This is a genomic window from Paraburkholderia tuberum STM678, from assembly GCF_902833905.1.
Classification (GTDB): Bacteria; Pseudomonadota; Gammaproteobacteria; order Burkholderiales; family Burkholderiaceae; genus Paraburkholderia; species Paraburkholderia tuberum.
Genome location: NZ_CADFGP010000059.1, coordinates 1 through 40376 on the forward strand (window position 1 = coordinate 1; position 40376 = coordinate 40376).

A 40376-nucleotide genomic window follows, 5' to 3' on the forward strand; every position below is an offset into this window, starting at 1 on the left:
CTACGCATGTATTTCATTCGCCATTCGAGGTGTTCGAACGTATGCTCGCAACCGCTTCGATAACTTCAGCTTCCGTTCATTAACCCGCTGTTGCGCTTCACCTTTGAAACCGCCCTGGAATATGGGATCCATCTGACGACCGATGAGCCTGTACGCGCGCAACTTCGTTGACGCCTGCGGCACTGATCCGGAAAACGGGTATGGTTTTCGCGCAATCGATATCCGGCACCCGGCAGCACCTCGATCCACCCAAGTTAAGCGCGTCTGCCGCGCCGGAACTCAATCAAGTTAAAAAAACACTTGACGTGAAGCCAGCTTCGCGCGGCCGCAGCCTTGCTGGCGTCTTTTTAGACGCCAGCAAGGCTGCGGCCAATGAGGATCTTTTTGATCTTCGTTGGCCCCATGTCTCTTTCCACTCTGCTTGCCGATCTCGCCGCCCATATTCAGACTGAGCAGTTTCGTCACAGCTTGCTTGCGATCCTGAACATCCCACGGCGTTCCAACGTCGTCGCAAATCCACGCTATCCGGCCAGCCAGTTTGGCGATCTCTACCATCAACTGGTTGCGAACCAGGCACGCAGCGGCACGGAGTCAGACTGCGCGACTACATAGATCATGCCCCGCTCCCTCGCTGAGGTTCGTCACGCAGGCTAGCTACACACAGCGCAGCAATTTCGTTTTCAGCGGTGCCCCGCTACTCGACATCCTCCGCCGCAATCTTCGCCCACACCGCGCGAGGTAACCGCGGCGCGATACCCGCCGGGCTCGCGTCGAACTGCCACCGAGCCGCCGACATCGCACCCTGTGCAATCGCAATCTCCTCGTGCGTCAATGGCAACCGGCCGGCCACATGCGCGGGGCCCCGGGCAGCACTTGGGCGATCATCTGCCGGTTCGGGTGTTCGAGCAGCGGGACGAGGTGGTCGGCCTCGCCCACACCGGCCAGGCAAACCTAGCCGCTGATGACCTCGACGTTACGGCCGTCCTGCGTCATCTTGACCAGAACTGCATCTGCCGCGCCCGATGCATCTGCTGTGTCTGCCATGGCCGCGCTCTCCTCGTCAGCGAATGATGTCGTAGCTGTAGTCGGTCTTCGCCACGTCGATCGTGTTGGCGTCGAGCGCTTCGAAGAACTCGTCCAGCAGCGTGACCAGCACCCGCAACGCACCTTCATAGCCCCAGGTCGGGAAGCGATGGTAATGGTGGCGATCGAAGATCGGGAACACCATGCGTATCAGCGGCGTTTTGGTATCGCGCTCCAGATATTTGCCGTAGGTGTTGCCGATCAGGAAATCCACTGGCTCGGTAAACAGCAGTGAGCGCATGTGCCACAGATCGCGTTTCGGATACACCTTGCAGCCGGCACCGTAGGGCGACGCGTCGAACAGCGCCTGCACCTTCGCAGCCCAGGTTTCGTTGCCGTTGGTCGCCAGCACGTGAGCCGGCTCGGCGCCGAGTTCCAGCAGGAACTGCGTGTAGCCCAGCATCTGGTCCGGGTCGCCGTAGAGCGCAAAGCGCTTGCCGTGCAGGTGAGCCTGGCTGTCGGCCATCGCATCGACGAGCTGGCCTCGCTCCTTCTCCAGTTGCGCCGGAATCGGCTTGCCGGTCACGCGCGAGATTTCCATCAGGAACTGATCGGTGCCCGCGACGCCAACCGGCGAGTTCAGCACCACCACTTCCTGTCCATGCTCGCCAATGAACTTGCTGGTCTTCTCGCAGCAGTATTCCTGGAACACGAAGGTCGCCTTCGCGTTCAACGCGCGCTCGACTTCCTCCTTGGTCGTGCCGCCTTCGTACATCCGGAACTCGCCGTCGGTCGGCGTATTCCACGTTTCGGATGGGTCGCAGATGATGTTCACCGTCACGCCGAACAGATCGAAGATGCGGCGAATTTCCTTCATGTTGCCGACCACGTAGCCGTCGAAGCCGCCGATGAAGTTGACGCTGTCGTCGGGCACGCGCTCAAGCGGCGTCGCTGTGCCGGCCTTGCCGTCCCAGAAGTGCCTGAGGATGCCGAGGAGCGCGTTGTCGTAGCCGGTCACGTGGCTGCCGACGAAGGCCGGCGTGTGCGCGAACGGCACGTCGTAGTCTTCCGGCACGCTGCCCTTCTGCTTGCTGTTCTTGATGAGCGCGTCCAGGTCGTCGCCGATCACTTCCGCCATGCAGGTCGTGGAGACCGCGATCATGTCGGGCTTGTACAGGTTGTACGCATTTGCGAGGCCGTCGATCATGTTGTTCATGCCGCCGAACACCGCCGCGTCCTCGGTCATCGACGAGCTGACGCACGAGGTCGGCTCCTTGAAGTGACGCGAGAAGTGCGAGCGATAAAACGCTACACAGCCCTGCGAGCCATGCACAAAACTGAGCGTCTTGTGAAAGCCGTTGGCCACGTACACTGCGCCGAGCGGCTGGCAGGCCTTGGCCGGGTTGATGGTGAGCGAGTCGCGTGCAAAGTTCTTTTGCCGGTAATCTTCGCTCTTGGTCCACTCGACGATCTGCTTGACCTGCTCGTCTGAATGGTTGAACTCGAAGTTTTCCTTTTTCGCGCGGAAAATTTTCTGGTACTCGGGCTCACGGAACAGGAGTTCCTGGTCGAGAATCTGGTCTGCGGATTGGGGCACGGGATGCTCCTGATATTCAGTTCAATGGCCTGCCGGCCGGTGATCAGTCCGGTGATCGGTGCGGTGGCCGGCGCTTAGAGGTTTTTCTTCCAGGGCGCCTTGGCGAGCCCCCACACCGGGCTGGAAATGGCCATGTCCATGTCGCGCGCGAAAATGGCGTAGCCGTCGTAGCCGTGATATGGACCGGAATAGTCCCAGCTGTGCATCTGGCGAAACGGCACGCCCATCTTCTGGAACACGTACTTTTCCTTGATGCCGGAGCCGACCAGATCGGGCTGGACCTGTTCGACGAACCTCTCAAACTCGTAGCCGGTCACGTCGTCGTAAATCAGCGTGCCGTCCTTCACGTAGTGCGTGGTGCGCTGATAGTCGTCGTTGTGGCCGAATTCGTAGCCGGTGCCGACCACGTTCATGCCGAGGTCTTCGTAGGCGCCGATTACGTGGCGCGGACGCAGGCCGCCAACGAACAGCATCACGGTCTTATCCTGCAGGCGCGCTCTGAACTTCGCGTTCACCGCATCGACCAGGGGACGATACTTGGCGATCACCCTCTCCGCGTTGGCTTTGATGGTGTCGTCGAAGTGGCTGGCGATCTCGCGCAGGCTCTTCTCGATCATCGACGGGCCGAAGAAGTTGTATTCCGCCCACGGAATGCAGTACTTCTCCTCCATGTGCCGGCTGATATAGTTCATCGAGCGGTAGCAATGCAGCAAATTGAGCTTGGCCTTGGGCGTATTCTCGAGCTCGGCGATCGAGCCGTCGCCCGACCATTGCGCGATCACGCGCAGGCCGATCTCTTCGAGCAGAATCCGGCTCGACCAGGCATCGCCGGCGATGTTGTAATCGCCGATGATCGCAACATCATAAGGCGTCGAAACAAATTCGGGCCGCTTGTCCGGATCGGCCTTGTCGAATATCCAGTCTCGAATCGCATCGTTAGCCAGATGGTGGCCCAGCGACTGGCTGACGCCGCGAAAACCTTCGCAGCGCACCGGCAAAATGGTGTGCCCTTCATACTGCGCACTCTTCGTCTTCGAGACGGCCTCGATGTCGTCGCCGATCAGGCCGATCGGGCATTCACTCTGGATCGAGATGCCCTTGTTCAGCGGAAACAGTTCCTGAATCTCGTCGATGATCTTGTCGAGCTTCTTGTCGCCGCCGAAGACGATGTCCTTTTCCTGGAAGTCCGACGTGAACTGCATCGTCACGAAGGTGTCGATACCGGTAGTGCCGATGTAGTAGTTGCGACGCGCGGCCCACGAGTACTGGCCGCAACCGACCGGACCATGACTGATGTGGATCATGTCCTTGATGGGCCCCCAGACCACGCCCTTCGAGCCGGCGTACGCGCAACCGCGAATCGTCATCACGCCCGGCAATGACTTGATGTTTGATTTCACGCCACAGTCGGGCTTGCCGTCCTCGAAGGTGCCCAAATGCTTGGCGCGCCGTTTGGCCATCTTCTCCGGATAGGCCTTCAGCACTTCATCGATCAGGGCCTTGTTCGCGGCCTTGCGCTCTTCAACAGTGACGCTCATGGGGGAATGCTCCATAGGGTGAGTATCAAGCCTGGCAGCGGGTAGCCGGCATGGCCCGGTTCTTCGCGTGAAGAAGAACACCGGGCCGCGCGCAGCGCCGCTCGCTTAGGCGGTCAGTTCCGCTGCAGGCTTGCCGACTTGCGATTCGTCGATGGACGTCATGATTCCGTGCTCCATTAACAGGTCTTCCAGTTGATCCATCGTGATCGGCGTCGGGATCGTGCCGTTGCCCGCGTTGTTGTGCACCTTGGTGGCGAGCTGGCGATACTCTTCCGCCTGTTTGGATTCGGGCGCGAACTCGATCACCGTCATGCGGCGCAACTCGGCGTGCTGCACGATGTTATCGCGCGGCACGAAGTGGATCAGCTTCGAACCGAGCATCTTCGCCAGCGCTTCGGCGAGTTCGAGTTCCTTGTCGGTCTGACGCTCGTTGCACACGAGCCCGCCGATCCGCACACCGCCGCTGTTCGCGTACTTCAGAATGCCCTTTGAAATGTTGTTGGCCGCATACATGGCCATCATTTCGCCGGACATCACAATGTAGATTTCCTGCGCCTTGTTCTCACGAATCGGCATTGCGAAACCGCCGCACACCACGTCGCCGAGCACGTCGTACGACACGTAGTCCACGCCGTCATAGGCGCCGTTTTCTTCGAGGAAGTTGATCGACGTGATGACGCCACGGCCCGCGCAGCCGACGCCCGGTTCCGGACCGCCGGACTCCACGCAACGGATGTTGCGGTAACCGATCTTCATCACGTCCTCGAGTTCGAGGTCCTCCACCGAGCCGGCTTCGGCCGCTAGCGACAGGATGGTGTCCTGCGCCTTTGCATGCAGGATCAGGCGGGTAGAGTCCGCCTTGGGATCGCAGCCGACGATCAGGATTTTCTGCCCGAGTTCAGTCAGGGCTGCCAGGGTGTTCTGCGAGGTGGTCGACTTGCCGATACCGCCTTTACCGTAGAACGCGATTTGCCGAAGTTTAGACATTGCATTTCTCCATTCAGGAAGAAGGGTTGAAACCAGGGTTGCGTAACCGCGACCATGTCAGCCTGTCGTGCCTGTATGGGTCTTCTTATATCGAGTCACGCATCGGCCGGACCTGTGTCCGCGCTGGACTCCAAACGCAGCTTCTGTGCCACGTCACCAGCGGTACTGCGTCGCGTCCGCCCCGCCGCGCTGCGGCGGTTGGTTCGGGACTTTTGCGGACTCCTCTTCTGTCTTGTCGATTTCGCGACAAACCACGCGAACTTCGTCGCCAATGAAACCATTCGGGCGCGTTTGTCGTGCGATTTCTGTCGTATTGGCCTGCGTGCAGCCGGACAATCGCCGGGTTGCGGCCTGGTTCGGTTATTGCATTGATCGCGCCATGGACACACCAGCCACCCAAGCTTCGCGACCCGTGCCGCGCGAGACGCACTTCGACCGTCTAGGCGGCGAGACCGCCGTCATCCGCCTGGTCGATGCGTTCTATCGGCACATGGATACGCGGGCCGACGCGCAGCGCATTCGCGCGATGCATCACCCGGACCTGTCTTCGACGAAGGCCGTGCTGGTGCTGTATCTGTGCGAATGGCTCGGCGCCGACAAGCGGTACTCGGCACAGCGCGGCCAACCACGGCTGCGCACGCGTCATGCCGCATTCGCGATCGGCACCGCCGAACGGGATGCGTGGCTAGCTTGCATGCGCGCCGCGTTCGACGAGACGGGTGTCGAGCCGGTGCTACGCGATGAACTGATGCAGGCCTTTTTCAAAATCGCCGACCGGATGCGCAATACGCAGACGTGAATCCCTCTTCAACGCTGTTTAACCCAAGGATCTGTGATGACCGAAACGCTCGCGCACAAGGAGATCGACGACACCGCGTTCGCCCGTCTCGAACATGAAGGCCGTCTGCTCAACCCGGTTCTCAAGGGACTGACGAACAGGCTCGGCCGGGTCGGCTTCCGCGGCGAACTTGCGCTGCGGTTTGCCCCAAAGCTCGCCGACGAAGCGCGGCCGCCGGAGCTGACCTGCGATCAGGTGATGGCATGCGCGACGATCGGCCATAAGCACTTGCCGTTCTTCGCCGGGTATCTGTTGAGCTTCGAGCATCTGAAGGACGTGGCCGAGGTGCTCAGCGACACGCTCTCGGCGGACGGCAAGTACTTTCTGTTTTGCGACAACATCGACCTGAGCAAGCGATATCAGGTGCCGTACAAGGGCGCGATGTTCTATGTGCTGCCGATTCTCGAGTCCACCGTCTACAACGAGATGCTCGAACTGCTGTACCTCGAAAAGAACGAATTGAAGAAAAAGGACTCAGGCGGCAAGCTGGATGCGGTAGCGGACGCGGCCATCAAGTTCGACGTGACCTTCGACACGATCACTTACAGCGAAGGACTTGAATTGATGGGGCCGGTGCGCAACCCCAACGAGAACCGGCCCGTCTGAGGCTCGGGTCCCTGCGGCCGCCGCCCGCGCGGCTGCGCCAACCGATGTTCCCTTGCACCCGAACGCGACCATGATCATGCACACCGATACTGCTTTCGTCGTCCGCGAACGCCTGGCCTCGCGCGTTGTCCGGAACCCCGATGCACAACTCGAAACGATCGTGCCCACCGCACTTTCCACTTGGCTGGCGTACCACGGCTTCCCTGCTCCGCATTCGCGCTGCGTGAACGGCGAAACGCCGTTGATGCGCGCCGCGCAGCATGGCGAGGACGCGGTCGTCGAAGCGTTGCTCGCACTCGGCGCACGCGCCGACGCGCTCGATGACGACGGCAACCATGCGCTCTGGTTCGCGTGCCTGCACGGCGGCCCCGCGACCATCCTGCGGCTGATCGACGCCGGCGCGCCGATCGACCATGTGAACGACGACGACATCACATGCCTGATGCAGGCAGCCGCGAGCGCTCGCCTCGACGTCCTGCAGATGCTGCTTGCGCATGGGGCGAACGCAGAACTGTGCGCACCGGATGGCCGCAGCGCGCTCGACATGGCAGCCGACCTCGGGCTGCAACTGCTGCTTGCTTTCGGATGACAGGCTTTGTTAGCGAGTCTTAAGAGGAACGTGCGTCGCGCGACCAGCGAAGTCGGTCCACTGATCAGTCGAAAAATCGTATAGTTTGCAGCCTCGTGCGGTGTCGAAGTACCAACGCCACGAAAACCGCTGCACGACGATCCGTTCCGGAAGCATCGCTTCGAGGGTTCGCTGAGCACCGACGAGCCCGTATAGAGGGAGACTCATGTCGACGTGATGCGCGGTGTGCTCCATGATGTGATGAAACAGCGCGCCAAAACGCCAGCGAAAGGTCAAGTGCACCGTCGTGGATACGAACGGATCCGACCGCCCCCATTTCGCGCGATCGTCGTACCAGCGGATTTGCGGATGCGTGTGGTGCGCGTACACGACGAAACCCACCATCGCGCACCAGAACAGGAACGGCACCCCGAACCCGCATGCGATTGACGGGACCACTCCCCGCTGCGTGGCGCGAGCGATCCACGCGAGCGCGCCGATCCACAGCAGTGCGAACACCGATACCAGCGTGCAGTCACGGAAGAACACGGGGCGCCGCGTCGGCATTGCGGCCCGCGACGGGAAAAACATCTTCGTCCACCAAATTTCGATCATGTAGTAGAGACCGGGCGCCCAGCCGCTGCGATAGATACGTTCCAGTGCGCGCCGTGGCCCACTCAAGGCGCGATATTCCTGGATCGTCAGCGGTGCCCACACAAAATCGACGCCTTTCAGGTTCGTGTAGCCGTGATGCACCACGTTGTGACCCACTTGCCACAGGCTGTACGGCGTGAGCGACGGCAGGAAGGCGATCCGGCCCAGCCAGCGGTTGAGCGTGCGGTGCCGGGTCAGGCTCTCATGACATGCGTCGTGACCGATGACGAAGAGCCGTCCGATGACAAAGCCCGCCATGCATCCGAATACGGTCTTCAGCACGAACCCGTGCGCGAACACGCTCGCGGCGAGCGCACACAATAGCAAAACGTAGTCGAACACGAGCAGCAGAAGCGCGTAGGCGGTGCGGCGTTCGGCGAACGGTGTCAGCCACGAGCGGATGACCTTGCGATGGGGCAATGGCTCATTGGCGGGAACGGGGTGATTCGGACTGTTCATGAAGAAGACCGGTAGAGCGGTGCAGGACAACACTACGCACGCGGCCGACGGCTGCATGCCGTGTCCGCGATGATGTGACCAGACCGTTTCGCGCTGGTGGCGAGTCAGCGCGACATCATGTTCATGCTGACATTGTGCATTACCCAGATCGTGCCGAAGATCAGGAACAGCGCGGCGAGCGCGGTGTAGCATAACGCCAGCACGTTCCAGCGCTGGCCGCGCGACAGGTCGAGATGCAGGAACGTCACCAGATGCACGACGATCTGCACGAACGCCAGCAACGCGAGCGCCATAATCGCGGAGCCGGACGGCAGCAACCGTTGCGTGACGATCGAGAATGAGCCAGCCGTCAGCGCCACGGCAAGCACGAAACCGGTGATATAACCGGCGACGTCACCACGCGAGGCGGTCGTGGACGTCGAGTGTGAATGGACCATTTAGAGCATGCTCCCGAGATAGACAAACGAAAACACGCAGATCCACACGATGTCGAGGAAGTGCCAGAAGAGGCTCAGGCATGTCAGACTCGTGAGGTCGCGACCGGACAGTTCAGGCGAGCGGACGACATGCACGACGAGCACGGCCATCCAGACGAGGCCGGCTGTCACGTGCAGGCCGTGGGTGCCGACCAGCGTGAAGAACGACGACAGGAAGGCGCTGCGACTGGGCCCAGCACCATTGGCGACCAGGTGCGAGAACTCGCGCAGCTCTAACGCGAGGAACAGCGCGCCAAGCACGAACGTCACGAGGAGCCAGCCGATCACGGCACCACGCCCCTGGCGCTGCGCGCCGAGCATCGCGAAGCCGTAGGTGGTGCTGCTCAGCAGCAGCACGCCGGTTTGAAGTGCGACACCCGGGATGTCGAACAGGTCCCGTCCGGACGCGCCACCCGCGAACTGGTGCGCCATTACGGCGAACACGGCGAACAGCGACGCGAACAGCATGCAGTCGGTCATCAGGTACAGCCAGAAGCCGAATACGGTGGGCGTTGGGCCGTGGTCAGCGCTCGACCTGCCGTGATGGACGAGTAATGCAGATTGCGACATGGATCAGGTCTCCGCGGATTCGGGTAGTTCAAGGGCGGCCGGGGTGCGTGCGCTGCCGCGACGTGCTTCGATTTCGCGCACGCGCGAGGCCGGAATCACGTAGCCATGGTCGTCGCGGAAGCTACGCGCGATCAGCGCGGCGACGATCGCGACTAAGGCCAGCACGGCGAGCCACGTAATGTGCCAGACGCCGGCGAAGCCGAGCACGAGGCTGAATGCGCCGATCAGGAACCCGTCCGCGGTGTTCGACGGTAGGTGGATGTCCTCGTAATGCGCCAGTGCGGCATTTGCTGCGCCGCTTTCCTTCATGTGCGCGAACGCGTCGATCTGGTGGACGACCGGTATGCGCGCGAAGTTGTAGACAGCGGGCGGCGACGCGGTGGCCCATTCGAGCGTGCGGCCGTTCCACGGGTCGCCCGTCAGGTCGCCGTATTCCGGCTCGTTGCGATGGATCACGCTCACGACGACCTGGGCGATCTGGTGCACGACACCGAGTGCGATCAGCACCACGCCGCATGCGGCGACGAACAGCCAGGGATGCCAGGTCGGGTTGTCGTAGTGATTCAGGCGCCGGGTCATGCCCATGAAGCCGAGCACGTAGAGCGGCACGAACGACACGTAGAAGCCGACGAACCAGCACCAGAACGCCCGCTTGCCGAGCTTCTCGTCAAGCCTGAAGCCGAACGCCTTCGGGAACCAGTAATGGAAGCCTGCGAGATAGCCGAACACGACGCCGCCTATGATCGCGTTGTGAAAGTGCGCGATCAGGAACAGGCTGTTGTGCAGCACGAAGTCCACGCCCGGGATCGCCATCATCACGCCCGTCATGCCGCCGATCGTGAACGTGACCATGAAGCCGATCGTCCACAGCACGGGTGTGGTGAACTCGATGCGACCGCGGTACATCGTGAACAGCCAGTTGAAGATTTTCACGCCCGTGGGGATCGCGATGACCATCGTCATAATGCCGAAGAACGCGTTGACGTCCGCGCCGGAACCCATCGTGAAGAAGTGGTGCGCCCACACGAGGAATGCGAGCACCGTGATCGCGCACGACGCGTAGACCATCGTTCTGTAGCCAAACAGCGGTTTCTTCGCGAAGGTCGCGATCACTTCCGAGTAGATGCCGAACGCGGGCAGCACGAGGATGTACACCTCCGGGTGGCCCCACGCCCAGATCAGGTTCAGGTACACCATCGCGTTGCCGCCGAGCTCATTGGTGAAAAAGTGCATGCCTGCGTAGCGGTCGAGGCCGAGCAGTGCGAGCGTCACGGTTAGGATCGGGAACGTTGCCATGATCAGCACGTTCGAGCACAGCGCGGTCCACGTGAACACCGGCATCTTCATCAGCGTCATGCCGGGCGCGCGCAGCTTGACGATCGTCACGAAGAAGTTGATCGCGGTAATCAGCGTACCGACGCCGGAGAGCTGCAGACTCCAGATGTAGTAGTCGACCCCGACGCCGGGACTGAACTGCAGCTCCGACAGCGGTGGATACGCGAGCCAGCCGACCTGCGCGAACTCGCCGATCACGAGCGACAGATTGATCAGGATCGCGCTGATCGCCGTCATCCAGAAGCTCAGCGAATTCAGGAACGGGAAGGCGACGTCGCGCGCGCCGATCTGCAGCGGCACGACAAGATTGAAGAGGCCGACCATCAGCGCCATCGCCATGAAGAAGATCATGATGACACCGTGCGCGGTGAATATCTGGTCGTAGTGGTGCGGCGGCAGGTAACCCGGGCCGTGAAACGCGATCGCGAGCTGAAGCCGCATCATTACGGCGTCGACAAAACCGCGCACGAGCATCAGCACCGCGACGATGATGTACATGATGCCGATCTTCTTGTGATCGACGCTTGTCAGCCACTCGGTCCAGAGCCACTTCCAGCGGCCGAGCTTCGTGAGCGTGACGATGACCGCCAGCACGATGAGCGCCATGAACGCGGCCGCGCCCATGATGATCGGCTGATCGAACGGAATCGCGCCGGGCGTGAGTTTTCCAAACATGGCTTACTCCGTGGTCTGCGTGCGACAGGCGGCGTCGCGGAAGGCCGTGACGTTGCCGTTGTTGTATCGGGCAACGACGTTGCGGAACAGGTACTGATCGATCGATGAGAAGTAGCGTACCGACTGCTTCTCGCTCGGCTTCGCGACTTCGGCGTATTCGTCCATGCTCAGGCGGTCCGGCGAAGCCTTGACCTTCCGCACCCATGCGTCGAAGTCGGTGGCGCTCGTCGCGAGCGTGCGGAACTTCATGTCGGCGAATCCCTTGCCGCTGAAGTTGGCGGACATGCCTTCGAAATTTCCCGGTGCATCCGCGATCAGGTGCAGACGGGTCTGCATGCCGACCATTGCATACACCTGGGTGCCGAGTTGCGGGATGAAGAATGAGTTCATCACCGAGTCCGACGTGATCCGGAAATTCACCGGCGTATCGACTGGCACGGCGAGCTGGTTCACCGACGCAATGCCGAGGTCCGGGTAGATGAAGAGCCACTTCCAGTCGAGCGCGACCACCTCGACGTCGATCGGCTTCACGCTCGACTGCAGCGGCCGGTACGGGTCGAGCTCATGCGTGGTGCGCCACGTCAGGATACCGAGGTACAGGATGATCAGGGCGGGGATCGTCCAGACGACGATCTCGATCGCCGTCGAGTGCGCCCATTTGGGTGCATAGACCGCGTGACGGTTCGACGCACGGTAGCGCCACGCGAAGAACAGCGTCAGCAGGATCACCGGGATCACGACGATCAGCATCGCCCACGTGGCGGTGGCGATCAGCGACTTCTCGGCCGCGCCGACGCTCCCTTTTGGATCAAGCACAGTCAGATCACATCCCGATAGACAGGCGCTCAATGTCGTGACGATGGCTATCGACCGTTTCCTTAAGGCTTTTCCGTCTGTCATAGTGGTTAAGTCCGGGTTGTGGAACTTTTGACCTCAAGCTGGCTTGACGCATGCGGCATCACACTCGCAGCGTCATGGTCCGACAACCGACCAGCTTTGTGATTGATGTCGATCAAGGACGAACAAAGCGGCGGGGTGCGGTGCACTGACGCAGTGCGCCGCTGAGTGCGCGTTCCACCACATCGAGTGGCTGGATGCGATTGACAGCCTGCTGAACGTCGGTAGCAAAGTCCTGTACGCCGAAGCTTGCGTAATGACCTTGTTGCATGCGCAGAAGTAGCAGAGTGATCTGCGTGCCGTTCGGCGGCTGCAGCCAGTCCGGCAATGGCTGCGAAATCGGTGTCTGCGGGTGCGAGAAACATCTTGGGTACCAGTCAATGCGGTTGAAGGCCAATAGTCCGGCCTCAAGGCTCCCGCTATCTCGACATTCCTACGCGTGACCCGGTGTCGCATCTTGACTTCGGGATCGGGACCGGTTGACCCTGCGCAAGGGCAGCCCTGATTTGCGCGTCGACAATTCCCCGCATACGTCAACAAGGGGAAAGCGATGAAGCACATGATTAAGGCCGTCATGATCGTGGCAAGCCTGTGCGCTACCGGTTTGTTCGAAGTGCTGGCATACGCGGATGACGTCAGCGCGAACGGAAGCACGATGGCAGGCGAGGTGACGGCTGATGGGATCCACGCCGGCGACGTGCTCGTGCGTCTGCGTGCCATCTCGATCGAGCCGGACGTTCACACCAGCGGCACGTTGTCGTCGCTCGGCGTGGGTGTCAATAACGCATTCGTGCCGGAGTTGGACCTGACCTATATGATCCGCGACGCGATCGGCATCGAGCTGATTCTCGCCACCTCGCGGCATCACGTGACGTCCGGCCTCGGCGATCTCGGTGGCGTGAACGTGCTACCACCGACGCTGCTGCTGCAATATCACTTCAACCATGCTGGCATGATCCGACCGTATGTCGGCGCGGGGGTCAACTACACCTACTTCTACAACGACGGCCTGAGCGCGGGCCCCGTAGGCATCCAGGTGTCACGCAGCAGCTTCGGTCCGGCGGTGCAGGCTGGCGTCGACGTGCAGATCACGAAGACCGTCTTTCTCAACGCGGATATCAAAAAGATCTGGATGCACACGGACGCCTCGGTCGCCGATAGTTCGTTGGGCCGGCTGGACATCGACCCACTGGTACTGGGAATAGGCGTCGGGATGAAGTTCTAGCGAGCGCGCAATGACAGACCACAGCTCGCACCAGCGGGCGATCCGCTGCGCCCCATCCACCTGAAACGGAGATCTGATCACTATGCCCCTGTACGACTACCGCTGCGCGGCCTGCGGCCACGCATTCGAAACGCTGGTGCGCGCCGGCCACACGCCCGTCTGCCCGCAATGCGGCGGCACCGCGCTGGACAAGCAGGTCAGCGCGCCGGCCTCGCCCGGCAAGAGCCGCGCGATCATCTCCCGCGCGCGGCGTCAGGCGGCGCGCGAAGGGCACCTCAGCAACTATTCGCCGGCCGAGCGCCGCAAGCTGCTGCGCTGAGCCCAACGGGGAATCGCGCTGTCGATGTCGATGAACCTCGAGGGCGCCTACGGGATGGCACTCAGTCTCACCGTCTTCATGGCCGGCACGCTGGATCGGGCCACCGCCGACAGCCTGCTGGAACGCGCGAAGGGCATCTGCCCGTATCTCGACGCGTGGCTTCGCAACATTGCGTCAGCACGGCCGCCCTCGCGCTCGCGCGCTTCGATGACCACGACGGAAACGTCCTGCCGGCTTGTAGAGCAGCGCGCCCGAGGCCGGCACGTCATCCAGCGACGCGCCGTCTGCGCTATAGGCCGCGAACCAATGGCCGAAATGCTCGGCCTGCGACAGCCCCTGCAACTGCGCCCAGCCGCCCTGCGGCCGCGCCTGCGCCAGCGCGCAATGCGGTGCCGACGGCGTCGGCGTCATGGCGAAGGCCTCATTCATGACGCTCACCAGCGACTTCCGATGCTTGAAGTTTTCGATGAACTGCGCCGCCTGGGTCAGCCGGGTGCGGATCTTGTGCAGCACGCTGACCTTGGCCGTGATGATTTCGGCGAGCGCGAGCGGCGTGGCAGGGACGGCCGTATCGGGGCACAGCGCGAGTAGCGCCGGTCCCAGGTACGGAATGACGCCGCCCGCACACAGGCGTTCGGCGTGAAACGGTCAAGGAGTGCGCCTCACAGATAAATGGCAGCGCCGGCGCCCACGTTGGTCGCGGTGTCTTTCAGCGTCTTGACGATGTACTTGACCTGGTCGGTGTCGAGTAGCGTGTGCAGCGGCAGCGCCAGCGCGCGATCGCCGATGCGCTCGGTGTCGGGCAACAGGCCGCTCTTGCGGCCGATCGCATCGCCCGCGTTCATGTAGTGGAACTGCTGATGCAGCGGATGGCTGTAGGCCACCGTCTCAATGCCGCAAGATTTCATGTCGTCGATCATCTGGGCGCGCGCGCTCTGCGTAAAACGCTTGCCCAAATGCACAACATAGAGCATCCAGTGCACTTCTTCGACGTCCTCGGCCACGTAGGCCGGCTTGATCCCTTCGAAGCTTTGCATCTCTTCGTGATACCAGGTCTCGACCTGCTTTCGCTGCGCGAGGCGCGTGTCGAGTTCGGCCAGTTGCGCGAGACCGAGCGCGGCGGTCAGATCACTGATGCCCGCCTGCAGCGGCACCCGCGAGCCGACCGAGACGGACGCGCGGTCCGTGACGCGCCGCTCGCGCAGATAGCGCAGTTCATGGACGAGTTCGTCATCGTCGGTGACGAGCATGCCGCCCGCTCCTGTGCACAGCGCGGACGGGCTGGAGAAGTCGAACACTGATACGTCGCCGAAACAGCCGACGTTGCGGCCCCGGTAGCGCGAGCCCAACGCCTCAGTACTGTCTTCGATCAGCCGCAAGCGCTGCGCGTCGGCCAGTTCGCGCAGCAGCGCCCACGCGGCCGGGTGGCCGTTGGTATTGCCGGCGAGGATCGCGCGCGTGCGAGGGCCGATCTTCTGCGCGGCTTTTTCGGCGCTCAGACAACCGCTCCAGTAGTCGATGTCGGCGAACACCGGCACGGCTCCCGCCAGCGTGATCGCCTGCGCCACCTGATGCCAGGTGTGCGACGCGCAGACCACCTCGTCTCCCGGGCCGATCCCCGTCGCGCGCAACGCAATCCAGGTGGCGAGCGTGCCGCTCGCGACCGCGACCGCATGCTCCCGGCCAACCCAGCCCGCAAACGCGCGCTCGAACGAATCAAGCATCGGCCCGTCGCTCCAACGCGAGGATTGCAGCACCGCGTTGACGAGATCGATCTCGCGCGCCGCGCAGGCCGGTTCGCTCAGCGCGATCTCATCGATTTCCATGCGCCTTGTCCTCAGTCAGGATCAACCCATCGGCCTCTTCAGGCCGCTGCGTGATGGTCCTGTAATACCCGGCCGATATCGCGAAATAGATACTGCGCACACCGAACCGGAGCGCTGCTGTCTCGTCGCGCATCACCGTTGCGCTGACATGCATTGTGCGCACCTCGGGATAACGTTCGTGCCATTGCGCGGCGGCGTCGCGTAGCGTCGGTGCCGTGCGGAGCAGGTTCGCCGCGAAGTCCAATTGCTCGGCGTTCAGGCTCATCTCACTCCTCCACGCCAGCAATGCGCCGCGCTTCGACCGTGATGGGCAGTGGCGTATCGTCGGCCATCGCGGGCAATTCGAGTTGCCAGCCGTTCGCAAGTGTGACGAGACCGCCCCACATCCCGGGCTGCGCCATCGCGACAATGGGCTCTTCCAGGTCCTTCTTTGGCACGTAGGCGCTCAGCGCGCCCTTGCTGTCCTTGCGGATCATGACTTTCATGGTTGCGGACTCCGGAGATTGATGACAGGTTCAAACCAGGTTCAAGCGGGATGCGCTGCTTCCTCCAGCAGTGTGCAGCCAGCGCACGCGCCGGCTTCAGGTGCGCTGCATGTTCGATCGCGCTGAATACGCCACGGTGCCGGCCCTCCGGCGCCGCCGCGTGCAGCCCGCACACAGCCAGGTGATTGGCTTCGGTGGCGCCGCTGGCGAAGATCAACTCTGCGGGCTTGCCACCGAGCGCTCGCGCGATCGTCGCGCGGGCCGCAGCGAGCGTGCCCTTCGCCTGCTGCCCGACGGCATGCTGCGACGACGCGTTGCCCCACACATCCGTCAGGATGGACAGCATCGCCTGCCACGGCGGAGGCTGGCGGCATGGTCGCGTTGTGGTCGAGATAGATCGTCGCCCGGCTCCGTTAGTTTGCTTCACGGCCAGAACACGCATTCGCGATCGATGCACAGCGTGTCCAGCAGCTCGGCCAGATCGGTGCTCTCATGCTGGGGCATCCATCGGTGCGACGCATGATCGCGCGCGCTCAGGTGCCACGTACCGTCTTCATCGCGCGTGAGCCAGGCTATGTCGATCAGCCCGCCATTCGCGTCGACATTGCGGGAGCAGCACGGGCTCTCGACACGGAACCCCTGCCCGTCGCGCAGCACGCGCGGCAGCACATAGCGGTAGCGGGTACGCTCGCGCAACGCTTGCTCGATCTGGCGCTGGGTCAGGTCGAACGGGCGGCCCGCGCGCAAACCGTCGCGCGGCGGCGCCGCTTCTGGCGCGCTCGCCTGAACCGTCATGACATGGCTCCTTCTTCGGGTAGCAGGCCGGCGGGTGCGGGCGCAATTTCATTCTCCGTGCATCCGACGACACAGTTGCCGAACTGCACCAGATAGACCGGCTCGCCGCTCTCAACCACCTGCCCGACGTTGACGATTTCGCCGACCGTACCCGCCTCGGCCAGACAATCGTCCTGGCCGCGCTCCGGAAAGCTGCCGTCGTTGCACAGGTCATCCAGCGCGATCACGCGCATGCCCCACTGATAAGCAGGCTGAACCGGTTCGATACTCATGCTGACGGCTCCTGCGGTTGCGACGTTTCCGGCTGGACCCGCGTGCCGATCTTGTGCAGCGCTTCGGCCCGCTCGCCCAAGCCTTGCAGCACGTCGTCCGGCAGGTTGTCGAGCGTGCATAGCTCTTTCGCGCGCATGCCGACACGGTGGCCGCTCTCGACGAAATCCACCGCGTAGATATAGAACTGCTGAAGGAAGGTGTCGATGCTGGTGACGTAGCCAATCTCGCCCTTGTTCACCAGCACTTCGCCGATGTCCTTGCCGTTGTAAGTGCCGTCGTTGCGGATCACCGCGCGTGCGATCACGCGCTCGCCGTAGTTGAAGCGCGGGGGAAACGCGACCTCGAGCAGGTCGTCGTCGCGGTTGATGTCAGCCATGCTTCACTCCTGCTGATCTCCTGCTGATCGTTGCGTCTGTCCGGTGGTCATCAGGTTCGCGACCTCGCCCGACGGCCGGCGCAGTCGAGCGGGCCGCCCTGCCAGTGGCGCGGTGCAATGTCGCCGCCTGGTACGCGCACGTTCTGTACGTTCATGGTTGCGTCCCCGTCCAGCCGCGCGTCGGATACGCACTCAGCGCATCCATTGCATCGTCGGACCCGACGCCGGTCTCATGACGATCCAAGACTTGCGAAAGCAGCGCGCCTCCCACCCGGTCTTCGGGATCGAGCCGGCGCAATTCGCGCAGTCGCATGCGCGCTTCTTCAAAGTCGCCGAGACGCATGTTGAGGTACGCGAGGCCCTTCAGCGTGAACAGATAAAAGCGCGCGGCCGCGTCATAACGCGTGGTCACGATCGCGGTTGCAAGCGGTTCGTCGCCGAGATCCGAGCCCAGCGCGGTGCGGGCGACCGCCAGCGCGTCTTCGCCGATCGCACGCGCCTGCGCCAATTGATGGCCGTAGAAGTAAAAGCGGTACAGCGCGATCAACGGCACCGGATGGCGCGGCGCGGCGGCGCGGGCGCGTTGCAACAGCGCGAGCGCCTCGTCGGGGCGCTCGCGCAACCGACCCGCCTCGGCGATCAATGCATTGACGCCCGACGGCAAGCCGCCGCCAATCGTTCTCTGCGCAAACGCGGTCATTACGTCGTCGAGGGCACGGTCGCCGGACTCCATCGCCATCGCTCCTCTTCAGGAGATCTGACGCGGCAGCGGCGGCCGCCCGCGGCCAATCGCGCTGACATCGATGGTCGCCACGCCCGGCGGCGCCGATTCCGCACTGCTGCTGCAACCACAAGCGGCCTGGTTCGGATTGAAGAAGATCAAGCCGGACTGGGTTGGCGTGTCGGCGAAATCGATCGTTATGCCTTCGAGCATCAGCCGGCTCTCAGCCGGCAGGAATACGCGCAGGCCGTTGATGTCGAGTTCCTGTTCGCCTGGTTGCAGCGCCGGCTCGGCGGTGAATTCCGCGGTATACCCGGAACAGCCGCCGGCGCTCACCACCAGACGAAAGCCGGCGCCAGCCGGCAGGCCCGAAAAGCGCACGATACGACGCATGAACTTCTCGGCGGCGCTCGTAACAGTTACGTTGGACAGCATGATGCGTAGTCTCCTGATGGATGAATGGCCGGCCCGGCCACGAGCCAGACTCAAACCTGAACGATGCAGCCGTCCACGGGACACACGGCGACGCACTGCGGGTCGTCGAAGTGGCCTTCGCATTCGGTACATTTCTTGGGGTCGATCGCGAACACGCCGCCTTTGTCGCTGATCGCGACATTGGGGCATTCCGGTTCGCAGGCCGAGCATCCCGTACAGGTGGACGCGATAATCTTCAGAGGCATGGAGGCTCTCCTGTTGTCCTGTCTGGAAGGGTGTGGGGTGTCACGCCGCTGAGGCTGACGAGGTGTAAGCGCCCTGGCGGATCGAAGCATCGCCGCGGTCCCGGTGCACGATGGCGCCGCTGGCGATGCGACTGCGGTAGTCGTTGAACCAGGCAAGCACCGCTTTTTCGATAAATTCGCCGACGTACTGATCGACCGGCTCGATGCCCGCTTGCGCCAGTTCGTCTTTCGGGCAGGCGCCGATCTTCGCGACCAGCACCGCGTGGCAGTCGTCGAGCGCGCGCACGACCGACGGGAGTTGCTCGTCGTCGCCGTAACCGCCCAGGCAATACAGGTCCACCCGGCGATGGCCGACGAACAGCGCTTCGGCTGCCGAGACCTCGAAGATCTGAAACTCCGTGACGTGGCCGAAGTGCTCGTTGACCCGGCCGCCGCCCTTCGTTGCGACCGCGACCAGCGCCTTCATGTCGTCGGCGACGTCGATCTCGCGAGAGACAGCCAGCGCTTCCTGCTTCGCGTCGTGCTGCGCCTGACGCTCGGCTTCGACGCGCTGCTGGTATTCACGGCGGCGGTCGAGGTCGTAGACCACTTCCATCCGCTCGATCTTGTCGAGCGTGAAATCCTCGCTGCGGTCCTCGCCCAGCAGGCCAACCGCATCCGCGCGGCACTGGCGGCAATGACGCATCAGGTTGGCGCCGCCCATGCAGGCGTCCTGCACGGCCTTGAGTTCCTGCGCAGTCGGTCCGCGCTGGCCGCTCAGGCCAAAGTGAGTGCCGTGCTCGGGCTGCGAGATCAGCGGCATGATGTTATGCAGGAACGCGCCGCGTTTTTTGACGTCGCGGTTGACCTCGATCAGGTGCTCCTCGTTGATGCCGGGAATCAGCACCGAGTTGATCTTGGTCAGCACGCCGCGTGCGGTGAGCATCTCGAGACCCTGCATCTGCCGGTCATGAAGGATGCGGGCTGCTTCGTAACCGGTCACGCGCTTGTGCTTCAAGAAAATCCACGGATAGATTTTCTCGCCCACCGCCGGGTCGACCATGTTGATGGTGATTGTCACGTGGTCGATGTTGTACTTGCAGATTTCGTCCACGAGGTCGGGCAACGCCAAGCCATTGGTCGACAGGCACAGCTTGATGTCCGGCGCCTGTTCCTGCAGCATCCGGAACGTCTCGAAGGTCTTCTTCGGGCTCGCCAGCGAATCACCGGGACCGGCGATGCCAAGCACCGTCATCTGGGGAATCTCGCTTGCGACCGCCACGACCTTCTTCACTGCCTGTTGCGGCGTTAGCTTCTGAGAGACCACGCCGGGACGCGACTCGTTCGCGCAGTCGTATTTGCGGTTGCAGTAGTTGCACTGGACGTTGCAAGCCGGCGCCACCGCCACATGCATGCGCGCATAGTGATGATGGGCTTCTTCCGAGTAGCATGGGTGATTCTTGACCTTCTCCCAGATGTCCGGCGGCATGTCGTCGAGACTACCCGACGCGCCGCAGCTGGCCTTACCCTCGCCACCGTGCGTGCCGCAGCCGCCACCGGTGGACGGGTCTTCGATCTTCACGCCGAGCGGTTTAATCTGCCCGACGCTGATATAGGCCGCTGCGGGCAAGTCGCTCGCATTTGAACTCGCTTGCATGGATATCTCCTCGCAACCAACGGCGGCCGCGCGCAAGCCATAGAGCCAGATCCATGCCACTCGACAAGAACGCCAGGAATCAACGGGTTAGGATATATTTCGCAGTTCTGTTTGATCCCGGCGCGCGACGTATCCCTACAATTTCGTTGCGTCGTGTCGGTGTTGCGACAAATCTCACACGACCCGGACAGCATGTTCTGAACCAGCGAGATGGACCCGCACAAACCAGATCAATCGTTCGCGTTCACCCTCCGGCTTCCCCGGCTTGCGATGTCGCGAACGTGCGGTCGTCCGCTGCTGCTCGTCACGCGAAAGACCCGTAGCGCTCAGGCCGCGCAGTTGCCCGTCCGGTTCGGCCAGCACCACAAAGGCGCGCCGCCACTCCATCGTCTGCACAAGATAGTTCAGGGACTCGCGGAAGGCTTTCGCCACATCGAGCGACGAAACCAGCGTCTTGCTCACCTCGTAGACTCCGTCCAACGCTTGCCGTCCAACGCTTGCCTGAATGTTCACCGTTGACTTCCCCTTCGTGCGCTGCGCGCTTTCGATGTACCAGCGCAAGGCGCACGATCGACGCAAAGACACAGCGTTTGAAGTAAGCGCATTTCTACGCCTGACGATTCAGCCATCGCGCATGTCAATCCAGCGCGCGTAACGACAAATCCGACAAAAAGAACGGCGGCAATCCTCACTCGTCGGGCGCATCGACACAAAAACAACAGCGAAACAACAGCGGCCCAGCTGAAAGAGGCCACTAGAGCGTGAAAATCCACTGGCATGGAAGTTGCCCTGAAGGTCGCATTACCCCGCTTTCAGGAGCCTGCGATGTCGGATTTCCAACGCGTGAATACCGGCCTCCATCCGCGCGGCGCCAACCCGGTGCATCTGGGTCATGCCGCCACCACGCCGGTCGATCCGCGCGTGATCAGACGCATGCCGCCTTACCTGAGCGAGATGTACGGCAATCCCGCCAGCCGTTCGCATGCCTACGGCTCGGTCGGCGAAGAAGCGGTGGAACTGGCCCGCGAGCAGGTCAGCTCGCTCGTCAACGGGGACCCGCACGAGATTGTCTGGACCTCGTGGAGCTCCGGCCGCGCATGCGGATCGCGCGCCAAATGCACGGCGGCGTCCACGAGCGCGGCATGCGCTCGGGGACGTTGTGCACGCATCAGATCGTCGAGGTACTGCCATTGCCGCCGGTCGAGATCCACTGCTCGATTCTCGCCGAGGACGCGATCAAGGCGGCCGTGTCTGACTTTCGCTCGCGCCAGACGATTCGAGGCGCAGCAGCCGACGACCTGTAACTCGCCGAGCAACCGACCTGCTCGTCTAACCCGAAGTGAGTCCATTCAAGCCTGAGAGGAACCTCCATGGAAACGCTCACCCAACCGGCTTCCGCCACACCCGGCGTCATGCCCGGCCTACTCGAATTCACGCCTCAGGCCGCTGCGAAAGTGGCCTCGCTGATCGAGGAAGAAGGCAATCCCAACCTGAAGCTGCGGCTGTACGTGTCCGGCGGCGGCTGTTCGGGCTTGCAGTACGGCTTCGCGTTCGACGACCAGGTGGCGGACGACGACATGCAGACCGTCACGGACGGCGTCACGCTGCTGGTCGATTCGATGAGCCAGCAATACCTGCCCGGCGCGCGCGTCGACTACGAAGACGGCCTGGAAGGTTCGCGCTTCGTCATTCACAACCCCAATGCGCAGAGCACCTGTGGCTGCGGCAATTCGTTTTCCGTGTGAGGCAATCAGGAAAATCTCACTGGCGCCTCCCGACGACGAGGAGAACAACCAGTTCGACAATGCGTGGGGCCTTGACCTGCAATCGCGTCTCGCGTGCTGCGTGAAGCTGCACGACGCCGACCTGACGATCGAACTGCCGCCACATACGCGCGAGCTCGCGCGTGAGCATTGAGGGCATGCGTCCTTAGCGCTGTGCGGCCTCTTCAAGCGCCATAGCGGTCATCGCCGCGAGCGCACGTCCTGGCTGACCACGCCTATCGCATCGCGCATCGCTTTCTGCAGCGCCGTGTTCATCGCTACACCTGGCTGTTCGAAACAGGACATTCGCGACAGGTCTTCGTTGGAACCGCTTCATCACAGCGCCAGCGAACACCGGAAAGCCCCGCGGCAAGCGGCTATTCGCACTAAGCGTGCATGGCGCAGTACTTGCAAACCGTATGTTCAAATGCCTAAAGGACAACTTCCCGTGTCGAATCCGATCATCAACGACACCACACTGCGCGACGGCGAACAGACCGCTGGCGTCGCATTCACGGTTGCCGAAAAATGCGCGATTGCCGAGGCGCTCTCAAGCGCCGGCGTACCCGAACTGGAAATCGGTATCCCCGCGATGGGTGCCGAGGAAATCGATTGCATCCAGACCATCGTCGCGCTGAATCTCGACGCCGATCTGATGGTCTGGGGCCGTCTCACCGACGCGGACCTGGCGTCGGTCTTGTGCTGCAATCCCGACATCATTCACCTGTCGATTCCCGTGTCCGATATCCAACTTCAACACAAATTGCGCCAGCCGCGCTCGTGGGTGCTCGCGCAGGTGAATCGCGTGATCAGCGCCGCCGTCAAAAGCGGCCGCAAGGTTTCGCTGGGCGCGGAGGATGCCTCGCGCGCGGACCCCTCGTTCCTTGCCGACGTGGCGCGGCACGCGCAACAGTGCGGTGCGCAACGCATCCGCTTTGCGGACACGCTCGGCGTCCTCGATCCTTTTTCGACCTATGAAGCGATTGCGCGATTGCACGACGCGGTCGATCTGGAAATCGAAATCCACGCGCACAACGACCTCGGGCTCGCGACCGCGAACACCCTTGCCGCACTGCGCGCCGGCGCAACCCACGCCAACACCACTGTCAATGGTCTCGGCGAACGCGCCGGAAATGCCGCGCTGGAGGAGATCGTGATGGGCGTGCGCCATATCATGGGTCGCAACACCGGCGTCGACACGACCGCGCTATTGAGCATCTCGCGGCTTGTCGAACGGGCCTCAGGACGCCCGGTCGCGCTTAACAAAAGCATTGTCGGCGCCAGCGTATTCACGCACGAGTCCGGCATCCACACAGACGGGCTCGCGAAGAATGCATCGACCTACGAAAGCTTCGATCCCGCCGAACTCGGTCGCGAACGCTCGGTCGTGCTCGGCAAGCATTCGGGTTCGCAAAGCGTGCGCCGGGCTTATGACGCGCTCGGCCTGGCCGTCAGTGAAAAGCTGCTCGTGCTGCTGCTGACCCGGATCCGCCACCATGCCGCCCAGCACAAGCAAACGCCCAGCGCCGCCGACCTGTATCGCTTCCTGATCGAGTTGCGCTACACCGTCGGAGAATTGTCATGAGCGGCGCTGTGGTCGGCTTCACGAAGTGCGTCGCGCGACCCGAACAGTCGGGCGCGACGACGCCGTGCGCCACCAGCGCCACCAGCGGCGCCTGCGACAAGTACTTCGCCGAGCCGACGCTCTGTCCATACCTATCCTCATCCGCTTGCAAGGAGTAAACGCGATGGAAAGCTTTGTCCAGCAACTCAAGGCGCTGTCCTCAGCCGAGGACTTCCTGCAGTTCTTCGGCATTGCGTTCGACCAGAAGGTCGTCAACGTGAGTCGACTGCACATCCTCAAGCGCTTTTTTCAGTACATCCAGCAACAGGACGCGCTGCCGGAAGGCGACGAACCCGCCCTGTTCGCGTCATATCACGCGCTGCTGCTGAAGGCTTACGGCGACTTCGTCACCTCCACGCCGGCGCAGGAAAAAGTGTTCAAGGTGTTCCGGGACACAAATGGGCGGCAGCACGTTTCACTCGACAGTCTGCGCGCGTCGCTGCCCGCGCGCACCCTTGCCTGACAGGTGGAGCAAGACCATGCACATCGTTAAGACCATGCACATTGTCGTCTGCATCAAGCAGGTCCCGGACTCGACGCAGATCCGCGTTCATCCGGTCACCAACACGATCATGCGCCAGGGTGTTCCGGCGATCGTCAACCCGTATGACCTGTTTTCACTCGAAGAGGCGCTGCGACTGAAGGACCGCTTCGGCGGCAAGGTCACGTTGCTTTGCATGGGCCCGCCGCAGGCCGAGGAAGCGCTGCGCAAGTGCATCAGCTTCGGCGCGGACGACGCCGTGCTGCTCACCGACCGTGCATTCGCTGGCGCGGATACGCTCGCTACGTCGTACGCGCTGGCAGCGGGTATCCAGCAGATCGCGAAGGAGCAGGCGGTGGACATCGTGTTCACTGGCAAGCAGACGATCGACGGCGACACCGCGCAAGTCGGCCCCGGTATCGCCAAACGCCTCGGGCTGCAACTGCTGACCTACGTGTCGCGCATCGTCGAGACCGCTCTCGATGCGCGCACGATCACCGTCGAGCGCCGCGCCGAGGGCGGCGTGCACGTGCTCAGGACTGCGCTGCCGTGCCTGATCACAATGCTGGAGAACACCAACGAACTGCGCTTTGCGACGCTGCCCGCGATGATTCATGCGGCCGGCTATCCGGTGCACAAATGGAACTGCGAACAGGCCGGCATCGAAGATCTCAGCAAGATCGGCCTGAAGGGCTCGCCGACAGTGGTCAGCAAAGTCTTTGGACCGACGCCGCGCAGCGAGAAAGCGGAGATGCTCGACCTCGACGCATCGAGTCTTTGCGACGTGTCGGTGAACCTGCTGCAAAAGATCTTCGCGCGCCATCCTACCCTGGAAGCTGACCTGCTGATGAAGGAGGGTTCATGAACACACCCGCCGCCCCCGCGAAGAAACCCGCCGGCCGCGCAGGACGCAATCTCGAACTGCCGAAACACCTGAAGGCCTACAAAGGCGTCTGGGTCTTTATCGAGCACGACCGTGGACACGTGCACAGCGTCTCGTGGGAACTGCTCGGTGAAGCGCGCAAATTGGCCGACACGCTCGGCAGCCGAGTGGGCATCGCGGTGCTCGGCGGCGCGAATGAACCGCTCGAACAGTTCGCCGCAGAAGCCTTCACTTACGGCGCGGACGATGCGTACATCGTCCACGACCCGGTCTTGCAAGGCTATCGCAACGAGCCGTTCACGAAAGGGCTGACCGACCTCGTCAACCGGCATCAGCCCGAGATCCTGCTGCTGGGCGCGACGTCGATGGGCCGCGACCTCGCCGGCTCCGTAGCGACGACCCTGCTGACCGGGCTGACCGCCGATTGCACCGAACTCAACATCGATCCCGCGTCGCGGGCGCTGGCGGCGACGCGCCCCACCTTCGGCGGCTCGCTGTTGTGCACGATCATGACGCTCGCGTACCGTCCGCAGATGGCGACGGTGCGCCCGCGCGTGATGCCGATGCCGCTGCGCGACGCCGAACGCACCGGCAACATCGTCCATGGAACGCTGGGGATGATCGAGACGGACATCGTCACGAGGCTGCTCGACTTTATCCCGGATGCGAGCAGCAACCGGATCAACCTGTCCTATGCCGATGTGATCGTGAGCGGCGGCAAGGGGTTGAAGAGCCCGGAAAACTTCCAGCTGGCGTTCGATCTGGCGAACGTGCTCGGCGGCGAAGTGGGTGCGACCCGGCCATGCGTGCAGGCCGGCTGGGTCGAGGGGGAGCGCCAGGTGGGACAGACCGGCAAGACGGTGCGGCCCAAGCTCTACATCGCCGCCGGCATATCCGGCGCGATCCAGCACCGCGTGGGCATGGAAAGCGCAGACGTGATCGTGGCGATCAACACCGACCCGAACGCACCCATCTTCGATTTCGCACACTACGGGATTGTCGGCAATGCACTGCAAGTGTTGCCCGCGCTGAAGCAAGCTTTTGTGGAGCATTTGACCCGGCGCCGCAAGCAGGCTGCCTGAGGAGAATCACGATGAGAAAACCTTCACAGTTCGATGTGATTGTGGTCGGCGCCGGTCCGTCCGGCAACGCTGCCGCTTACACGATGGCCAAGGCAGGTCTGGAAGTGCTGCAGATCGAGCGGGGCGAATATCCGGGCAGCAAAAACGTTCAGGGAGCGATCCTGTACGCGAAGGCGCTCGAAGAGATCATCCCGGACTTCCGCGACGATGCGCCGCTGGAGCGCCACATCATCGAGCAGCGGATGTGGGTGCTCGACGATACGTCGTTTGTCGGTACACATGTGCGCAGCGAGGATTACAACAGGCCGCCCTATAACCGCTACACGATCATCCGCGCGCAGTTCGACAAGTGGTTTTCATCGAAAGTGCGCGAAGCCGGCGCACTGCTGCTCTGCGAGACCACGGTGAAGGAACTGATCATGGACGGCGACCGGGTGGTCGGCGTGCAGTGCGACCGCGAGCACGGCGATGTCTATGCCGACGTGGTGGTGCTCGCCGACGGCGTGAATTCGACGCTCGCGCGCAAGGCGGGCTTTCATGGAGAGATCGGGGCCGGCAACGTTGCGCTCGCCGTCAAGGAGATTCTCTTCATGCCGGAGGAGACGATCCGCCAGCGCTTCAACGTCGGCGAGGACGACGGCGTCGTGATCGAGATGGTCGGCAGGATCACCGACGGCATGATGGGCACTGGCTTCCTCTATACCAACAAGGAATCGCTCACCATAGGCGTGGGCTGCATGCTGAGCGACTTCAAGAAAAACCCCAACCGCACGAGCCCCTACGTGCTCCTCGAAAAGATGAAGCAGCACCCGTCGATCGCACCGCTGATTGCGGGCGGCGAGATGAAGGAGTATTGCGCGCATCTGATTCCCGAAGGCGGTTTTCACGCAATCCCGCAGGTCTACGGCAACGGCTGGATGATCGTTGGCGATTCAGGCGGTTTCGTAAACGCCGCGCACCGAGAAGGATCGAATCTTGCGATGACCACGGGACGCCTCGCCGCCGAAACGGTGATCCACGCGAAAGCCGCGGGCCACGGCTACCGCGCCGGCACGCTCAAGGCCTACAAGGCCGCGCTCGATCAGAGCTTCGTGATGAAAGACCTGCACAAGTATCGCGACATGCCGGCCGTGCTGCACCAGAATCCGCAGTTCTTCACGACCTACCCCGACCTCATGGCACGCGCCGCGCGCACGATGATTACGGTCGACGGTAAGGACAAGAAAAGCAAGGAACGCGAGATTTTTTCGAGCTTCCGCACAGCCCGTTCGCTTTCCGGCATCGTGGGTGACGCCTACAAACTCCTGAGGGCCTTCCGATGAGCACCCTACCCGTCAACGTAGAGGAAAAGCTGTTCCAGAACCGTTATCGCGTCGATGCAGGACGGCCGCACGTCCACATCAAGGATGCCGACGTCTGCCAGAGCGAATGCAGCGCGAAGAGTTGCACCTTCGTCTGCCCGGCCTCGTGCTACAAGGCCGAAGGCAACGGCGCGGTGACGCTGATCACCGACGGCTGCCTCGAATGCGGCAGTTGCCGCATCCTCTGTACCGACCACCAGAATATCGAGTGGGACTACCCGCGCGGTGGTCACGGCATCCTGTTCAAGTTCGGTTGAGGAACATCGTCATTGCCAGACCAGAACGACATGTGTTTGCTTGCACCGAGAACCGGCCGCCGCCGCGCGGCCCATCTGGGACCAATAGCAGCTGCGCATGCCGCCGGGTTGAATGAGAACTGGCAGATGGTACAAGCCGGCGACGCGAACCTCCACGCGCCCGGTCCCGCCCGCTTCTGGCTGTTCACGCTAAAGGCGCTCGCCTTCATCGGCCTGCGGCGCGGCGAACGCGAGACCGCCACACAGTTGATCGCACAACTACGGCAGCTCGATCCGGCGGATCACCTCGGCTTCGGCGTAGTGGAAGCGTTGCTGCAACGGTCCGTCTGAGGAGACACACGATGTCCAAACAGCCCGCCATCGCATCGTTGGCCGACGACAATCTGGCAGCCGGCGGCGTGGCAGCAGTCGACCGTGCGCTGACCCTGCTGGCTGCCTTCGGCAACGGCACGCCCGTTCTGTCATTGAGCGCGCTCGCGGGACGCACGCGCCTGTATAAGAGCACCGTGCTGCGCCTGCTCGCGTCGCTGGAACATGCGCATCTCGTGGTGCGCCGCGCCGATGGCTGCTAACAGCACCGCTTGTGTCGCTGCCCGCATCCGGCGTGAGCTGATGGTCGAGCGCGACAGGGCCGTCGAACCGGCGATGACAGCGCCGCGTTCGCACCAGCTTAGTCGAGATACCGACCGCCCCTGAGGTCGAAAGTGCTGTTCTCGACGCTTACCGAATTAGCACCGACACGGGGGCCGCTTCCGATAGTGATCGTGCCAAGGTCCGCGCCAAATCCAGATTTGACTTCTCCGAGCCATCCGCCTCAGTCGCGATATCGCGGCCCCGACACGCCGCAAGTCCGACAGTACTTGGGGTGCCCTCAAGAAACGGACTTTTACGTACGCTAAGACCTCCTCGTACTCGACAGCGCTCGGGTTAACTGGCGGTGCCTGTCCGGCCTCAGTTTCGAGAATTGCGATATACGCCGCGTACGCATACTTAGTCGCCGTAGCGCATCCACCGGAGTTGTTCCCATCGAGGTGATCGCGTGATGCTGAGTAGCCAGTCGAGCGCAGCACATCCGCGCGCCGTGATTGAGACGTTTAGATACGCGCCATCAATACCGCAAACACCTTGCTCGCAGGCAGGACGTTTCTGGCGTTCGCATTCGATGAATTCGCGGCGTAGCAATTCGGAAAACACTAAAGGCTGGAGGTACATTTCCGCCTGTCGACCGCTTGCGACGCGAAGACCGTCGAGGATATCCGCGTGAGTGGGGACGACAGACTCTACGGCGCGTTGAACGTATGCTTCAGACATGGGGGTCGACCAGGTGGACCGCATTGCCGAGGAAGTCTCCATTGCGGGAGGGGGCGGCACATCACTTACGAATGCATGGGCAGTGGATCGCCGGATGAGCTTCAGAGAATCTTCTGCATGAGAAACCTGTCGCCTACACAACTAATCGCGCGTTCTACCGGGACGATTTTTTTAGCGCTCATCGGGCCTCGATGCTAGGAAAACCGATGCGAGAATAATCACACCACCGGACAGCGTCTGAACACTGGGTATCTCGTGGAGCAGCAGAGCTGCCATGCCGATTCCGTAGACTGGTTCCAGATAGGTAAACATGCTCGCCGTCTGCGCGGTGACGGAGCGCATTCCGGAAATAAAGAGCGTATGGGCCAGCGCTGTGCAAAAGAGGCCCAAGAACAGTATTTCACCGAGTTCAATACCTGTTTCGGGCAGCACCGCATGCACCATGAATGGCAACAGAACGAGAGCCGCAATCGCATTCTGGTACGCGGAAACCTTGATCGGACTATGGTGTTTAACAAGTACGCGACCGACTATCTGCATAATTGCAAACGTTAAGCCGGACGCCAATCCCCACAATGGACCTGCCAGATTGTGAAGATCGATATCTGACCCTGGCAACATGAGACGCAGTCCGATCAGCATCACTGGGACAAGTATGAGGTCACGCTTTCTCATACGCGACCGGTCAACATAAGGGGCGAGCAGCACGACGAAGATCGGGAACGACGAGAAGGACAAAAGACCTATCGTTACCCCGGACAGCTGAATGGCATGGAAGAAACTGTACCAGTGGAAAGCAAGTAGCAGCCCAAGCATAACGAACCAAAGGCGATGGGCGAGTTCGACCCCTAAAGGCAGTTTCCTGATCCATGCAACATAGATCAGTGCGAAGGCGGCGAGGCTTGCGCGCGCCTCGACGAGCGTAAATGGAGACAGAGATGTCGCTCGGCCGATGACTCCGGCGATACCGAATAGGAGCGTGGCAACATGCAACTGCAAGTGCGGTGCGAGCGCACTCGAAGGCGTGACGGTGGAAGCACCAGGTGTAGCTGACATAAGCTTGGAGGTTTCTGGCGTCGTGTGAGCGGACGGGAATAGGCCTGACGATGCAGATCCCTTCGGCAAACGCTGCCGAGACGCTTTGGGCAAATTGAACAATCCCGAGAGCGCGCCGGCAGCATCGGTGCTGATGCCTAGAAGAGGCCCTTGCGAAGTGGGAACCGTTCGTTCATCACGCGCGATCCAATATAAAATTTCCGCATCTTTTCACAATGCTCAATGAGGTCGTGTCGTTGAGTCAGTCGGGCGACTGCGGTTAGATTGTGGTAGATATCACTGACCGGTGAGTCGAAGCGCAACTGGATTTCCGACAGATTGACCAGTATCTGTTCAGCGTCGTCCTTGTCTTTGAAGCGCTCGGACAGGAGTTCCAGATAATCGTGCAAGTCTTCGGGCTCAAGCTTCGTGCGCGCTACCAGTGCGGGTGCGACCGTCTCGTCGTGGATTGATCGGTCCTTGAAAATCAGAGAGTAATGCGGGTTTGGGATATCGGCATACTGAAAATCGAGGCTCAGAATCCGGCGGTTGTCGGTGGTGAGGTTGAGCGCCGCATGAGGAACCGTTGATTCCAGTATCCAGATGTCGCCCTTTCGCATCCGGAAGACCCCGAAATTTTCCTCAGTATGGTATGAATCGAGGCTGGTTTCGAGAGGTATCAGGATGCGGACGTACCGGTCTTTTTCTTCGGAGAGTTCCAGAAAATCAGTGTGCGGGATGACAAGTCCCTTGACGAGATTGCGTACGCGTGCCATTCGCATATGTTCGACATCGAAGCACTCTTCAATGATCCTACTGAGATAGGCGGTCGCAGTTCCGACCTGCGTTCGGATGGCCGGATGGTCATAGTCGGAATACTGGGTGTCGGTCCATTCGCCAGTTCTGTTCCAGAGCGAATGGTTTATCCAGGTTCCTGAACTGAATTCGTCGTACTGTTCCTTGATGATTGGCAGCTCGGACAGCACTTTCAGATCCTTCTTGAGCAACGCGTTGTCGAACTTGATGCGGCCTACGAGGCGGGTTTTGGTCGCCATGTCTACAATCTCCCTTTGTAAAGTTCCAAAACGATGTTTGCGTGATGTACCAACTCCGTGATGCTCTGATCACTCCGTGGAAGGTGTGCCATAGACGTCCTTGGGCCGACCATCCGATTCATTTCTCGTGCGCTGTAATTGCTGAGGCCTTTGGCAAGAGCTCGCTCCTCGGGATCTGTAATCTGGATCACTTGATCGCGGTCGAAATTACCTCGTACATGAAGTACGCCATCCGGTCGAATGCTTCGGCCATGCTGCGCAACCGCGCGCGCGGCTTCAGCATCGAGCACGATCGTGCCGTGCGTAATTGACTGTCCGGCCAACCATTGATTGTGTTTGAGAAGACGCTGCTGGCCGGGGCGTAGTTCTGTACCGACAGCCATGCCGGATCGAATCTGTCCGAGTACCCCCTCCACACGTCCTGACGCTATCGTTGTGATGCCACCCGAAAGGGCGAACATCCTGGCCGCTTTCACTTTGCTTAGCATCCCGCCTCGGCCCCATTTGCTCGCGCTTCCGGCAATGTCAAAAAGGCTGTCGTCCTCAGCGGAAGCCTGCCTTATCAAGTCGGCACCCGGATCCATCCGTGGATCGTGGGAGAACAGGCCTCGCTGGTCCGTCAGAATCACTAGGCGGTCGGCAGCGGTCAGATTGGCAACAAGCGCTGCCAGCATGTCGTTATCACCGAAACAGATCTCTCGAGTGCTAACCGTATCGTTCTCATTGATGACAGGTATGGCGCGCATTTGAGCGAGCTTACGAAGGGTCGCGTGTACATTCATGTATCGCTGACGACTGGCGAAGTCTTCGTGCGTGAGAAGGACTTGGGCTGCACATATGCCGCTACGGCGGAAGCTCGCCCCGTATGCTTCCATGAGGCCCATCTGGCCGACAGCAGCCGCAGCCTGCAGAAATGGAAGGTCGTCTGGCCTCTTGCGCCATCCAAGCCGGCTCATGCCTTCGGCGACTGCGCCGGAGGACACGACAACGATTTCCATGCCGCCGCGCTGCAGTCCGGCTATATCGTCTACCCAACGGGCCAGTGCTTCACGATCAAGCCCTCTGCCGTCGTTGGTAAGCAACGAACTGCCAATCTTCACTACCCATCTGTTCTCGGTTGCCATGTCTCAGTACGCCATCGTTGTCTATGTGGGTTGGCGATATTGGGATCAGGTGCGCTCTGAGAGGCCTGTATTTGGCGTCCCTTTCTCGGGAGCGCCAACAGCTGATTGCTTGGCGGGACTTGCGGGGTGCCTCCTTGACAGGGCTAGCGAAAACACAACCCCGGCGACCAGTCCCCACAGTGCGGAGCCTAAGCCCAAGAAAGACATGCCGGAGACCGTGACCGCGAAAGTAATGACCGATGATTCGCGATGAGATTCATTGGCGAGGGAGGACGAGAGGCTTGAGACGAACGTTCCGAGCAACGCCAGACCTGCCAGGGTGGTTGTGAGACCTTCAGGCAAACGGGCAAAGAGCGCGATGATGGATGCGCCAAACGTGCCGATGCAGAGGTAGCCAATGCCACAAACAACGCCGGAGATGTATCGACGCTGTGGATTTTCATGGCATTCGGAGCTCGCACACATCGCACCTACGATGGCCGCAGGGTTGATGCCTGAGTTTCCAAAAAGGGAGAGAGGAATGGACATTAGTCCGCTTACGCCAACTACCGATCTGGGCGATATATCGTATCCCGCGTTACGGAGAACGTGGATTGAGGTGGCATACTGGGTAAGGGCAAGCAGAAGCAAAGGCAGCCCAAGGCCAATCAGCGCTTCGGGAGAAGCGCTTGGAACCGTGAGTTCGGGCCTTACGATACTCAGGTCAAGTCCTCGCACTGTGAAGTTTGTGCCAGACATCGCCGCGATCACACCAGTCAGCAGCGCAAGCGCAACGGCGTAGCGCGGGATGATGCGCCGACAGACGACATACGCAACAATGACCGGCAGGACAACGGCGGGAGCAGACTGCAGAGACTGGAATATCCCAGCGCAGAATTCGAAGAGCACGCCGGCGATCATGGCGGAGAGCAGATGCGCTGGCAGGTACTGGATCAGTCGACCAAAGAGACCTGACAGGCCGACAACTGCGATGATGATCGCCACAACGAGATAGCAGCCTATAACATCACTGAATGGATAGTGGGCGAGACCGCTGATCAGGAGTGCTACGCCGGGTGTCGACCAAGCGCCGATGACCGGCATTTTGTGCCGTACGCTAAGCCACAGACCTAATGCTCCAGCACCGATCGAAACCGCCCAGATCCAAGTCGATAGCAGACTGTGAGAAAGATGCCCGGCCTGTGCCGCCTGCACAACGATCAGTACCGGACCGCTATAGGTTGCTACAAGTGCGATGAGTCCGGCGATGGCGGCAGACGCGGAGAAATCCGCGCGCATTCTGGAAAACATCGTATATATCTCCGAAGGAGAGATCGGGAGAGTAAGCCGTCGGATTGGGACGTCGAGTCGAGCATTGAGTGCATGCTGGCGGTTAGAATATCTGTCTAACCAATGCGAGGTAAATTGGACTAGTCTTAATTGTCTGAAGTTTTTGACTAGTGACAAGAGACTTGACCATTGTTAACACTCAGTGCTGTCCACCGGCTCATGAGCCTGGACGGCGGTTTTGGAGCTGATCCAGGACGCATTCCCAACGGAAAATGAGCCTGGGCAGCGATAAGCTGGTGCCAGGCCGCCGACGCGGTCCACCTCAAGAGCCTGCACAGAGGCATCTGTAGTGCGATGACCCTGTGGCACGTGAGCAGGTAGTGGCGGAGTCTCGGGGACAATTGGGCGCAAGGGCCCGATGGGGTGAGTCAGGGTTGGGCATACCCTAACCTGATGTCAGGCAAGACCGTCAGAGTCGTCAGGATAGGGCCTTCCCGTCAATTGTTTGCGGGAGTTGCCGAAGTCATAGATTTCAGGCTGACACCTTTGTCGGAAATTCCCCATGAACGGTCAGCGTGTCGGATACGTGCGGGTCAGTTCGTTCGAGCAGAACGCCGAGCGCCAGCTCGACGGAATCGAGCTCGATCGCACCTTTACCGACAGGGCGTCGGGGAAAGACACGAAGCGGCCGCAGCTCGACGCGATGATGACGTTCGTGCGCAGCGGCGACACGGTAGTCGCGCATACTATGGACCGGCTCGCGCGGAATCTGGACGACCTGCGCCATGTCGTGCAGGCGCTGACCCAACGCGGCGTGCGCATCGAGTTCTCCAAGGACTGCTTGACGTTCACGGGCGAGGACTCGCCGATGGCGAATCTGATGTTGTCGGTAATGGGGGCCTTTGCGGAATTCGAGCGTGCGCTGATTCGCGAACGTCAGCGTGAGGGCATCGCCCTGGCGCAGCAACGCGGCGCCTATCGCGGTCGTAAGCCGGCCTTGTCCGACGCGCAGGTTGCCGACCTTCGCCGTCGCGTGGACGCTGGCGAACGTAAAGCCCAGATCGCTCGTGAATTTGGCGTTAGCCGCGAAACGCTGTATCAGTATCTTCGCTCGGCGCGGTGAATCGTGCCCCGCCGCGAACTCCTTACGCCTGCGCAGCGATTCCAGCTGTTTGCTTTTCCAGAAGATGAAAGCGAACTGATTCGCCCGGCCACGTTGTCGGCGGAGGACTTCGCGTTCGTGCGCCAGCATCGAGGCGGCCACAACCGGCTCGGCATCGCAGTGCTGATGGTCTACCTGCGCTTTCCGGGTCGAGTACTGGGGCCGGCCGAGAAGCCACACGTGCCGATCATCGGTATCGTCGCTGCACAACTGGGCGTCACGCCGGCGGTGTGGGACGTATACGCGACGCGCGACGAAACGCGTCGGGAACATCTGCAGGAACTCCTGGCCAGGTTGGGCCTGGCGCAATTCAGCCGACTGCACTATCGTGCGCTGGTCGAGTTGCTGTTGCCGGTCGCGATGCAGACCACGCAGGGCATGGTGCTCGCGCAGGCCGCCGTGGAAGAACTTCGACGCCGGCATGTGCTGTTGCCGCCGGTAGCTGCGCTCGAAAAACGGTGTGCCGCCGTCGCCACCCGCGCGCAGCGCGAAGTGTTCCGGCTGCTGACCGCGCCGTTGACGGACGAACAGCGCAATTCGCTCGATCAGCGCCTGTCGTTGCTGACTGATCGTCCCGTGAGCAAGCTGGCATGGCTAAGGCAATCGCCTGGCGAGCCCAGCGCAAAGGCCGTGCTGGCTCATATCGAGCGATTGCAAGAGATCCGGGCGCTGGGCCTGCCGCCGGACATTGGCCGCGATATCCATCAGAACCGGCTACTGCGGCTGGCACGTGAAGGCGAACAAACTGCGGTCTACCAGATTGAGGAATATGAAACTGATCGGCGCCACGCTACCCTGGTCGCGATTCTGCTCGACACCGCCGCGACGCTGACCGATGAGATTCTCAACCTGCATGATCGCCTGATCGGATCGTTCTTCACGAAGGCCAAGCACAAGTATGAAAAGCGCTTCGCTGCCGAGGGTAAAGCCGTCAATGACAAGGTGCGTCTCTATGCGAAAGTCGGCGGCGCACTGATCGCCGCAAAAGAAACCGGGGACGATCCGTTCCGGGCGATCGAGGCTATTGTGCCGTGGGAGACTTTTACCGCAAGCGTGCACGAAGCCGAACAGCTCGCGCGTGACGCGGAATTCGATTCGACGGCACTGCTCGTTGACCACTACACGCAGTTGCAGCGCTATTCCCCGAACTTTCATCGACACCTTCGATTTCCGGGCGGCGGCCGCCCGCCAGGATCTGATGGATGAGATCGGAACGCTGCGCACAATGAATCGTGCCGATGCGCGCAAGGTGCCAGCCGACGCACCGAAAGGCTTCGTCAAGCCGCGTCAAGGAAGGAGGTATCGATCGGAAGTTCTACGAGCTGGCCGCCATGAGCGAATTGAAGAACGCGCTACGCTCGGGTGACGTATCGGTAATCGGCAGCCGTCAGTTCAAGGACTTCGATGAGTATCTGATGCCGCGCGCCACATTTGACACACACCATCGCGAGAATCGACTTGGGCTGGCTGTTGAAACGTCGGCGACGAGCTATCTCGACGAGCGATTCGAGCGTCTACGCGAAGCCCTCGACGAAACAGCCCGGCTTGCGGCAGCGGGCGAGTTGCCGGACGTCGAGCTGAACGACAAGGGGCTCAAAATCACACCGCTGGATGACGCGACACCAGCAGAGGCCGACGTGCCCACACAGCAGGTATATGACCTGATTATATGACCTGATGCCACGCGTGAAGATCACGGATCTGCTGCTTGAGGTCGATCAGTGGACCGACTTTACGCGGCACTTCACGCACCTGAAAAGCGAAGCTGAGCCGCCTGACCGGACGCTGTTGCTGACTGCCATCCTCGCCGACGCATTCAACCTCGGGCTCGAGAAAATGGCGGACGCCTGTCCGGGCACCAGCGCTGCCAAGCTGTCGTGGCTGGTCGCCTGGTATATCCGCGACGAGACCTACCAGAAGGGACTGGCGGAGCTGATCAACTTTCAGCATGGCCTGCCCTTTGCCGCGTACTGGGGCGAGGGCACCACCTCTTCATCGGATGGTCAGCGCTTCCGTGCCGGCGGCCATGGCCAGGCCGGCGGATATCGCAACGCGAAATACGGCAATGAACCCGGCGTGCTGTTCTATACGCACATCTCCGATCAGTACGCGCCGTTTCAGACCAAGGTCATCAATTCGCCGGTGCGGGACGCCACGCATGTGCTTGATGGCTTGCTGTATCACGAGTCCGAGTTACGCATCGAGGAACACTACACGGACACAGTTGGCTTCACCGACCACGTGTTCGCGCTGTGTCACTTCCTCGGATTCGAGTTCGCGCCGCGCATCGCCGATCTTGCCGACAAGAATCTGTATGTGCCCGGCAAGCCGGGCGACTGGCCGGCGCTGTCGTCGCTGATCGGAGGATCGATCAGCCGGAAATTGATCGAACGGGAGTTCGACGACGTGGTGCGCCTGTCTGCGTCGATCCGGCAAGGTACGGTGACGGCCTCGCTGATCCTGCGCAAGCTGAGCGCGTACCCGCGGCAGAACGGTCTTGCGGTCGGCCTGCGCGAGCTCGGCCGCATCGAACGCACACTGTTCACCTTGAAGTGGCTGCAGGACCCGGCTTTGCGCCGGCGCGTGTCCGCCGGGCTGAATAAGGGCGAAGCGCGTAATTCACTGGCCCGCGCCGTATTCTTCTACCGGCTGGGTGAGATACGGGACCGTTCGTATGAGAACCAGCGCTACCGGGCCGGCGGCCTGAATCTGGTGGTGGCTGCGATCACGCTGTGGAACACGGTGTATCTGGAACGTTCAATCGCCGGCTTGCGGGAGCAGCGCGAGGTCGACGAGAGTCTGATCCCCCACGTCGCGCCGCTCGGCTGGAATCACATCAACCTAACCGGCGACTACGTATGGCATGCCAACAAACGCGTTGCCAAGGGGCGATTCAGGCCGCTGCGCACCGCAAAATCGGCTAGGGCAAAGTCTTAGCGTACGAAAAAATCCGTTTCTCGAGGGCACCCCTACTTTCAGAGACGCTTGATCTCGACACCGTATTTCCTCAGCGCGTAGCCAATCTGGCGCGGCGTCAGTCCAAGCAGCCGCGCCGCTTTTGCCTGCACCCAGCCGGACCTTTCCATGGCGGCGATGAGACGCTCGCGGTTGGTCATCTTCGCATCACTTCCGAGGACTGCGCCGCCAGCCGCCAACGGAGCCCGCTCGCTGCCGACAGGCTGGACCGCAGCAACTGCGCCCGACGTAGCAGCCTCAGCCCGCGGCGTAGCCGGCTTCACGGGCACTGGTACGATTCGCCCGGGCTGCAGCGCAATTTCGTCCGATCGGCTCTTCCACAGCATCGCGGACAGGCACTGGCCGTGGCAGCAGGCAAAGTCGTTTCTCACGATCGCTGGTCCCGGCGCCAAGGTCGCGCTCCGCTGCACGCAATTCTCGAGCTCGCGGACATTGCCGGGAAAACCGCAGTTCATCAATACTTCAATCGCGCTCGCATCGAAGGTCAGCGTACGGCCGTTCTCGCTGTTGAAATTCTCGAGAAACTCAACGGCGAGGAGCGGAATATCACTGCGCCTTTCACGCAACGGCGGCAACAGCAAGGGAACCACGCAGAGGCGATAATAAAGGTCGGCGCGGAACTCGTTCCTTGCCACCGCCTCTTCCAGGTTTTTATTCGTGGCGGCAATCACGCGAACATCGACCTTAATGGTCTGGTTGCTGCCGACGCGCTCGAATTCTTGCTCCTGCAGGACGCGCAGCAGCTTTGCCTGGAACGAGGCCGAGATCTCGCCGATCTCGTCCAGAAACAGCGTCCCCTTGTCGGCGAGCTCGAAGCGCCCCTTGCGCGAATTGAAAGCGCTGGTAAAGGCACCCTTCTCATGACCGAACAATTCGGATTCCAGCACCGTCTCATGGAGCGCCGCGCAATTGAGCTTGATGAAAGGCCGCTTGGCGCGCGGCGACAGCTCGTGAACGGCCTTGGCGACCAGCTCCTTCCCGGTACCGGATTCGCCGCGCAACAGAACCGTGCTGTTCGATTCGGCTACCACCGCGATCTTCGCGAGCAGCCCGCGCAGCGCCGGGCTGTCGCCAATGATCCCCTCGATCTGAAACTTCTTACGCTCACCTGCAGGGTGCTTGAGCTCGGACAATGGCTTTTGCAGCCCGTCCTTTCCCGCCATCAGTCGCTCGCGGTCGCTCTTGAAAAAGCGATGCAGCTTCACCGTCTGCCCCACCAGGTTGGCGACCATGGTAAGCAGCCGCACGTCGTAATCGAGCCGGAAGTTCGACCCATAGTCCAGGATGCGGTCGATGGTCAGCGTGCCTACGACTTTCGCGTCGATGCGAATAGGGACGCCAATGAACGATACTCGCATGTTGTCGGAGGCACCGAGCACGCCCATGTCGGCGGCACTGAAGCCCGAATGCACCGCTACGTTCTCGGCGACGAGCGGCCTGTCCGTCGCCATGATCTGGTCAATTGCCTTCTGCGGCAGGCGCGTCCGGTAGTGCTCATCGCTGCCTTCGCTCCAGTCCGCGCCAACGGTAATGTCCGGTACGCCATCATCGTCGAAGAGAGAGACGATACCGAGCCGCATCTGAACAAACGATTGCAGGCGATCGATGACGTTGGCCAACGCGACTTCGAGCCGGTAGGGGGCGGTGAGTACCTTCGATATTTCGAAGATGCCGGTAAGCACGCTCTCGTGCCACTGCACAATAGGGACCGCGTGGTCCGTCTCGGACTTTGAGCCAGGCCTTTCGCGCACGGAAGCGATATGCAGCATGACGACGTCCCCGTTGTGGGGACCGTGCTCCCCGTCACCTTGTTCGGATTTGCGGGCATTGTGTTGCATATCATCCTCGATCTAGCGCCCAATTTCACGGGCTGACCTCAAAAGATAATGCTTTTTCATGGAAGGACGGTGAAACTGTAGTGCCTTGATGTACTTATTTTCTGCTTTTGCGATTTCGCTGCGTGGATTCCGTTAGGAACGCGAGTTCCATTGATGTCGCTCAAATCAACTGCGATTTGTCTACTCCAGGTGCAGCCGATTACAGGTGTCGTCCATCATTGATTGCTGCCTCGGTGCCCGTGAGATAACTCGCCGCATCCGAGCATCGGACGAAGATGATCCATCTTTGCGACCGCTTCGGGCGTGCCCGCCCGGCGCAGCGGGATATTTGGCACAGGAAGCGCTTCCGTGTCGGGCGACAAAATGTCCGTCTTGAACTGGCCGAGGACGTATGGAAACTGTTTTCAGATCGTTAGATGCGAGTCTATCGGTCCGATTAATCTGGTTTGGTAAGTCATGGCTGCGTTTAGCGTAACGTTTCAAGAGATCGGGTAGGAGGCGGGGTTGCCCCCGCCGTCCTCCCACAACACCGGACGTACGGATCACGTATCCGGCGTTTCCTGACGACTGGATTGCTCCAGCGAGCTTCGTTTCGT

General features: G+C 61.4%; 40 protein-coding genes and 9 pseudogenes. 20 read left to right on the forward strand and 29 right to left on the reverse strand.

Annotated elements, in window-relative coordinates:
* Positions 1 to 288: 288 nt before the first annotated feature.
* The 5 genes and pseudogenes from HWY30_RS33330 to nifH form a co-directional block, all read right to left on the reverse strand.
* Entirely contained in the window at positions 289 to 555 is a 267-nt protein-coding gene (locus HWY30_RS33330; RefSeq protein WP_143037302.1) for a hypothetical protein, read from the reverse strand.
* A gap of 139 nt (positions 556 to 694) precedes the next feature.
* A pseudogene (locus HWY30_RS33335) lies at positions 695 to 1044 on the reverse strand (hypothetical protein).
* Positions 1045 to 1060: 16 nt separating this feature from the next.
* The gene (gene nifK, locus HWY30_RS33340; RefSeq protein WP_090811295.1) at positions 1061 to 2620 is read right to left on the reverse strand and encodes a nitrogenase molybdenum-iron protein subunit beta; all 1560 of its coding nucleotides are present in this window, start codon (positions 2618 to 2620) and stop codon (positions 1061 to 1063) included.
* A gap of 74 nt (positions 2621 to 2694) precedes the next feature.
* Positions 2695 to 4158, reverse strand: a complete 1464-nt coding sequence (gene nifD, locus HWY30_RS33345; protein ID WP_090811297.1) for a nitrogenase molybdenum-iron protein alpha chain — start codon at positions 4156 to 4158, stop codon at positions 2695 to 2697.
* 105 nt (positions 4159 to 4263) lie between these two features.
* A complete protein-coding gene (nifH, locus tag HWY30_RS33350; RefSeq protein WP_018423167.1) occupies positions 4264 to 5145 on the reverse strand; it encodes a nitrogenase iron protein in 882 nt (293 codons plus the stop codon).
* A gap of 379 nt (positions 5146 to 5524) precedes the next feature.
* Between nifH and HWY30_RS33355 the strand changes: the two genes are divergently transcribed.
* From HWY30_RS33355 to HWY30_RS33365, 3 genes are all read left to right on the forward strand, one after another.
* Positions 5525 to 5944, forward strand: coding sequence for a group II truncated hemoglobin (locus HWY30_RS33355; protein ID WP_090811301.1), 420 nt, complete (start codon positions 5525 to 5527; stop codon positions 5942 to 5944).
* 36 nt (positions 5945 to 5980) lie between these two features.
* Positions 5981 to 6589, forward strand: coding sequence for a hypothetical protein (locus tag HWY30_RS33360; RefSeq protein WP_090811303.1), 609 nt, complete (start codon positions 5981 to 5983; stop codon positions 6587 to 6589).
* Positions 6590 to 6665: 76 nt separating this feature from the next.
* The gene (locus tag HWY30_RS33365) at positions 6666 to 7178 is read left to right on the forward strand and encodes an ankyrin repeat domain-containing protein (protein WP_244145106.1); all 513 of its coding nucleotides are present in this window, start codon (positions 6666 to 6668) and stop codon (positions 7176 to 7178) included.
* 9 nt (positions 7179 to 7187) lie between these two features.
* On the opposite strand, the gene HWY30_RS33370 is transcribed toward HWY30_RS33365, so the two are convergent.
* The 6 genes from HWY30_RS33370 to HWY30_RS33395 all read right to left on the reverse strand — a co-directional run bounded on the left by HWY30_RS33370 (position 7188) and on the right by HWY30_RS33395 (position 12620).
* Complete coding sequence (locus tag HWY30_RS33370; protein ID WP_244145107.1) at positions 7188 to 8270, reverse strand: fatty acid desaturase; 1083 nt, start codon at positions 8268 to 8270, stop codon at positions 7188 to 7190.
* A gap of 104 nt (positions 8271 to 8374) precedes the next feature.
* Positions 8375 to 8707, reverse strand: coding sequence for a cytochrome o ubiquinol oxidase subunit IV (gene cyoD / locus HWY30_RS33375; RefSeq protein ID WP_090811308.1), 333 nt, complete (start codon positions 8705 to 8707; stop codon positions 8375 to 8377).
* On the reverse strand, positions 8708 to 9316 hold the full coding sequence (cyoC, locus tag HWY30_RS33380) for a cytochrome o ubiquinol oxidase subunit III (RefSeq protein ID WP_090811310.1): 609 nt from the start codon (positions 9314 to 9316) through the stop codon (positions 8708 to 8710).
* Between the two features lie 3 nt (positions 9317 to 9319).
* Complete coding sequence (gene cyoB, locus HWY30_RS33385; RefSeq protein ID WP_090811314.1) at positions 9320 to 11326, reverse strand: cytochrome o ubiquinol oxidase subunit I; 2007 nt, start codon at positions 11324 to 11326, stop codon at positions 9320 to 9322.
* A gap of 3 nt (positions 11327 to 11329) precedes the next feature.
* On the reverse strand, positions 11330 to 12226 hold the full coding sequence (gene cyoA / locus HWY30_RS33390) for a ubiquinol oxidase subunit II (RefSeq protein ID WP_167368799.1): 897 nt from the start codon (positions 12224 to 12226) through the stop codon (positions 11330 to 11332).
* Positions 12227 to 12338: 112 nt separating this feature from the next.
* Positions 12339 to 12620, reverse strand: a complete 282-nt coding sequence (locus tag HWY30_RS33395) for a hypothetical protein (protein WP_143037303.1) — start codon at positions 12618 to 12620, stop codon at positions 12339 to 12341.
* Between the two features lie 153 nt (positions 12621 to 12773).
* Between HWY30_RS33395 and HWY30_RS33400 the strand changes: the two genes are divergently transcribed.
* Both HWY30_RS33400 and HWY30_RS33405 read left to right on the forward strand, forming a co-directional pair.
* Positions 12774 to 13448: an OmpW/AlkL family protein gene (locus HWY30_RS33400; protein ID WP_090811318.1), complete on the forward strand. Its 675-nt coding sequence runs from the start codon at positions 12774 to 12776 to the stop codon at positions 13446 to 13448.
* 82 nt (positions 13449 to 13530) lie between these two features.
* Positions 13531 to 13767 (forward strand): FmdB family zinc ribbon protein, encoded by a 237-nt coding sequence (locus HWY30_RS33405; RefSeq protein WP_090811320.1) that lies wholly within the window; start codon positions 13531 to 13533, stop codon positions 13765 to 13767.
* A gap of 198 nt (positions 13768 to 13965) precedes the next feature.
* Here the strand turns inward: HWY30_RS33405 and HWY30_RS33410 are convergent.
* The 13 genes and pseudogenes from HWY30_RS33410 to HWY30_RS42765 all read right to left on the reverse strand — a co-directional run.
* Positions 13966 to 14397: pseudogene (locus HWY30_RS33410) on the reverse strand (SIR2 family protein); the annotation flags it as partial.
* Positions 14398 to 14429: 32 nt separating this feature from the next.
* Positions 14430 to 15593: a DegT/DnrJ/EryC1/StrS family aminotransferase gene (locus HWY30_RS33415; RefSeq protein ID WP_090811322.1), complete on the reverse strand. Its 1164-nt coding sequence runs from the start codon at positions 15591 to 15593 to the stop codon at positions 14430 to 14432.
* Entirely contained in the window at positions 15580 to 15858 is a 279-nt protein-coding gene (locus HWY30_RS33420; protein WP_090811324.1) for a hypothetical protein, read from the reverse strand. The genes HWY30_RS33415 and HWY30_RS33420 overlap by 14 nt, the downstream gene beginning before the upstream one ends.
* Before the next feature lies 1 nt (position 15859).
* Complete coding sequence (nifT, locus tag HWY30_RS33425; protein WP_007177241.1) at positions 15860 to 16078, reverse strand: putative nitrogen fixation protein NifT; 219 nt, start codon at positions 16076 to 16078, stop codon at positions 15860 to 15862.
* Between the two features lie 130 nt (positions 16079 to 16208).
* A pseudogene (locus HWY30_RS33430) lies at positions 16209 to 16520 on the reverse strand (aminotransferase class V-fold PLP-dependent enzyme); the annotation flags it as partial.
* Entirely contained in the window at positions 16502 to 16873 is a 372-nt protein-coding gene (locus HWY30_RS33435; protein ID WP_090811326.1) for a DUF3024 domain-containing protein, read from the reverse strand. The gene HWY30_RS33435 and the pseudogene HWY30_RS33430, both read right to left, overlap by 19 nt.
* Positions 16870 to 17145: a nitrogen fixation protein NifZ gene (locus tag HWY30_RS33440; protein ID WP_090811328.1), complete on the reverse strand. Its 276-nt coding sequence runs from the start codon at positions 17143 to 17145 to the stop codon at positions 16870 to 16872. Before HWY30_RS33440 ends, HWY30_RS33435 begins: the two co-directional genes overlap by 4 nt.
* Complete coding sequence (locus tag HWY30_RS33445; protein WP_090811330.1) at positions 17142 to 17522, reverse strand: nitrogen fixation protein NifZ; 381 nt, start codon at positions 17520 to 17522, stop codon at positions 17142 to 17144. Before HWY30_RS33445 ends, HWY30_RS33440 begins: the two co-directional genes overlap by 4 nt.
* Before the next feature lie 151 nt (positions 17523 to 17673).
* Entirely contained in the window at positions 17674 to 18255 is a 582-nt protein-coding gene (locus HWY30_RS33450; protein ID WP_090811921.1) for a hypothetical protein, read from the reverse strand.
* 15 nt (positions 18256 to 18270) lie between these two features.
* A complete protein-coding gene (locus tag HWY30_RS33455) occupies positions 18271 to 18678 on the reverse strand; it encodes a HesB/IscA family protein (protein ID WP_090811332.1) in 408 nt (135 codons plus the stop codon).
* 50 nt (positions 18679 to 18728) lie between these two features.
* Positions 18729 to 18923, reverse strand: a complete 195-nt coding sequence (locus tag HWY30_RS33460) for a 4Fe-4S binding protein (RefSeq protein WP_090811334.1) — start codon at positions 18921 to 18923, stop codon at positions 18729 to 18731.
* 40 nt (positions 18924 to 18963) lie between these two features.
* Positions 18964 to 20559: a nitrogenase cofactor biosynthesis protein NifB gene (gene nifB, locus HWY30_RS33465; protein ID WP_090811923.1), complete on the reverse strand. Its 1596-nt coding sequence runs from the start codon at positions 20557 to 20559 to the stop codon at positions 18964 to 18966.
* 174 nt (positions 20560 to 20733) lie between these two features.
* On the reverse strand, positions 20734 to 21021 hold the full coding sequence (locus HWY30_RS42765) for a hypothetical protein (protein ID WP_341809951.1): 288 nt from the start codon (positions 21019 to 21021) through the stop codon (positions 20734 to 20736).
* 363 nt (positions 21022 to 21384) lie between these two features.
* Between HWY30_RS42765 and HWY30_RS33475 the strand changes: the two are divergent.
* The 13 genes and pseudogenes from HWY30_RS33475 to HWY30_RS33535 all read left to right on the forward strand — a co-directional run.
* Positions 21385 to 21639: pseudogene (locus tag HWY30_RS33475) on the forward strand (aminotransferase class V-fold PLP-dependent enzyme); the annotation flags it as partial.
* A gap of 89 nt (positions 21640 to 21728) precedes the next feature.
* Positions 21729 to 21863: pseudogene (locus HWY30_RS33480) on the forward strand (iron-sulfur cluster assembly scaffold protein); the annotation flags it as partial.
* 66 nt (positions 21864 to 21929) lie between these two features.
* Positions 21930 to 22304 (forward strand): iron-sulfur cluster insertion protein ErpA, encoded by a 375-nt coding sequence (gene erpA, locus HWY30_RS33485; protein WP_090811336.1) that lies wholly within the window; start codon positions 21930 to 21932, stop codon positions 22302 to 22304.
* A 16-nt stretch (positions 22305 to 22320) separates the two neighbouring features.
* Positions 22321 to 22476 (forward strand): annotated as a pseudogene (locus HWY30_RS33490) (2Fe-2S iron-sulfur cluster-binding family protein); the annotation flags it as partial.
* A gap of 294 nt (positions 22477 to 22770) precedes the next feature.
* Positions 22771 to 23907: a homocitrate synthase gene (gene nifV, locus HWY30_RS33495; RefSeq protein WP_090811338.1), complete on the forward strand. Its 1137-nt coding sequence runs from the start codon at positions 22771 to 22773 to the stop codon at positions 23905 to 23907.
* Positions 23904 to 24065 (forward strand): hypothetical protein, encoded by a 162-nt coding sequence (locus tag HWY30_RS33500; RefSeq protein ID WP_167368800.1) that lies wholly within the window; start codon positions 23904 to 23906, stop codon positions 24063 to 24065. The genes nifV and HWY30_RS33500 overlap by 4 nt, the downstream gene beginning before the upstream one ends.
* Positions 24066 to 24070: 5 nt before the next feature.
* On the forward strand, positions 24071 to 24409 hold the full coding sequence (gene nifW, locus HWY30_RS33505; RefSeq protein ID WP_090811340.1) for a nitrogenase stabilizing/protective protein NifW: 339 nt from the start codon (positions 24071 to 24073) through the stop codon (positions 24407 to 24409).
* 34 nt (positions 24410 to 24443) lie between these two features.
* On the forward strand, positions 24444 to 25292 hold the full coding sequence (locus HWY30_RS33510) for an electron transfer flavoprotein subunit beta/FixA family protein (protein WP_090811342.1): 849 nt from the start codon (positions 24444 to 24446) through the stop codon (positions 25290 to 25292).
* Positions 25289 to 26392, forward strand: coding sequence for an electron transfer flavoprotein subunit alpha/FixB family protein (locus HWY30_RS33515; protein WP_090811344.1), 1104 nt, complete (start codon positions 25289 to 25291; stop codon positions 26390 to 26392). Before HWY30_RS33510 ends, HWY30_RS33515 begins: the two co-directional genes overlap by 4 nt.
* Before the next feature lie 11 nt (positions 26393 to 26403).
* A complete protein-coding gene (locus HWY30_RS33520) occupies positions 26404 to 27714 on the forward strand; it encodes an FAD-dependent oxidoreductase (RefSeq protein ID WP_090811346.1) in 1311 nt (436 codons plus the stop codon).
* Positions 27711 to 28010, forward strand: a complete 300-nt coding sequence (locus HWY30_RS33525) for a ferredoxin family protein (protein WP_018423212.1) — start codon at positions 27711 to 27713, stop codon at positions 28008 to 28010. The genes HWY30_RS33520 and HWY30_RS33525 overlap by 4 nt, the downstream gene beginning before the upstream one ends.
* Positions 28011 to 28097: 87 nt before the next feature.
* Positions 28098 to 28340: pseudogene (locus HWY30_RS33530) on the forward strand (hypothetical protein); the annotation flags it as partial.
* A gap of 11 nt (positions 28341 to 28351) precedes the next feature.
* Positions 28352 to 28576: pseudogene (locus HWY30_RS33535) on the forward strand (helix-turn-helix domain-containing protein); the annotation flags it as partial.
* 916 nt (positions 28577 to 29492) lie between these two features.
* Here HWY30_RS33535 and HWY30_RS33540 read toward each other — a convergent pair.
* The 4 genes from HWY30_RS33540 to HWY30_RS33555 form a co-directional block, all read right to left on the reverse strand.
* On the reverse strand, positions 29493 to 30377 hold the full coding sequence (locus HWY30_RS33540; RefSeq protein WP_090811350.1) for a DMT family transporter: 885 nt from the start codon (positions 30375 to 30377) through the stop codon (positions 29493 to 29495).
* A 137-nt stretch (positions 30378 to 30514) separates the two neighbouring features.
* Positions 30515 to 31411, reverse strand: coding sequence for an aspartyl/asparaginyl beta-hydroxylase domain-containing protein (locus HWY30_RS33545; protein WP_090811352.1), 897 nt, complete (start codon positions 31409 to 31411; stop codon positions 30515 to 30517).
* 2 nt (positions 31412 to 31413) lie between these two features.
* Positions 31414 to 32535, reverse strand: coding sequence for a glutamate 5-kinase (gene proB, locus HWY30_RS33550; RefSeq protein WP_090811354.1), 1122 nt, complete (start codon positions 32533 to 32535; stop codon positions 31414 to 31416).
* A 45-nt stretch (positions 32536 to 32580) separates the two neighbouring features.
* The gene (locus HWY30_RS33555) at positions 32581 to 33825 is read right to left on the reverse strand and encodes a benzoate/H(+) symporter BenE family transporter (protein ID WP_090811355.1); all 1245 of its coding nucleotides are present in this window, start codon (positions 33823 to 33825) and stop codon (positions 32581 to 32583) included.
* A 541-nt stretch (positions 33826 to 34366) separates the two neighbouring features.
* On the opposite strand from HWY30_RS33555, the gene HWY30_RS33560 reads away from it, so the two are divergent.
* Entirely contained in the window at positions 34367 to 34927 is a 561-nt protein-coding gene (locus HWY30_RS33560; RefSeq protein ID WP_090811357.1) for a recombinase family protein, read from the forward strand.
* Positions 34928 to 34930: 3 nt separating this feature from the next.
* Positions 34931 to 37903, forward strand: a pseudogene (locus HWY30_RS33565) (Tn3 family transposase).
* 38 nt (positions 37904 to 37941) lie between these two features.
* Here HWY30_RS33565 and nifA read toward each other — a convergent pair.
* Positions 37942 to 39780, reverse strand: a complete 1839-nt coding sequence (gene nifA, locus HWY30_RS33570) for a nif-specific transcriptional activator NifA (protein ID WP_090811359.1) — start codon at positions 39778 to 39780, stop codon at positions 37942 to 37944.
* Positions 39781 to 40376 lie beyond the last annotated feature (596 nt).

Bases quoted from the DNA above. Each gene is read 5' to 3' on its own strand.
- HWY30_RS33330 (WP_143037302.1), bottom strand. From the start codon at position 555: ATGGTAGAGATCGCCAAACTGGCTGGCCGGATAGCGTGGATTTGCGAC.
- nifD (WP_090811297.1), bottom strand. From the start codon at position 4,158: ATGAGCGTCACTGTTGAAGAGCGCAAGGCCGCGAACAAGGCCCTGATC.
- nifH (WP_018423167.1), bottom strand. From the start codon at position 5,145: ATGTCTAAACTTCGGCAAATCGCGTTCTACGGTAAAGGCGGTATCGGC.
- HWY30_RS33355 (WP_090811301.1), top strand. From the start codon at position 5,525: ATGGACACACCAGCCACCCAAGCTTCGCGACCCGTGCCGCGCGAGACG.
- HWY30_RS33360 (WP_090811303.1), top strand. From the start codon at position 5,981: ATGACCGAAACGCTCGCGCACAAGGAGATCGACGACACCGCGTTCGCC.
- HWY30_RS33365 (WP_244145106.1), top strand. From the start codon at position 6,666: ATGCACACCGATACTGCTTTCGTCGTCCGCGAACGCCTGGCCTCGCGC.
- HWY30_RS33370 (WP_244145107.1), bottom strand. From the start codon at position 8,270: ATGAACAGTCCGAATCACCCCGTTCCCGCCAATGAGCCATTGCCCCAT.
- cyoD (WP_090811308.1), bottom strand. From the start codon at position 8,707: ATGGTCCATTCACACTCGACGTCCACGACCGCCTCGCGTGGTGACGTC.
- cyoC (WP_090811310.1), bottom strand. From the start codon at position 9,316: ATGTCGCAATCTGCATTACTCGTCCATCACGGCAGGTCGAGCGCTGAC.
- cyoB (WP_090811314.1), bottom strand. From the start codon at position 11,326: ATGTTTGGAAAACTCACGCCCGGCGCGATTCCGTTCGATCAGCCGATC.
- cyoA (WP_167368799.1), bottom strand. From the start codon at position 12,226: ATGACAGACGGAAAAGCCTTAAGGAAACGGTCGATAGCCATCGTCACG.
- HWY30_RS33400 (WP_090811318.1), top strand. From the start codon at position 12,774: ATGAAGCACATGATTAAGGCCGTCATGATCGTGGCAAGCCTGTGCGCT.
- HWY30_RS33405 (WP_090811320.1), top strand. From the start codon at position 13,531: ATGCCCCTGTACGACTACCGCTGCGCGGCCTGCGGCCACGCATTCGAA.
- HWY30_RS33415 (WP_090811322.1), bottom strand. From the start codon at position 15,593: ATGGAAATCGATGAGATCGCGCTGAGCGAACCGGCCTGCGCGGCGCGC.
- HWY30_RS33420 (WP_090811324.1), bottom strand. From the start codon at position 15,858: ATGAGCCTGAACGCCGAGCAATTGGACTTCGCGGCGAACCTGCTCCGC.
- nifT (WP_007177241.1), bottom strand. From the start codon at position 16,078: ATGAAAGTCATGATCCGCAAGGACAGCAAGGGCGCGCTGAGCGCCTAC.
- HWY30_RS33435 (WP_090811326.1), bottom strand. From the start codon at position 16,873: ATGACGGTTCAGGCGAGCGCGCCAGAAGCGGCGCCGCCGCGCGACGGT.
- HWY30_RS33440 (WP_090811328.1), bottom strand. From the start codon at position 17,145: ATGAGTATCGAACCGGTTCAGCCTGCTTATCAGTGGGGCATGCGCGTG.
- HWY30_RS33445 (WP_090811330.1), bottom strand. From the start codon at position 17,522: ATGGCTGACATCAACCGCGACGACGACCTGCTCGAGGTCGCGTTTCCC.
- HWY30_RS33450 (WP_090811921.1), bottom strand. From the start codon at position 18,255: ATGGAGTCCGGCGACCGTGCCCTCGACGACGTAATGACCGCGTTTGCG.
- HWY30_RS33455 (WP_090811332.1), bottom strand. From the start codon at position 18,678: ATGCTGTCCAACGTAACTGTTACGAGCGCCGCCGAGAAGTTCATGCGT.
- HWY30_RS33460 (WP_090811334.1), bottom strand. From the start codon at position 18,923: ATGCCTCTGAAGATTATCGCGTCCACCTGTACGGGATGCTCGGCCTGC.
- nifB (WP_090811923.1), bottom strand. From the start codon at position 20,559: ATGCAAGCGAGTTCAAATGCGAGCGACTTGCCCGCAGCGGCCTATATC.
- erpA (WP_090811336.1), top strand. From the start codon at position 21,930: ATGGAAACGCTCACCCAACCGGCTTCCGCCACACCCGGCGTCATGCCC.
- HWY30_RS33500 (WP_167368800.1), top strand. From the start codon at position 23,904: ATGAGCGGCGCTGTGGTCGGCTTCACGAAGTGCGTCGCGCGACCCGAA.
- nifW (WP_090811340.1), top strand. From the start codon at position 24,071: ATGGAAAGCTTTGTCCAGCAACTCAAGGCGCTGTCCTCAGCCGAGGAC.
- HWY30_RS33510 (WP_090811342.1), top strand. From the start codon at position 24,444: ATGCACATTGTCGTCTGCATCAAGCAGGTCCCGGACTCGACGCAGATC.
- HWY30_RS33515 (WP_090811344.1), top strand. From the start codon at position 25,289: ATGAACACACCCGCCGCCCCCGCGAAGAAACCCGCCGGCCGCGCAGGA.
- HWY30_RS33520 (WP_090811346.1), top strand. From the start codon at position 26,404: ATGAGAAAACCTTCACAGTTCGATGTGATTGTGGTCGGCGCCGGTCCG.
- HWY30_RS33525 (WP_018423212.1), top strand. From the start codon at position 27,711: ATGAGCACCCTACCCGTCAACGTAGAGGAAAAGCTGTTCCAGAACCGT.
- HWY30_RS33540 (WP_090811350.1), bottom strand. From the start codon at position 30,377: ATGTCAGCTACACCTGGTGCTTCCACCGTCACGCCTTCGAGTGCGCTC.
- HWY30_RS33545 (WP_090811352.1), bottom strand. From the start codon at position 31,411: ATGGCGACCAAAACCCGCCTCGTAGGCCGCATCAAGTTCGACAACGCG.
- proB (WP_090811354.1), bottom strand. From the start codon at position 32,535: ATGGCAACCGAGAACAGATGGGTAGTGAAGATTGGCAGTTCGTTGCTT.
- HWY30_RS33555 (WP_090811355.1), bottom strand. From the start codon at position 33,825: ATGTTTTCCAGAATGCGCGCGGATTTCTCCGCGTCTGCCGCCATCGCC.
- HWY30_RS33560 (WP_090811357.1), top strand. From the start codon at position 34,367: ATGAACGGTCAGCGTGTCGGATACGTGCGGGTCAGTTCGTTCGAGCAG.
- nifA (WP_090811359.1), bottom strand. From the start codon at position 39,780: ATGCAACACAATGCCCGCAAATCCGAACAAGGTGACGGGGAGCACGGT.